Genomic DNA, 57671 nt, shown 5'->3' with positions numbered 1-57671 from the left:
GTTGGAGACAAGCAAAGACCATCTTGTTGCGAACGCAGCAAAATTTCTGTGGAACCGAGACTCCCTGCTCCAAGGACGACGACACGGCTGGTGACGAAGCGACGAGTCGTGAGCAGGTCACCAGCAGGCCCTTTGCAGTGATGCAGATACTCGATGACGTAATGCCCATCGCGTGGATGTATCTTTTGCACTTCGCACTGGCTGTAGAGCATCGCTCCGTGTCGCCGAGCGATTGGCAGGTAGTTCATCGCCAATGTGTTTTTTGCTCCCACATTGCAGCCCGTCATGCAGTCGCCACAGTCAATACAATTTCGCTGCAGCATTCGTTGGCGATTCAGAACCGGGAGCATCGGATCGGCAGACGAACGTGTAATTGTCAAAGCAGCCGCTTCGAAGTGGCATCCAATATCCGCCAATCGTTCTGCAGCGATCCGTTGCGCTCGCATCTTGGGAGTATGATCGAGCGGATCGACTTGGACTCCGAGTTCCCACGCCGCTCGTTCATAGTAAGGTTCAAGCACATCGCGGTCTTGCAACGCGACAGGCCACTGTGGTTGCATGAAAACTTCGCGGTCTGGCCGCAGGGCAACATTAGCATTAACAAGAGAGCATCCACCAAGCCCACTTCCAGCGACGATCATCAATTCGTCTGTCTGCCTAACGTCGTACAAACCGATAGGATTGAGAGGGCTGCGGCGGTTGAGACCAAGCGGTTTTAGGCGTGCTTCGCCCGAAGCCTTACGAATAGCATCGGGATAGTCGCCTGGTATCCATTCGGCACCACGTTCGAGAACTGCGAGCCTAACACCTGGGCGCATCTGCTGCGCCACACGCGCCGCGGTAATCGACGCGCCGTAGCCCGAACCGACGATCAAGATGTCGTATTGCCAGGGGCAACCACGCGGAGCGATTAGATCAGGAGGAGTCGTCGAAGATAGAGCTCCACCGAACTGCTGCATATTCCGGGCATAGTCCGACCGGGCTGCACGCTTATATTCGGAATCGCCGGACCGAAATCGTCCAAGCAAATTATCGTGCGATTTTTTGCTAGCGGTTCCCCCCGCAACAGCGGAACTTGCAGTCGCCGCCGCAGTTGCTCCGCCAACAATCTGCAGCAATCGTCGGCGGGAAATATCGTTCGGTGAGTTCGTATTCTTTTCGGCATCCATGCATCGTGGCCCTGGACTGCATCCTTGCAGTCGATTTGGTCTAGTCGCTAATTTGCAGGTAACCTTTATTCCATCGGTTCGTCAGTTTGTAACAGTTAGCTGAATCCCTCCTTGAGTGGACACTGAATTCAATCGTGCAATTACCCCTGACTGCTACAGCCTAACACTTATTGTTTTAAACGCGGCAGTCGCACAACCACATCGCAATAGCTTACCTAACCGGTTCAATCCGAAGTTAAGCTTTCTAAGCGTGATTGCGATATCGAAGGTACCAGAGCAGTGCGACTAGAGTTTTAGCGTCTACAATTTGGCCATCACGCAACATCCGATCAATATCGCACCAACTAAAAAGATGATTTTCCATTTCTTCGCCCGGCTCGCGTGCTGGTGGGCCGGCCTCAAGTTCGCTGGCGACGAAGAAGTACATTTTTTCGTCCAGGATTCCTGGAGACATGCAAAAGGTGTGAATCAATTCAATCTTTTGCGCAGAATACCCAGTTTCTTCTTTCAGCTCGCGCGGTGCGGCAAGAGCTGGCTGTTCGCCTCGTTCAAGAGTGCCAGCAGGCAGTTCCCATAACCATTGATCTACCGACACACGGTAATTCCGCAACAAGCAAACTTGGTCGTCGCTTACCAGGGGCAGAATTACAACGGCTCCATTGTGTCGGATGATCTCGCGTTGATGTAATGAGCCGTCTGGCAAGGTTCTATAGGCGACTTCCACGTCAAAACGACTGGTGCGGAGCAAGGTTCGCGTCATGTAAATTCCTTTGTATTTCGTATGTTCGCCATGACAATTGATACAATCGATACATCTTGAACTGTGATGAATCGAAGTTTGTGGATCAGCTAAAAAATTCCGGCGCAGACTCTAAACGTATTCCAAAATCGTTCTAAGTGCCAGCCGGTTGCAAGGTGCGCTGATTGCCATCAGCGAAACTCGCCGAGCTATACCTAACATTTCCCAAATCTGAGCCAAACGTGAGGACAAAGCCCATCGCTTGGCGTCAACCAAAGAGGTTCTTCCATGCGTCGATTCATTTTGGCAGTTGTCGCTGTTGCGTCGTTTGCTTTCGCTTCCAACAATGCTGAAGCAGGTCTGTTCCATCGCAACAACGATTGCTGTGATCCAGCTCCAGCTTGCGGATGCGATGTAGCTCCAGCTCCATCCTGCGGTTGCGAAGTTGCTCCTTCGTGCGGTTGCGAAGCTCCAGCACCAGCGTGCGGACACCGTCACTTGCTAGGTGGTTTGCTACACCGTCACCGCGGCTGTGGTGTTTCCGCTCCAGCATGCGGATGCGAAGCTCCAGTGTTTGCAGAGCCAAGCTGTGGTTGTGCTGCTCCTGTTTATGCAGCTCCAAGCTGTGGTTGCGAAACTCCAGCTCCAGCTTGCGGATGCGGACATCGTCACCCATTCGGTGGCTTCTTCCATCGTCATCACCATGCAGCTAGCAGCTGTGGTTGCGAAGTTGCACCAAGCTGTGGTTGCGAAGCTGCTCCAGTATACGCAGCTCCAAGCTGTGGTTGTGGCTACTAAGCCTAACTGAGAAATCAGTAAGATCGATTGAACAGCCTTGCAGAAATGCAGGGCTGTTTTCGTTGAACAACCTGACTTGGCAGCGAAACTAAGCCACGGAAGCCCTTTGCATTCCTTCCATGCTTTGCTGAAGAATTGCTTCGTAACCTAGCGAAAAGTCGAAAACTTCGACGGACACCCAGCCTTGATAGCCAATTTGCTGCAGTGCCTTGAAGACGGGGCGTTGATCATACGCCCCCATGCCGGGCCCCAATAAGTTAGGGTCATTCGCGTGAAAATGAGCTAGATAATCACGATTGGCGAGTATGATCTCATCGACTGGTAAAGCTTCGCTGCTCATTGCCTTGACATCCAAGTGCAGCTTTATGTTAGGACTATTGACTTCCTTGATAAGCTCGACAGCTTGCGAAGCTCGATTCAAAAAATTTCCTTCGGCTGGTCCCAACGGTTCAATGGCTAGCGTTACATTCCGCTCCGCCAAATCCGCAGTGATTTCGGCTAAGACGTCGGCAGCATTTTTTGCCGCATCCGCATGCGTTTGCGGTGCCACGAAGTTACGCTGCAATGGACTTCCTAAAACCATAATGTTCCCGCCAAGATCACCGCACAAGTGAACCAACCGCTTCAAGTACTCGGCCGTCTTGGTGCGGAACGAAGTTTCGTTGGTCGTTAGATGATACCCCTCGGTCTTTGCCAACAACCAGTGCAAGCCGACTAATTCTAGCCCTGAATCGACCACCAGTTGACGAAATTCGTGTCGCTCTTTTTGCGTCAGTTCCGTAGGACGCGGTCCAAGTGTAAACGGAGCCACTTCCAGGCCTGTATAGCCAATTCTTCTCGCAAATTCATACGCCTGCGGTAGAGCATTCGATTCAAAAATTTCATTGCAGATTGCGAATTTCACGTTCAATTCCTAACCGTATCCGAAGGATGTAACCTTTCCGATTGCTATCTTAGCCGATACCTTCAGCATTGTCCGCTACGGTTGCGGCAAACCAAGATACCTTCATCGACTCACCATCAAGCTTGCTATGGACCTACAACTCAAGGACAAGACCGTTCTCATCGTCGGCGGAGGGAGTGGTATCGGCGCTGCATGCGCCGCACGATTTGCAGAGGAAGGCTCCCAAGTGTGCATATGGGATCTGAAAATCGAAAAACCGTCGGCGTACAGCTTGTCGATTCAATGCGATATCGTAGACGTGGAACAAATCCAATCGGCGACTAAAAAGACGGTTGGCACTTTTGGCTCAATTGATTGTTTGGTCCACACTGCATCGATCGGCTCGGGCAGTTTCGGATTTCCGTTTACGGATGTGCCGCTAGCAAGCTGGCAGCGAATCTTCGACATCAACGTTATCGGAATGGCGAACATCGCGTATGCGATCGCGCCGCCGATGATTCAACAGAAGAGCGGCTCAATGATCTTTCTCTCAAGCGTAGCAGGCCAGAACGGCTCGCAAACCGATCCACCGTACAGCGCGAGCAAAGCTGCAAATCTTAATTTCGCGATGTGTCTCGCGCGAGACTTGGCGCAGCATAACGTGCGTGTAAATTCCGTTTGTCCTGGGATGGTACAAACAGCACTGAATCGCAGCGTCTGGAAAGCTTGGCACGATAAAGCACCCGAGGCTCAACGCCAAGACTACGAAGTATGGGCTGCGGAAAAAATCCAGCGTCTGGTCCCTCTTCAAAGATGGCAATCTCCCGACGATATTGCTGACGCAGTACTATTCCTTTCTAGCGCACGAGCATCCCAGATTACCGGCCAGACGATCAATGTCGACGGCGGCTATGTCATGCGATAGCACACTGCGCGAAATCTATTTGCGCGCAACGACGATCGGAAAAGGACTCAGACTCGACAACACCTGAGCTTCACGAATGGTCGGTACGAAGATGAAACCGTCGGCGGCTGCGATCTTAGCGAGCCTAACATCGACCGGTGTTCGCCATTCGCATTCTTCACTCCAAGAACCGCCATCCTCCCGGCGGTCCGGTTGGCAGATCCATTGTTGGTCGGCGGCTTGTTGTTCAAGCTGGTCCGTTGGCAGGTATGACACTGGCTTACACTGGAAGCTTTGCTCAAGCACGGCTCTGCGGATGGCGATGCCGTATGGTTCCCAATCCCAGCGGTGCAAATGCGACCGGTATCGTCTCCGGTCCAGCAGTTCGTTTAAGGAAACAGCGCTAAAGCTGACCGATGGAAAGCCACCGCGTTTAAGAAAATGCGTTGCGACGAGTCGTCGTTGCGACAGGATATTGATTAGCGATTCCAATGGATTAGCACTTAAATCGGAATTGCATAAGATCACTTCGGTTGAATATCCAATCTCCGTTTGGGCGGGCCATTGACCGTCGCGTGCTCGAGTGCAGTGCACCAGATACTGGTCGCTATTCAGTTGCGAATTCAAAAACATCGCGTACGGCACGATTGGGCTGACACACGCAGAGGCTCGCATCAATGCACGACGATCGCTGCAGACGTTTGCTAGTTCAGCGGCACAGTGCCTTTCCTGGTGAGTTCGACACGTCAGCATCTTGATCGCGACACTTGAGTCAGCCCAATCGATCGCTTCGTCAAACACGCATAAATTCTTCTTGGAGCCATTCTCAATGTTGGCGTTAATCCAGTTTCTTGCGAGTCGTTCCGACTTGCTGCCGCGATGGATGTCGATGGCGTACGCTTCGTCGGCAAGTGACCAAACAATCCGATCAGCAAGAGGCAAACTGGAGAGATCTGCGGTAATTTCCACAGCATCAGCAGTTTGCAAGCGGATGAAATGCTCGTCAGCGTCGGCTACTTCATTTCCGAAGACGATTCGTACATGGTCCACTTTCAAACGCTCGGCAAACTGCTTGATCCAGTACCCGATCGGCGTTTTCAGCGAGTAAATTGCAAATTTTGATTCTTCTCTGCATCGCAGGAGCGACACTTCCAGACGGTTACGCCACAGCTTTCTCCACTCAGGGTGACGCGTTCGTTGGGACGCAGCCAGGACAACAGCTTGCGATTTTGACAGCCTGGTTGGCACATTTACCGACGCGACTTCCATTCCTGTCCATTTTCGCAGCGTGGCACTTCGTCGTGCAAGCCAAGCGATATCGATTGACGAAACATTTTGAGGAGGCGTCATTTACGGCAGCTTGGCCTCATATTAAGAATCTACTAGCCACTCACAGTTGCAATCGCTCTTTCGACGCGTGCAGCGACTGAATCCAGCCCCAACAATTCAATGTACTCGTAGACGGCTAATCCCGATGCTTTACCGGTTAGAGCGACTCGCAAGGCGTTCATCAAGAGTCCCATCTTAATCGATTTCTCTTCGACAAACGACTTGATGTCCTGTTCAACGGTCGACGCGTTCAGGTCTGTTAAGCCTTTCAAACGCGTTACATACTCGCGCATTAAATCATGCGAAAGCGGATCGCCCATCCGTTTTTTCAGCAGTTCCAGATCAAGCGGTAATGCATCATCAGCGACGAACACTTCATTAAATTGGAAAATGTCGCCTGCAATTCGCAAACGGTCCCCTGCAAGTTCAACAGTCCTGCTAACTTTTGCAGCGTCTGCTGCGGTGAGCGATTCATTGACCCAACCCGCCTTGCGCAACATCGGGATGATCATTTCCGTTTTCGCTTCGACGCTCAACTTGCTCATCCAGCGAGCTTGAAACGCAAGCAACTTTTGCGGATCAAAAGACGCCGGAGACTTTTGAATGCGGTCCAGCGAAAAGCTGTCGATGGCCTCTTCAATGGTAAAACTCTCGGTTGAATCGTCCAGGCTCCAGCCCAGCAGCAAGAGGTAGTTCAAAACGCCCCATGGCAGGAAGCCAATCTCGCGATAAAAATCAACCACAACCGGATTGAAGACTTCAGGCGTAACATCGACTTGCGTCAGTTCAGCGATCTGTTTGCCAGTTTCGTTCAAACTCTTGAAGGTAGGATCTTTCAGATATTTGTCCAACTTCCGTTTGCTCAGCTTCGCCGTCCCATTCGGTTCAGCGACATAAGGCAGATGTGCAAACACGGGGATATCATAGCCAAGCGATTGAGCGATGAAGATTTGCCGCGGAGTGTTCGGCAAGTGTTCGACGGCGCGGATCACATGCGTTATCTGCAATTCAAAATCATCAACAACGCTGGCGAGGTGGTACAAGCACGAGCCATCTGCGCGTTGGATGACATGGTCCGCTTCTCCGCTCCACGCAAACTCAACATTGCCGCGAACAAGATCGTGAAACGCGCAGACACCCTCACGTGGCATCTTCAGCCTTACGACGCCAACCCGTCCTTCGGCTTCGAATGCTTTCGCCTGTTCTTCATCATTTGCCATCCAGCGACGATCGTACAGAAACTGCTCGCCGGCCTTCTCCGCTGCCGTTCGCAATTCTTGCAGTTCTTCAGGCCGCGAGTAATCTTTGTAAGCATGTCCGCTTTGCAGCAACTTTTCAGCTGCGACCTTATGGATATCTTGACGTTGCGATTGAAAATAAGGTGCGTGCGGACCGCCAACCTCCGGACCTTCATCCCAGTTCAATCCTAGCCATCGGAAACCGTCCAAGATCGGCTGCAAAGCTTCCTCGACGTTTCTCTGGGCGTCGGTATCGTCGATTCGCAAAATAAATTTGCCGCCCGTCTGCCGCGCGAACAAGTAATTAAAAAACGCAGTTCGAACACCTCCGATGTGAAGGTAACCTGTTGGACTAGGGGCAAAGCGCGTGCGAGTGGTCATATCGATTTCTAAGGGGCTAGCGAGTTTCCGGTGTGCAGGCGAGTATACTGATACAACTCGCAAAGCATAGCCGCATTCACTACTGACCTGAATCCCCGCACTGACTTATGAAGCATCCTATCGCATTTGATGAACAAATTCGAACCGCGATCGAAGCAATGTTGCGTCAGGGAAATTGGTGCGATTACCTGGGCCCAGAAATTTCGCAGCTGGAAACAAATTTAGCGAGTCACTTCGCTCAAACTTATGCACATACGTGTTGTACCGGGACGATTGCTACAGAAATTGCCCTGCGTGGCCTGAGTGTGCAAGCTGCAGACGAAGTGATCCTGTGTGCCTATGACTTTTCAGGAAATTTCCGAGCTGTCGAGGCGATCGGCGCTACTGCGGTGCTGGTCGATACCAGCCAGAAGAGCTGGACGATTTCGCCTGAAGCGATCAATCAGGCTGTGACCGACCGCACGCGCGCAATTATTGTCTCGCACCTGCATGGCCAAAACGCGCCGATGAAAGATATTGTCGCCATCGCCGAACAGCGTGGCATTAGTGTACTGGAAGACGCTTGCCAAAACCCCGGCGCAATCATTGACGGTCGTCCCGCCGGCGCCTGGGGAACTTGCAGCACGCTCAGCTTTGGGGGGAGCAAGCTTATTACAAGCGGCCGCGGGGGAGCAGTGCTCACGAGCAACGAGCGGATATCGCAGCGGATGCGAGTCTACCGCAATCAAGGGAACGACGCTTTCGCAATGAGTCAACTTCAAGCGTGCGTGCTCATTCCTCAACTCGCACAATTGGAAAGCCTCACACAGTTACGCTCGCAGGCAATTCAAGTGCTAGAGTCTCAGTTGCACGGAAGATACTCCTGGTTAAGCTTTCCGGAATCAGCCAGCAATGATACGCGAGCTTACTACAAATGGGGCTTCTTTGTTGTGAATCCATCGGACCAAGCTACGGACTCTCAGTTTCGTGACACAGTCATCGCAAGGCTGAGCCAAGAATCGATTCCGGTCGGAACAGGTTTTTTGGGACTCCATCGACGCGCGCTCAAGCAGTCACAGCGTTGCCGCAGCTCGGGCGCACTGGATCGTGCGAAATTTGCAAGTGAAGCCACCATTGTACTGCATCATGCGATCCTGTTAGAACCAACCGGCTGGATAGACAAACTGCTAGAAACTCTGGATGAGATTGACCGAGCGTACGCATGAGAATCTTGTTGACAAATGATGACGGTTTTCATGCCGCTGGACTTCAGAGCCTCGCAGTTGAATTAGCCCGTGAGCACGAGGTTTATGTTGTGGCACCGCATCAGGAGTGTAGCAATTGTGGGCATTGTGTGACGGTCAAGCGAGCGTTGTCATGCACTCAACTGGCACCGAATCGTTGGATTGTCGATGGTTGGCCAGCGGATTGCGTGCGGATTGCTCAGGCGCACTTAAAGCTTGAGGTTGATTTTGTTTTATCGGGCATCAACCATGGCGGAAATTTGGGCGTCGATATAGCGATGAGCGGAACCTGTGCGGCCGCGCGTGAAGCGGCGTTTCATGGTCTGCCCGCTATTGCCGTCTCTCAGGTCCGAAAACGCGGTGTTGAACTCGATTGGCAAACGAGCAGCTCGCGCGCGGCGGAGGTCATTGCAAAAATTCTTTCCGATCAGATCCGACTGTCAGGCTATTGGAATGTGAACTTACCGGCAATCGCGCCGGAGTCCACTTTACCCGTGGCCCAACATTGCTTGCCCGAACTCGCTCATCTTCCCATCAGCTACGAGCAGACCAGCGAAGGTCTCGAATTTCGTAGCGATTACCATGCGCGACCGCGTTCCGAAGCAACGGACGTCGAACTCTGCTTTCGTGGAATCCCGACTTGTTCCTTCATAACACTGCGGTAGACGGCGAGTGCGATTTGGAGATGTTGCGATTTGGAAGATGTAAGAAGCAGTCCCAGCATAACTTCCGCAAGTTCGTCGTAACGACGTGGGTATCACTCCCCTTTTTCAATGCGAAGAACGCAGCCCGATGGGCATGCGGTTAAACGAGTTTGGCTGCAGCTAATTTTCAGTCGGTAGGCGGCGTATAACCAAAGAACTCTTGCGAGACGGCTTCGCCAACAGAATTGAGTTTCGCTTGCAAGCCATCAATGAACTCATGCAGCCCCATGTTCATCACACTATCGATATCTGTGTATGCGAAATCAGCACGCAATCGCCCCAGCAACTGCTCGCACCGCATGCGGTAGTTATTTTCGGTTCCGCCTGAAATCTTCAACAGCGACCGTTCGGCTTGACGCACACAAAAGTGAATCGCGCGCGGGAAATCGCGGTCCAGCAGCAGGAATGCCACGACGCTTTTTGGAGACAGCCGACCGTATTCTTTGCGGTACATTTCCAGTGCGCTTGCACTTTTCAGCAATGTCGCCCATTGTCGCATGTCGAGCGGAGTTCCCACGTCGCTGGCTTGCGGCAGCAGCAGATAGTATTTTACGTCGAGGATGCGCGAGGTTTTGTCCGCCCGCTCAATCATCTGGCCGAGACGACCAAAGTGCCACGCTTCGCCGTGGGACATAGTCGTATGGGTAACACCTTCGAGCGAATAACTTGCACGTTTGATCCGGTCGAAGAACCCGTAAGGGGCCGTGACAGCCAGCGTGTCATTGCGAGCGTCTCGAACCAACAAGTAGAATTTGTTGAGTTCTTCCCACATTTGCGACGAAAGCATTTCACGCGAAGCGCGGGCGTTCTCCCGAGCAGTCGCCAGACATGACATGATTGAGTTTGGATTTTCCGCATCAAATGTCAAGAAGCGAATGACGTTCTCCTGAGTTGCCTCCGTGTAGCGTTCTTTGAATTCTTTATGGTCGCCGGTAGTAAAGACGAGCGGCGCCCATTGGCTGCTGCCCTGGACTCCGACGTCTAACAGCAGATTCAAATTCACATCGATAAAGCGTGCGACGTTCTCAGCACGTTCCAAATATCGACTCATCCAAAACAGCGAATCCGCAACACGAGAAAGCATATAACAGTTTTAGGTTTATCAGAAGTTGTCAAAAATTGGCGGTCAGGCATCGATTGGAGAGCAAATCCGACCGAACTTGAACGCATTGTAACATTGGATCGAGCAGTCTTATAACTGCCGTCAATTTCTTAAAAGGTAATTCGATTTAAAAGTCTTCGAGAACCCACGTATCTTTGCTTCCACCACCTTGCGAAGAATTGACGACGAGCGAATTCTTTACCAATGCAACGCGAGTCAAACCACCTGGCAGTACGTAGATGTCTTCCCCATAGAGAATGTAGGGTCGCAAGTCGACGTGCCTGCCTTCCAGCCGATCTCCGCATAAGGTTGGTACGCGCGATAGTGAAAGCATAGGTTGTGCAACGTAGTTTCGCGGATTTTCTTTGATCAGGACTTTGTACTTTTCAAGCTGATCAGCCGTCGCGCGCGGCCCCAGCAAAATACCGTAGCCACCCGATTCGTTGGCAGGCTTGATGACCAATTCGGCGATGTGCTCGAGAATATACTTTCGCTGCTCTTCATCAGCAGCCATGTATGTCGGCACGTTAGGCAGCGTAATTTCTTCGTTCAAGTAGTACTTGATCATTTGCGGAACGAAGGCGTAAACAGCTTTATCATCGGCCACCCCGGTTCCTGGCGCATTGACCAATGCCACACGCCCGCGTCGGTAGACGTCCATCAACCCGCGAACGCCAAGGGTGCTGTCCGGGCGAAGAACATCTGGATCAAGAAAATCGTCATCAATTCGCCGATAAATTACGTCGACACGCTGCAAACCTCGCGTCGTTCGCATGTGAACATAACCATTAGAAACCACCAAGTCGGACCCCTGTACGAGTTCGACGCCCATTTGCTGTGCGAGGAAGCAGTGTTCAAAGTAAGCCGAATTATAGATCCCGGGAGTCAACACAACGACGTTCGGATCGCTTACTCCCTCGGGCGAAATATATTGTAACATCGCCAGAAGTTTTTCTGGGTAGCTTTCCACCGGCGCGATCGCCAACCCGCCAAACAGTTGTGGGAAAGTTCGCTTCATAACTTCGCGATTTTCCATGACGTAAGACACGCCAGATGGGCATCGCAAGTTGTCTTCAAGCACATAGACCTGCCCGTCGGCAGCACGCACCAAGTCAGTACCGGTAATGTGGCACCAGATACCGCGAGGCGGTTTCATCCCGCGCAGCGCAGGCAGGTAACCTTTGCTCGATTCAGTCATATACTCCGGTATAACGCCATCTTTAATGATGTTTTGTTCGTTGTACATGTCGTTGATGAACATGTTCAACGCCTTGATACGCTGCTTTAGTCCCGCTTCGATCATTTCCCATTCCGACATCGCGATGATTCGCGGAATGAGGTCGAAGGGCATGATTTTCTCTGTTCCGGCATCGTTGCCGTAAACATTGAACGTAATCCCCATATTCAGCAGTTCGTGGTCGGCCGCCCGTTGTCGTCGCAACAGTTCTTGGGTCTCTAGAGTCGCGATTCGTTCCGCGAGCGGTAACGAAGCGGGGCGGGGCACGCCAGCCTGGATAAACATTTCATCGTAGAAATCATCGCAGGCATAATCAGCGAATCGATTGATCGTGATCATTCCGTCGCGTTGCGATTGTGATTGGTTCTGAGTTTGAATTTGATTGCCGCTTTCGGAAGCTTGATTCTGCATGCACATCACCTAGTCAGGGGATTGGGCTTATCGCAATTGGATTAGTTGCGGACCGAACAGGGTATTAAGTCAGTTGCTGATTATGGATCGTTACAACCTTCACAATCGGCGTACGTATCATTAACGCTTCAACATTCGAGTTAGCAAACGTCGGGAGCTTTAGTTTTATCGTTTTTGGGCGGTAGAGGGCGAGGGAGCTGGTTAATTCTGCCGGTTCAAAGCAACGTTCGAAACCAAACATATGCTTTGGAGACCTTCATCATTGCAAGTGCCAAGCCGCCTGAGTGAAGAAGAACGAATTTCGTCAGAGCCGTCGCAGCAAAGCAAAAAACTGGCTATTTCGCTGACTTTCCACGGCTTGCCCCCGGGTATGCGCCCCGCTAGGAACCAAAATGTCGCGCGACAATGAGCCAGCCAGCACTTCCGCAAGGAAGCAATGACAAGTCACGTTCTTAATACATCGTCGACTGGCGTAAAAGAAAGCCTGCAATTTCCACATTGGTAGAGGATGCAGCAGAACTGCAAAAATGTGGCCGCCAAAAACAGACTTTCTCTGATAGCTAATCTCTGAAGCGGACTATACTACAACTGCTGCGGCATGCCAACTCTTAAATCTTTCGGAACGTCGGGTTACCAGTATTAGTTAAAAAACTGGGGTCTGACCGTTTCGTTCGTTGTGTTAGCATCGCTGTTTAAGTTGAATCGTTCATGATTTCGAACTATTTTAGAGCGATACGTGGTCGAGCCACCGATCTGAGGCATTGATGTTCAGGGCAGGTATTCCCTTGTTGACTTTTCTTAACACACATTCCACCTACAATCGCCCCATTGCATGCTTGCTCTTAGGGTTGGCTACAGTATTGCCGGGCGGACCGCTGCATGCGCAAGATTCTGTCTCGCCCAGCGACGCAGTGGGGGATGCGCCACTAGCGGCGGGTCAGCCATCCCAGGATGCGCCGTCGCGTCCCGTTTCCAGCACATTTCGACTGGAGCCGCGAAAACTTGCCGAGGGCGTGCTGATGGTTGTCCCTCCCAGCCAGCATTCCGGCGACACATCGATCGGCCCTCAAGATCTAAAATTCGTTAGCGAACACCCTGAACTCGAGTGGAGCCCTCCCGACTTTCCAGACGGCACTCCAAATTTCATGTCCCGCAGCGAAACGCTTCTGGAACTTGGCCGTGATGTAACGCTTCGTCACCCGGTGTGGGCGCTTGAGTTTTCTTTTAAGCCTATCCGCCTAATTAAAGCTCCGGTCCCAACAGCCACAGGAACCATCGAAGACCAGCTCGTCTGGTATATGGTGTACCGCGTCCGTTACACAGGTGGCGACTTGCTGCCAACCGTCTCGGCTGTTGAGGCTGGAACGGGATTGCCAGAGCAGCCAGAATCGGTGGTCTATAAATCTGTTCGATTCCTTCCACGTTTCACGCTAGTCTCCCCGGAATTCGGCAAGCAGTACGATTCGCAGATTCTAAGCACCGCTAAAGGACCAATTGCCAATCGCGAGCGTGTTGGCAAACCTCTGTTGGATTACATGGAAATGAGCTCTCGAGCGATCGAGCCTGTGTCCGACGAAGGTGACAATTCGGTCTGGGGTATCGCGACATGGGTGGGGGTCGACCCACGAATTGACGCGTTTTACGTTGACGTTCGCGGCCTTACAAATGCTTACCAGATCGACGTAGGCACCGATGGACGCAAAAACTTCAAACGCAAGACACTGCGGCTATATTTCTGGAAGCCTGGGGACACTATCGCTCAGGAACAAGATCGGATCAGCTTGGGCGTACCGGCATTTGAAGACAAAGCGCGGCACCGCGAAGTCTTAAATCTGTTTAAAATTCCGGAACCACTTGATTTTTCCTGGATTTATCGCTAGCCTGTCGACCTCATTTTCGTTGTTGGAAATCTAGCAGCGATCGTCTTTGAAATACTAATCATTCACCTCTGCTGGCGAGTCGCATTTTTGGCGTCTCGCAGCACTTGATAGGCTACGGATCGAATAAAATGGCACATAAGAAAGGCCAAGGCTCTAGTCGTAACGGTCGCGATTCCAACGCTCAACGCCGTGGCGTTAAGAAATTTGGCGGCGAAAAGGTTATCGCTGGCAATATCATCATTCGCCAAGTAGGAACAAAATGGCATCCAGGAGCGAACGTTGGCATGGGTCGTGACTACACGATCTTCTCGCTGGTTGAAGGCAATGTGTACTTCGATCGCGAAGGTCGCCGCGTCAACGTCAAAGCAGCCGTTCCTGCGTAAGCTTAACAACAACTGTCGCGTTCCACCGGTTGCATCAGAGCCGGAATATGAGTTTTCGCGACCGAAATCCTGATCTCAGGCGGCTGAATCCAGTCGCCTGATTTGCTTTATAGCCCCTTGTTTTCCTCATTTCTTCCTGCTCTGTACGCCTTCACCGGCTGCCCCCAAGCTCGCGGGGCTGATCGTGTTGACAAGCGGATTTCCAACACGTCAAAGTCTATATGTTTGTCGATCGAGTCGAAATTGAATTGATTGCTGGTAAAGGTGGCAATGGCTGCATGGCATTTCGCCGTGAAAAGCACGTACCGCACGGAGGACCTTGCGGTGGCGACGGCGGAAACGGCGGAAGCGTTGTTATCGAAGCGCGCAATGGCGTTAACTCTTTACTCAGCTTTGCTCACCAGCGACATTGGCGAGCCGAACGAGGAGAGAATGGCTTGGGAAGCGACTGCCATGGCAAGAATGGCAAGGATCTGCTCCTTCTCGTCCCACCTGGAACGGTGCTGATCGACCTCGAATCGGGAATGGTCATCCGCGACTTGGTGGAAGACGGCGAGAAGATCGTTGCAGCTAAGGGTGGTCGCGGTGGCTTCGGCAATACGCACTTCAAGACATCGACCAACCAAGCTCCACGTCAAACGGGCGAAGGAGGCGAAGGCCAGCGCCGACGCGTGGTTCTAGAGCTCAAGTCGATTGCAGACGTCGGCTTAGTCGGCAAGCCGAATGCTGGCAAAAGCACCTTGCTCAGCCGCCTCTCGCGGGCTCGACCCGAGATCGCGGATTACCCTTTTACAACCAAGACGCCTAATTTAGGCCTGGTCGCCTCCGGAAATGACCGCAGCTTTGTGATGGCTGACATTCCTGGACTGATCGAGGGGGCTGCGGACGGAGTTGGTTTAGGGCACGACTTCCTGCGACATATTATGCGAGCTGGCTTGTTGATTCATCTGATTGAACCGATGCCGACGGACGGCACCGATCCGATCGAGAACTACAATGCGATTCGCCACGAATTGTCGACATACAGTGAAGAGCTGTCCGGACGGACTGAAATCATTGCGATGACAAAGTCGGAGCTGCCGGGTGCAACTGAGGTGTATCAGGAGTTCAAAGCTGCAATCCAGAAGGAAGTGCTGCAGATCAGTGCCGTTACGGGCCAAGGTTTGAATATACTGGTCAATAAAGTGGCCGATGAGCTCGATAAGATTCGCAAACCTGGGAAGTCGTAGAGATTTTCGGTTCGCCGCCGACAGCAAACGCATCGCAGCTGGCTTTTTCTGGAAGCCGGGAACGTGTTGGGAAGCTTAGCTGTTTCGCCACGATCACTGCTGGGCAAGCCAGCAGTGGCACCCGTTTTCGGGAATCGCACGTTACATTTCAGGAATTGCACCGAGATTCCCCCGCGTTCTTGGCGAACGCAGCTACGGAAAAGGCTGCTTAAGTTGCCGCTTATCGTACACAACTCACAAAAAACTTTCCGCTAACCTTTGGAACACGGCTTGCGTACCAAACGGCATTCCCGATAAACTACGCGGCTCGCTGGGTTGTGGAAAATTGTACGTATCGCGCTTTGAAAGGCGATATGATCGATCGATCGGCAATCAGAAGTATTCAAACTGTAAGAAAATTGCGTTGGCAATAAGGAGTCGGCTAGATGCCGCGTCTGCTGGGTGTTGACATTCCGAATGACAAGAAGACTGTCATCTCGTTGACTTATTTGTACGGTGTAGGTCCGCACATTTCGCGACAATTGTGCGAACAGGTTGGTCTGGATCCAGACAAGCCTGCGCGTGAGCTTACCGAAGACGAAGTCAGCCGTTTGGCTGCAATTTTGGAGCGAGATTTTACTGTCGAAGGTCCACTTCGCCGTACGATCGCTCAGAACATTCAGCGTTTGCGTGAAGTTCGCTGCTACCGTGGCCTACGCCATCGTGCCAGCTTGCCGGTACGTGGACAACGCACTCGAACCAACGCTCGTACCCGCAAAGGTCCACGTAAGACTGTTGCTGGTAAAAAGGGTGTTAAGGACCTCAAATAGTTGTTGGCTGCGGCACTTCGATTTACCGAAAGTGCTTGGTCAACTACTCACTGCTATCAGCAGGTCATTCCCGGCAGACACGGTGCGAGTCGGGACGGTTGTTAATTAGTTTATCGCTTTAGAGGTTGGAACTGTGGCCAAGGCCAGTACTGGAAACGCTCAGAATAAGCGTCGCAAAGTCCGTCGCAACGTGACTCAAGCGATCGCTTTTATTAAAAGTACATTTAACAACACGACGGTAACTATTACCGATCTAAAGGGTGATACCTTGTGTTGGGCAAGTGGCGGCACGAGTGGCTTTAAAGGTAGCCGCAAAAGCACGCCTTTCGCTGGCCAAGTTGCAGCTCAACAAGCAGCTGAACGAGCTGCCAAGTATGGCGTTAAGGAAATTGAAGTTCGCGTGAAGGGCCCTGGGGCTGGTCGCGAATCGGCAATTACCGCTCTTCAAAGTGCCGGTATTACCGTCAAGCAAATTCAAGACATTACGCCGATCCCTCATAACGGCTGCCGCCCACGCAAGCGTCGCCGCGTTTAGGGTTCCTCAGTTGCCCCGCAACTGAACTACGAATATACATATTTTTTGGATTTCCCCGGTTTACAGAGGTTGCCACGATGCATATCCGCTGGCGCGGTCTAGAGTTGCCAAGCAATGTTCAGGTTGAACGATCAACGCTGACTGCTAATTATGGCAAGTTTTACGCAGAGCCTTTCGAGCGTGGTTTTGGTGCCACCATCGGAAACAGCTTGCGTCGCGTATTGCTTTCCAGCTTGGAAGGCAGCGCTGTTACTCAAATCAAAATCCGCGGTGCTCAACACGAGTTCTCGTCGATCAACGGTGTCCTTGAAGATGTCACCGAATTGGTTTTGAACGTCAAGAGCTTGATTGTCAAGAACCACGGCGATTCGACTCGCGTTATCACCGTCGAACGAAACACTGCCGGCGAAATTCGTGGCAGCGACGTTGAAACCGATGCCGACGTAGAAATCATCAACAAAGATCACGTGCTCGCTACTTTGACAGCCGACGTTCCATTCATGATGGAAATGGTTGTTGAAAATGGTCGTGGCTATGTTCCTGCCACAGAACATTCCAGCGGTGATCACGAAATCGGAATTATCCCTGTTGATGCCGTTTACTCACCTGTCGTTCGCGTTCGCTACGACGTTGAGGAAACTCGTGTTGGTCAAAAGACCAACTACGATCGCATCAACCTTGAAATTTGGACAGACGGTTCGGTCGGACCTGAAATGGCTTTGGTTGAATCAGCGAAGATTCTTCGCAAGCACCTCAATCCATTCGTGCAGTACGCAGAGCTCGGCAAACAAGTGCATGCGACTGCTCGTGGCGGTCCCGGTAGCGCCGAAGCGCAGCTTGAATCCAAGCTGAACATGTCGGTTACGGAACTGCGTTTGTCGGTTCGTGCCAGCAATTGCTTGGAAGCCGAAGGCATTCAGACCCTGCGTGACTTGGTCCAACGTACGGAAGACCAATTGTTGGAAGTCCGAAACTTCGGTGAAACCACGTTGACGGAAGTTCGCGAGAAACTTTCCGGACACGGTCTTCACTTGGGCATGCGAGTGCCTTCGCAACAATCGCTGCGATAGTACGTTTGCCAGATATTGTTTTACAACCGCTTGGCGAGGAGCCTGGCGGTTATTGCTTTAAGAATCCTATTAGTTTTAATTTGGTCAGATCATGCGACATCGACGACTCGGCCGCCGGCTCAACCGCTCATCCCCTCACCGCAAGGCGCTGTTCGCCAACCTAATCTCGGCACTGCTTTTGACAGAGCGAGAGGTCGTTGAAGGCGTAGAAGCAAACATTCCCAAAACGAAGGGTCGAATCATTACAACCATCGAGAAGGCGAAGGAAGTTCGTCCGCTGCTCGAGCGTTGTATTACGATCGCCAAGAAGGGACTGGCTGCAGACGCAGAAGCGGAACAATTCGCTACCACTGCTGAGCCACGCACCGACGCTTACAAGCAGTGGCGCCAAAGCGATCAATGGAAATCATGGGCAAACGCTCGTGCTCCTGGCGTCGTCGCTCGCCGCCGCGTTCTTTCCATTATCCGAAACAAAACCGCAGTACGCATTTTGTTCGAGACAGTCGCGCCGCGATTCATGGACCGCGATGGCGGTTACACTCGTATTCTACGACTTGCCAAGCCGCGTTTGGGTGACAACGGTACCCGAGCTTTGCTTGAGTTCGTTGGACGTAACGATCGTGTGAAATCGAATAAGGCTCAGAAGCCAGAATTCGCGGCATCAGCACCAGCGGATTCCGCTGAATAGTTCGGCGAATCACGCTTATTTTCATTTGAAGCTCACTGCAATAACAGTGGGCTTTTTTTGTGGCCGTATCGAGTCGATCTCATCACGTAAATGGAGACCGATTGAGTGCACCTCCAAATGCTTTGAAGTCATCACCAAGCTTGGTTTGGTGGATTGATGATCCAACCGCAGTGATTGGCTCATCGTCCGACCGAGGCGAGCTCGGTCGGGTTGCGTGGTGCGTAAGTCGATACGCGGACTGTTGCTATGGTTCTTCAGGCCGAACCGCTCATCTAACAATGCCGCGCGTATTTAATACGAAGGTGTCGACCTGTCACGGCATTACAACCCAAAGCTAACGCAGTGCAACTTCTCAAGCCGATCAGTAACCGGCTACAAAATCTCCCAGGCAGAGTGGATTATTAAGGCCTGCAAGCGGCGAAGTGAACGTGAAAGATCGTGGTTCACGGTTATTCGTGCGATTCGTTTTATTCGTGGTCAAAAGACTCTCCCATCAGCCTGTCGACGATATAAACAATTGATTGGAATGCGGCAGTCGCAAACGGAATCGTTGGATATTTTTTCCAGTCCGGCGCGAGGGACGCCGCATGAGTGCCCCGAGTTGCTGGGCGGGCGGATTCATAGAACCACGAATTGGGCGAATAGCACGAATGGGACTAACACCCAAGTTCTTACGACACTGCGAACACAACAAAACTTCCGTAACCGATCAGTGATCGGTTACAGCACCTTTCAAGCAGAGTCGCTTGTTATGGCCGAAGCGGCGAGTAGAAGAAATCTCTATCGCTCATCGGACGTGGGTCTCTCGCCTCCGGGTACAGTTCGTCTTGGAAAGGTGAGAGTGCATTGGATGGTCCCGGTAGGAAGCCTGGGTTAGGTCCGCCAAAGCCTTGATTGAATCCGGGATTCGGCCCGATAAAACCGTTCCCTTGACCGGGTCCCAAGTTCCCAGGCGCTCCGCCAGGCCAGCGTCCAAAGTTGCCACCAAAGTTGGAATACACCTGCGGCAGTTGCGGCCCCCAACCAGGATATGGCGTCGAGAATGGTCGATAAGGGTAACGCCATTCGCCGTAAGGAATGACGGGAGCTCCGTACTGTTCGACGCGATGGTAATGGTCGGTCGAATTGTTGCCCTGCAGGCTGCTGCGGCGGTGTCGATAAATGCTGACCGCTTGCAAGTCGTTGGCGTAGGTTGTCGGGACAACACCTTGCGCAAATTGATCGACTGCAACGTTATCGCGATGGGTATACGTCGACGGCAGGGTTGTCCAATCGACTTTGGGAGCTGTGCAGGTCGCGCAGATTACTGGTTCTGCCGCACGCAAGTTATGGGGGACCAGCGCGACTGCAGCGAACAGAAAAGGGATTAACCAGTTTGAATTGGATGAGCTGTTCATCCAATCCAGGCTAATTGCGTAGCTCGCAATTAGAATGAAAAATGAGGAATTCTCGCCGGATTCCTACCTGCACTGCGGACTGATAGCAGGCTGTGCGCATTCTATCGATTGTAAGGCCTTAACTTGCCCAGCAGCAATCGTTAATCTTCTTGACCGCGACGATAAGCATCGGCGAGCGACTCATCCTGGCCAATGGTCCAGCGTTTTCCGTCGCTTTTTAGCTCAACGTAATTGGAACCAATCGCCGTCACTTCGCCACTGATACCAGCCAAGTCGAACTTGTCGCCTACCTTGACCGAGATTGATTTGCCTTCGATACGTGACGTGAACCACGCTTGCGGCCCTTCGCGTCCGCTCAAGAGAGCTGTCACGCGCGTTTGCGTAGCGATATCAAACTTGGGCTCGGGAGTCGGAGGCGTCGGCGGCGGTGGTGGTTCAACGACGTTGATGGCGATCGTTTGGACACTGACAGCTTGAGGGATGCCGGTATCGATTGCCTTGACCTTAACTTCGTATTTCCCAAGAGTTCGCGGGGACCAGACCAAACGGCCGTCGCGAACCTGAATGCCAGGTGCATTTGAATCGACGAGTTCGTATTTGACCTGTTGACCTTCGTCGGGGTCATTGGCTTTCAAATCGTAAGAAAATGGTGCATTCTGAGTTGCCGAAGCGGACGCGGTGCGTGACCAATCTGGCGGTCGGTTCGCAGGGTAGAAAATATTGCGAGAGGAAATTGCAGCGACATACTCTTCGACTGGCCGCGTCATCATCTTGAACTCTTCGATTGGGGGTGAAGCTTGATCGGCCGCAGCCGCGTCAAGCACCGCGACTTCGATGGTCATGGATACAATGAACAGGCCATATTCGGTCGACGCAGGCGTGAGTTTCATACTACTGATGCGATGCAAATAAGGCTTCTCGTAAAATCGATAAAGCATACGTGTGGCGTCGACTAAGTTCGCTTCGCCATCGAACATATACTTAATCGTGCGATAGATATTTTGCGGCTGTTTTTGATTTAAGTTTATTTGAACTGCAGCACCGTTGGTTGACTGGTGCTTGAAGTTGCGTACGTTGGATTCCGCAGCGAATTCAATCAGCCATTCGGTGTAAATCGTTCGAGCTGTCTCGAGATCACTCGGCAACGAACGCGCGGCATACTTGTTGAGGTCTTTGCGGGCGAACAAGCTGCGTGTAATCGTTTCGCCTTCTTGGATCGATTTGTTTGTTAGCGAGTCGATCGTGTCGTACTTGGCATTGAAACCAGCTTGAATGCCTGTCCAAAGGTATTGACCAACACCTAATACGACAACGAGCAAGACACCGAGTGCTAAGATTTTTTCGCGCTTACTCATGACTGGACCTCCTTTGACTCGGAAGCCTCTGTGATCGTAGATTCCGGTTTTGTCTGTTCTTGATCTTCGTTTGATTCCGCCTCAGGAGTCGCTTCTTCTGAGGTGGATGGAGTTGCAGCGTCCGCTTCAGCATCGCTTTCAGCAAATGGATTCTCAGTTGGCTCCGGCACGTTTTCTGGTAAAGCTATTGCCGGTAGAGCCCATCTCGTCTCTGACCCCGACGCAATCGTTATCGTAGCGTTACCAAAATATTTGTAATTCCCGGTTTGTTTCGCAGTTGGGTTCCAGCCAGTCGCTTCAAATATGTGTGTATCGTCGCGAAGCTCACGTTCAACCAGCGGCCCAAGGGAACGTTCTGTTACTCCGATGTTAGCTGCGATGCTACCAATACCGGTGAGAGCTTGTGTGCTACAGGTCAGTGGACCAAACACCATTTCATTTGCAGGTAACGATTTGACCGACAGATAAGCCAGTTCGTCCAACCAGTTGACTTGGCCTGCCTCGAACTGGTCGATGAGTGCTTTCTCGGTTAACAATTGTTTTGCGAGCTCTAACGTCTCTTTATTGTTAGCCATTTGTTCATTTAGTTCAGCGATCTGACGGTCAAGCTCGCGATGGCTCGACCAATACGAATAGATGCCAAACCCGACCAACAGCACCGCGGCTGCTGCGGATCCGATGATCATCGGCAGCGAACGCTTCTTTTCGATGGCGTGGCGCGTATTCAGAAAGTCGATTTGCCGCCCATCCAACTCTGGCTCGGCTTTGACTTGTGACCGGGCTAGTGCGGAAGCGAGAGCGAACCAGCCGCCTTTGTCAGCCAGTTCCTTATCGGACGCGGCTAAGCGACTCAGGTCAAACAGCTTGGCCGCGTCGATTGCATCGGTCGGCTTCGCACCCAAATCGCTAAGTTCCGCAGCTTGCTCGTTGCTCAGCCCAACAACAGCGACTCGTTCGAAGTTGACCGGAAACTCACTGTCACTCGCAGCCATTGCGGTACGTTTGATCTCGTTGGCATAGGCCTTCAGCGACGCTTCCCCCGGCTGTACCGCGGTTTTTACGCTTCGCAAGAAGTGCACTTTGCCTTCTTTGCAAACAGTTAGCTCGGAGCCATTGTCGTACGATTCCGCTAACAGAAATGATGATTGATCGTCAGCAGGAAATTCGGCCGATCGAAGGACGTAGTCCGACAACGCGACGGGCGCGAGCAAAATCGATTGCACTTCCAAGCCAGCGGCATGCGCGGCACGGCGAAGGTTGTTGATAGAGTTCGGCGACATGGCCGCAGCTAAAACGGTTGTCTGCTGGCCTGCCTCACTATCAGCGGTTCCGCTCGAAGGCAAAGCGATAAAGTCGATAGGCCAGTTTTCACCAGCCATCGCAAAGAAGCGACTTGCAGAAAAGCGAACCATATCCGGCAGTTCGTTCAAATCCTTAGTCGGTAACGGAGCAACACGCAGTTCCACTTCACCTCGGCGAACAATCGCCGCACATTTGCTGCCGCGAATCCCTGCCGTTTTTACCAATTCCGTCAGCGCTGCACTGGCATCTTCAATCGATTCGATGCTCTTGGAAAGCAGACGCTCCAACTGTACGGACGAACCTCGCGTGGAACCAACGGCGAGCCACACGTTGTTGCGGGTTATTTCAATTGCAATATGTCGCATGCAAAACTCTGTCTTCTATAAATCCTACTAGGCTGTCGCGTTGAGCGGCTTTACTATTGTAGTTCGAAATTGATGGAATCGACCTGTAACTTCCAAGATTGCCTTACCATCAATTGGTAATGCCCATGCTGCTCATGAGGGCACGTTGCCCAAGCGTCGCAGCATCAAAGCCACGTCCCAAGTGATCCATCCGTCGGTACGATACGATTTTTGGAGGCGATTCGGGCGATTCAGTCGAATCGATGATGACTTCGATACGCGCAAACGCTGCTCCCTGTTCAAAATAGCCAATGACCTGGGCAGCATACACGCTGCCGCCATTGGTGAGCAAAGGTGCCCATTGTCGCATTTGCTCGAGACTGATAATGCCTTCCACCATCGGCCAGCTTTCGAACTGACGATTCTCGCTATCAGATTGCTGCGCACGCGCGCTGATGAGCGAATCGATTGTCTCCTGTGTCATGCCGGGCAAGCCAGCAAGGATTTCGCGAGGTGCCTGCATCAAGTTGATTCGTCCGGGTAGTGCTGGCGAAGTTGAAACGGTAAGGAACTGCATCAAGGCTGGCATGTAAGCCGCCATTGCTACAGGGTCGTTCGCAAACGGCGAAGTATAAATTGTCTGCTGGCCGTTCTCGTCGATCATGATGCTCGAACCAATCAGGTCGAGGACTTGGCCGTAGGAGTTCGAACCGCCGCTGGTCAGGTCTAGATCCGCTGCCGAAGCCGACCAAGCTTTCGTTATGGGCGCTGCTGCACCACCACCGCCTCCTCCTTGTCCGCCACCTCCTTGACCACCACCGCCAAAGCCTCCGCCGCCTTGTTCTCCGCCACGCCCGCCGCGACCGCCACCTTCGCCACCGCGACCGCCGCCTTCACCGCCGCGCCCGCCTCCGCCTGGGCCGCCGCCGCCACCTTGGCCTCGTCCTCCTCCACCTTGACCACCACCGCCACCTTGGCCTCGTCCTCCTCCACCCTGGCCACCGCCGCCAGGTTGTTGCAAGAAGACCAACCGGCCAGGCGGAGTGAAATTCATGGAAGCCGTATCAGCTACAACGATTGCAAACCCAGCAAAGGGAGCGAGTTTTGAAGCGAGGATCAGTTCAGCAAAATTCGAATAGTGCAGCGTCGAAGGCAAGAAGCTCAAACCGCCTCCACCTCCAGGACGTCCGCCACCGCCGCCACCACCTGGCCTGCCCCCTCCTTGACCGCCGCCGCCTGGACCGCCGCCACCTGGACCACCGCCGCCTGGACCGCCGCCACCTGGACCACCGCCACCTGGACCACCGCCACCTGGACCACCGCCACCTGGACCACCGCCACCTGGACCACCGCCACCTGGGCCGCCGCCGCCTGGACCACCGCCGCCCGGACCGCCGCCACCTGGGCCGCCGCCACCCTGGCCGCCGCCATTTGAATTACCGGCAGACGCACTGGCAGGTCCATAGATTCGATAGGCCAGAATATAGGAAACCCAGTCTTCGTTGGTGATCACCGCTTGTAAATCGGTTTGGAGTGTCTCCAGATCTTCCGAGTTGATGTTGATCCGTGGGTTTCCGGAGAGATCTGCATTCTTCTCACGAGAATAAAGCGTCAGGAAGGGAGCCCAGCCTAGCATCGATTGTTGCTCGGCCCCCATCATGCTCGAGGTACTTGTCGAAATGGTACTCGTGCCTGCGGTTGGAGTTGCGAGCCCGGTCATATTCATCTCACCTGGATCAAGCACTCCATTGCGGTTCTGATCGAGCCCAAAGAGTAGCTCCGGCGTAACACCTCGCACTAACAATAATTCCTCGATGCTCATTAGCGCCTTGTTCGAAGGTCGGTAAGGATTCGGGAGTTGTTGATAATACTCTTCTTCAGCTCCAAACTCGCGTGCTTCACTGTCTTCGTCGATCCAGTCGAGAATACTATCGGCGACGTCTTCTGTCATTCCTGGCAAGCCCATCAGAAGCCCTCGTCCAATTCCGCCGCCGCTTGCGCCAGCCATGCCTGCCACGGAACCACTTAACTCACTAGGCAGACCTAAAGAAGAGAGCGCACTTGAGTCAACGTTCCCGCCAGTGAGCGAAGTTAACGCACCGAAGGCTTTATCGACTGCCGCCAGGGCATTAAGATTTAGCTTGGCCGATTCGTTTTGTAGCCCGAACCGAATCCCTTCCAACTGTCCGTTTGTGTTTAGTCCAGGAGCAATGATCGAAAAGTTGCTGATGTTATTGATATCAGCATCTTGAGAAACGTTGATTGCTTGGAAATAGTTGGGATTATCCCATAAACCGCCTGCATCATTTTGCGCTGATGGTTGCGATGCCAAAAAGAGTCTCAGGTGATCGATGCCCGATTCGGCTGCAACACGAGCTTGCGTTGATCGCGAAAGCAGAATGCTTTCTTCGCGCGCGGCAAGCATCGATTGAGAAAAAGCCAGCGCAGCGAGCGATACGGCCGACACAACAAGCAGGACCAGCAACAAAATGAAACCGCGTTTTCTCGACTTCACTGTTTCAACGTGAGTGGCCAACTGATTGCGACGGTAGTAACTCTTTGCGGTACGGCGAGATTTTTTCATGGTTTAAAGCCCCATTGCTGCCGATCCGTTATCAGTACTTGATGCTGGCGGTGTCGCCAAAGCAGCCCCTGGAATCGGAACCAGCGTCGAAAAGATTCGAACTCCGCTCTCCTGCAATGTAGCCGGTGCGGTCATAGTCAGATTCACGGGAGCATTCAAGCGCTGTTCAAGCGGTGTAGAAAGGTCTTGCAATGCTAATGTAACGCGGATAACAAATGGCATTCCTTGAGTAGAAGAGTCCCACGTCAGCATCCACTCGGTGCCATTAAAGTACTCGAAAGACAAACCGACGACTTCAGGCGCCACGAGCTCTCCGGTACGATTAATTTGTTCGATCGTTCCGCTCGTATAAGCTTGCTCAAGTACAACTCGGGCAATCGAGCGGCGTACAAGCCCGCTTCGCGATAGGCTAGAGCGGTTTGCATCCATAGCATCGCCGCCGAACGCAGACAGCGAATCACGCACGCCGTCCATCGTTTCTCCTTGGACGAAATAGCTGACTGTTTTGACATCGGAGGGCAGGTCGGTCAGCGTGCCAGAGACAATATCGGTCTGCTGCACGATGTATTGGTCGGGGCGAGGCGGCCTAGTGATATCAAATTCAATCGCTGTCTCTGACCCATAAATACCAGGCGGCATTGATGTCGAAGCGGTACCGGACGAATCCGTAGCCAGCTGCCCCATCAGATCTGTCCCCATACCTCCACTAGTCATACCTCCACTAGTCATACCTCCACTAGTCATACCTCCACTAGTCATACCTCCACCTGCGCCACCGGCAGGCATGGCACCTCCGCCACCTCCAGCCGCAGCACCGCCCCCCATACCGCCAGCGCCCATTCCGCCGCCGGCGCTTGACTGAATCAGCTCGACTAGGGGTTGGATATCAAAAGGTTCGTTACGTACCGTGGACCGAAGATCGTCGGAAATCATCGCCAGAATCATACGCGCCAGCCGCAACTGCTCAAACGTATTGTCGGCTCGCGTCTGATTCATCACGTACCATTGCATCAGTCCGCCCACGAGACTTGCAACTACCGCAGTAAGCGATAGGGCGATCAGAACTTCGATCAACGTCATACCCTGAGCCAGGCGTGATCGAATGGAAGCGTTCCAAGACCTATGTGTGTATTGCGTCATTCTCAGATCCCCGTTCCGGTTGCGCCAGTTCCCGTCGTCGCCGCCGCATCTGCCGGCACGTCCAGGTTCAGGGCTGGATCGATAAAGAGCTTTGTTAACCTCGCAGCGATTCTAGTGCCGCTTAGAGCTGCAGACTCATCGCCAATGTATACCGTGACTGCCAACATGTTAGGAATATTGGCTGGTATAACATCAATGCGATAGTACCAAGGCTTTGTTAGGGCGACTTGGTCGGTAATCGCGACCCAGTTACTGCTCTGCATTTGAATCCCGCCCGCGGAAATCTCCGCCAGCTTGGATTCACATAACAAGTTCGCTTGTAAAGTGTCGCGAGAGCCCAATGCATTGTCGGTTGCCGTCTGGATGATCTGCGCCAACAGCGCTGCAGACATACTTAAAATGGCGAGCGCCAAAACGACTTCTAGCAGGCTGAGCCCACGGCGGCCAACCTTTAAGCGTTGCGGTTTGCGACGAAGAGCAAGCTTGGTATCCATTTCTGGATAATCTGCGATGTCTAAAATCATGCTCATTGTGGGACCGCCTGGCCTGGTACTAAGTCCATGACACGTGTCGAACCAGTAATGCCGCGAAGCTCGATACCGATCCGCCGCCCTTTTCGATTCTGAACCACAACACGCGCCGTGCTGGTCGAACCGTCTGGATAAAACAAAATGGGATTAGACCAACCACCCGTCGAAGCAGTCGCAAGCGTAGCCGTGCCAATCTGCACGGCACTTCGCATGTCGCCAATCACCTGCGCCTCGGAGAAAATCACAGATTCTTCGACTTGCCAATTGTTAGTCGTCAGACCGACTGAGGCAATTCCACCGGCGTCATCAGTGGCTAGAATTTGCCCTGATTGAGCCATAATCGTCGCGCCGCCTGAAGCGTTTGCAGAATCATCAGCCGACAGCCATGGCTGCGTGGATGCTTGACGGTCATTGACCATAAACCGCATGACCTGGATCTGCCCAGTCCGAATAGCCAGCAGTCTTGTTCGCTCGAACTCAAGCTCAACTCGTTGTGCGGCGTCATTGATCTGAGCGGTGACAACGAAGCCTTGATAAGTCGGAACGGCAATCGCAGTCGCGCCGGCAAGGATCACAAGGACCAGAATAAGTTCGATAAGGGTAAATGCGCGTTTCATATCCAAGCGAGGGGTTGAAGCAAGCGCGGTCAAAGTCCCTTATGGTTGACCCATCCACGGTAAAGTTAAATCGCGAGCCACCGGACAACAACTAATCTTTGTTGGTGATGTCGTCTTCCGTATTGGCTTGACCATCAGGCCCAAGGCTACGGATTTCGAATTCGCTGCCCGTGATCTTGTATTCGTAAGGGCGATCCCATGGATCATTCCCCACTGGCTTGTCGATCACTCGATCCCATTTGGTAGGGTCGGATAGATTGCTCGGTTGTTCGTAAAGATCATTCAAAGCGGTCGGCAATGAACCTACGTTCAATTGATACATGTTGACTTTGGTCGCAAGATTCGCGATCTGGGTCTTGGTAAAGCGCTTGTTCGCGCTATTTGTCTGACCGCCGATGTTCACGACGACAAGGCCAGCAATTACGGACAAAATCACGAGGACTAACAGTACTTCTATCAACGTAAAACCGGTTCGAAGCGCGGTACGGCCACGTACACGAGAACGGCTACTACTATTAAATCTCACGATCATATTCCTCTTCAAACAGACTCATTCATTTCCGCCAAACCACCATGGACTACGCGGATAGAGATCTACCAACCAGTTTGCTAGTCCAATGTTTCGCCACATCTGGCCCGAAATGAAATTTTACTTAACCAGAGCGGCCAGTGTAATGAGCCAAAGGCGGAATACCGACCGAAACAGCGCAATTAGCCTGGTCGCAATCAACTTTATCCGAAAAATGCGACAATTCGGAGGTGAGCAGCCCGTCAGAAACGAAAATAGCTGTCAACCAGGACAGCCATTTCCGTATTACGGCAATTCCAGGGTTCTCTGGTAAAGCCGGTCTGTTTAGTTCGAACTCATCCGCGGAGCAATCTTGGCAAGATAGTCCTTGGCAGCGGCGACTGATCGCTGGATGTCGAAATCGTCGGCGACTTCCTTTTGAAGACGCTCATTGCGACGTGCGGCGGAGCGTGAAAGCGGATCGGATGAACCCGTGGCGACCGGCTTAGCAACTAACACCTCCTGGGAATCCTGGTCCGAAGGGCTGTCGATTCGCGGGAGTTCGATGTGCGGAATGATACCCCGCGAACTGATGGCGTAGCCGGTTGGTGCAAAGAACTTGGAAACAGTAAGCCGGATTCCGCCATGGCCAGTTTCATTATGAAACACGCCTTGCACGCTCCCTTTTCCGTAGGAAGTTCGGCCGATTATCAGTCCTCGTTCGTTGTCGCGAATCGCACCTGCAAAAATCTCGCTAGCACTCGCACTGTCTTCATCAATAATCACCGTCAACGGCAACTTGGTCGTCCCAGCAAAGTGAGCGGCGAAGTTGTGGTTCTCTGCTCCGTTGCGTCCCCGCGTGCTGACGATGGCACCTTTTTCAAGGAAACGGTCGGCTATCGCGACGGCGGCATCCAGCAACCCGCCAGGATTGCGCCGCAAGTCAATGACCAGCATTCGCATACCTTGATTTGTGAGGTCGATCAAAGCCGCGTCGACTTCTCCTGGCGTCGTTTTTTGGAAGTTAGTGATTCGGAGGTAACCGATTCCATCGCGTTGATCCGCAATTTTAACGTCTGTAACGCTAGGAACTTCAATTCGCCGACGAGTAATCAGGCGTTCGTGGACTGAGCCGTCCGCTCGCTCGAAAGTCAACGACACATTGCTCAGTTCAGGACCGCGAAGCAGATCGGCAGCACGCTTGGCTCCTACAGTTGTCACGCTGTGGTTATCGATCTTAACGAGCCGATCTCCGCTTTGCAGGCCAGCCAGTTGGGCCGGGCCACCTTCGAAAACTTCAACGATTTCGAGGTCTTCTTGGTCTGCCCACAATTCGACACCGATCCCGATCAAATTGCCTTCGATCTGGGACATTATCTCATTGTATTCACCAGCGGTTAGGAAAGCTGAGTAAGGATCGAGCAAGCCAATCGCACCAGCAATATACTCATAAATTACCGCAGTTGGTGACGCACCGATCTGATCGCGAGCTTGGTTGGCAACCTTAACTACGATCGACTGTGCTTCCTGAACTGAACGCACCGGTTTGCCGAGCACGTTGCGATGTACATTAGCGCGGAAGTTTTCAATTTGGCTTGCAGGAACTCGGCTCACACTGTGCTTCAAGAAATCAGGCTCGGTCAAAGCAGTCTCTAAAAACGCCGTTCCGTTTCGCAGCAAGTCCTCAAGCTTGACAGAATCTACATAGTACAACTCGAGCTTACTCAGGATGTCGGAGAGAGCCTTGAGAGCCGTTTCCGGTGTCGTCGTATCGACTGTTTCAATAAAGGTATGGTCGGTGTAACGCCGCCAGACGTCGTGATGGATACGAACTATCTGCAGGCGTCGATAAACGTCGTCACGGTCCGGATAACTTCGGTGTAATTTCTCGTAATGATTGATCGCTTCTTGCCAACGTTGCTGTATCTCCAGCTGGCGACCGTTCGCGATCGCCTGCTCGACGCTGGGCGTTTGCAGAACTTCTTGCGCAAATGCGGATTGTGAGTGTGGGCTGATCGTAGATTGCAACATCCACGCAAGTGCAACCATGCACCCAAAAAGCTTCCTCGGCATACTTTAATCCCAGATTGGCAGGAGGGCTGTTTTCTCACCCAGGTCGGAAAGTCGTTGGAGCGACAACCTGCATGAGTCCGCAAGCGATGAGATTCGACAAATCCGTTGCGACACTGCGATCTGCTAGGCTTCTCACCGTTTGGAATATAAGTCACGTTTATTGCACGGTCAAAATTCCAGCGATTAACTTGCGGTAGTCCTACCGCAAGAGCGCGGTACATTCGACATAAGTGTTGCCTGACGCAGTCCAAGCATCTTTACGTAGGGTGTTCCGCACATGCGTACAGCAACAGTGGCAATGACCCTTGCGGGAACAGCGACTGTGGAAGGACGCGATATTCGTTAGAGACTTTGACGGCCAGCCGACTGTTTTTAGAACAATCGGCTCGCCAAGCGCGTCCTGCGCTTCTCCTCTGACAGCCACGCACACGCTAGGTGCAGGTAGCTGCTGGATTAGCTTCCAAGCAACTGTACGCGGCAGCTTCGCTAGCGGCAAGCAAATGAACCATATTTCTGTCGTGCTGGCAGACGACGGGCCGCGTCACTAGGCTTTTCCCGCACATTTTGACATTTCACTTGAGACACGCATATCCATCAAAATGCCGGAACGCGGTTTGCGTTTGATAGATTCTCTAGGCCAGCATTCCAACCAGCACAGCTTGCCCATTTGCTCTGGTATTAGTCGGCCTGGTCGCACGGCTCTCGATTAGCTGAGCAAGCCAGATCACTACCAAGCAGAGGTAACCATAATGACTGCTCAACAACATCACTGGTGGCTACCACCTCGGCTTGTAGCCTCAATCGCCCTAGTCACGCTCTTTTACTACTACGTGGAACTCGCTCGGTTCTGACCGCCGAACGACTCAGGCCAAATTCCAGCATTACAAGCACTTGAATTAGAAACAATTATGAATATCCAAATCAAAAAACGTCGCTTAGCGATCGCCGCCGCGATTGCCCTTAGCTGTAACTACGCACCCGAGGCACTTGCTCAGCAGGCGCCTAATATTTCGTCACCCCGCTCAACCGGGAGCGCGCCAACATCTGCAGCAGGGCGTCAAGGCGCAGGTGCGGCTGCTGCAGCTGTTCGTGGAGGAACCGCCACAACCCGTGCCCCCAACACACCAAATGCCCCGAGCACACAGCGACGCAATATGGCAACTCCCACGAACGCTCGCCCCTACTTCGACAATCAGTGGATGCAACAGATCGATCCAATGCTTAAACGAAACAACGTAAATCGTATGTCGCCGCAGGCTCGCAGCATTGTTCGCTCTAATCCCGTCGACACAACTCCTGACGAGCAAGACAGTTCGGACGGACGAGGCCGCAAGCACGGGGGACGCTACGGCTATCGGAATCCGGCAAGAACCCCATTTTTCTACGATTATTACTCGTACTCGCCATACTATTATTCCTACCCGTTGGGCGCAGTCGGCGCAGCACCATACGGGTCTTACTTTCAATACCAAGACCTAAACAATGATGGGTTCTATGACGAGTACCATACATATCGCGATCGTGATAACGATGGTATCCCTGACGAATATGAAGCTTACAACTTCCAAGCTGCCGCAGCCCAAGCAGAACAACGGCAAGCTCGCATCGAAGCCCGCGAGGAAAGGCAAGAACAGCGCGAAGAAGCTATCGCCAAACGCCAGGAAGAAGGACGGCCAGTGGAGCTTGATGGAGGTTTGCGGCCTGAAGATATTGCTGCAATAGACGGCAACGGCGACGCGAGTGCTTCCGAGTCCGCTTCGGAAGGGTCAGGCGAGAAGCCTGTCGGCATGCGTCGCTCTGTCATTGAGGGAACTGTCGCCGACACAATGACATCGACCGTCAATGATCAAGAACATCGGATTCTCCAGGTGCGATCGGATCAAGGCCAAACGTTTGTTGTGGACGCGGGCCCGATCACCACGACTGGCTTAGACAAAATTAGCCAAGGTGGTGAAATCGGAGCGAAAGGTTACGTTGAAACGATAGGTGAGCAAGAAGTGCTCATTGCTGAACAATTGACGGTCAGCGGACAAGCCGTGGAAATCAATCGTCAGGGCGAAGCGACCACAGCTCAAATCCTGGAGCTTAGTGTTGTCCCAACAGCAGGAACGGATCGCACCTTTGCTGTCGTCGAAGCTAACGGCGATCGCTACTTAGTTGACTTCGGAATCCAAGCCGCCGAAGAACTTGGGTTAGCGACAGGCGATGAAGTTGGCATTCGTGCGGTCCCTATTCAGGTGGGTGAATATCGCGTCTTCATGGCACACGAAGCAATTATAGATGGCCGGTCGACTCCAATAGTTCGATAAAGCGGATCCGACGTCACAAGCCAAACACAATATCCTCCCGCCAATCACCTGAAAAACTGATTGGCCACAAACGAAAAGAGCCCTGGTTTGTCATATAAAACCATGGGCTCTTTTTCTTTAGCGATGAACTAATCGCGAACGCGACCAGAAAATATGCGGTTACTCGGCAACGTATGGCATCAGGGCCATGAAACGAGCTCGCTTGACAGCTTTAGTGATTGCATGCTGGCTAACAGCGGTGCAGCCGTTCTTGCGACGACCAACGATCCGGCCATGTCGATTCACCAACTTGGAAAGAAGATCAACGTCCTTGTAATCGACATACATTGGACGTGGTCGTTTGCCATCCACGAACAGTGGATCTCGTTTTTTAGTCTTGGTACGCGTACGCGCTCGGCGACGCATAGGCTTATTCTTCAAACCACGCTTAAATGCAGCCATAACAGGTTGGGGAGATTACAAAAAAGTTGAGGCACCGCCTCGCGAATTTTCAAGGCCAGCTACGAAAACGTCTCAGCTGGCGAACAAAGTGGCCCGGCAGTATATCGCCACACCGAAAAGGTCACAAGTCGCGAATTCATGAAAAATCGTAGCTCTGCTGCAAAAAATGGTCGACTTTGCGGCGGGCGTGGATCCGAACCACCCATCCCAGCGTTTACGACGGGCGTTTTGCCATTCCAAGGCCGAACCAGAATCGATAACTAGGTACAAGCCGTTTACGCTCACTTGATCGCCTGCTGCATGGCAGTAGCAACGTCGCCAATCGGCCCGGCGAGCGTAGTTCGCGCATGCTTCTTCGTTTTTAGAATTTACGCCAAGTGCGATTGCTGCTATATCAGCAGCTGATTTTTACGTCTCTGGTCGATTCTCCCACGACTCTATGGACGGAGCGAATCACGTAGCCAGCAAGCGCGGTGATTACATCATGGCAAAACGCCAAACACCAAGCTTGTTGAATGTTCAGCGTACCGACGCCAACTTAAAAGTATGAGATTCTTCCATGGCAAATGTACAAAAATTTGACGTTTTGGTCATTGGGGCCGGGCCCGGCGGTGAGGGAGCAGCGATGCAACTGGCCAAAGGCGGGTTGCGTGTTGGTGTGATCGAACGGCTTGAGAAAATCGGAGGCAATTGCACTCATAAGGGGACTATCCCCAGCAAAGCTCTGCGGTTTTCGATCAAAAGCATCATGGATGCGATGAACAATCCGATCTTAAAAGACCTCGGTATTCACGCAAATCCAACGCTTGCACAATTGCGAGCCAGCAGCAGATCAATCATCAGCAAACAAGTGTCGATGCGACAAACGTTCTATGAACGAAACAATGTTCCGGTCTTCCAGGGCAACGCTCGCTTCCTCGACACAAACACGCTAGAAATCGACCACGAGCTTCAGTTGCACGCTGACAAGGTCGTGATCGCATCCGGCTCGCGTCCATTCCGACCCGCGGGCGTAGATTTCAACCACCCTCGCGTTTTCGACAGCGATACGATTTTAGATCTTTCGTACAAACCACAATCGGTGACCATCTACGGGGCTGGTGTGATCGGCTGCGAGTACGCATCGATGCTGCGAAATCTGAAAATCAAAGTTAACTTGGTTAACACACGCTCCAAACTGCTCGAGTTTTTGGACGACGAGATTATCGACGCCCTGAGCTACCATCTCCGAGAGTCCGGCGTTTTGATTCGGCATGACGAGACATTTGAACGGATAGAGGGCCGCGACGATGGCGTTGTGCTTTATCTGCAAAGTGGCAAACAAGTCAAAACAGATGTCTTGCTTTGGGCCAATGGTCGATCCGGAAACATCGAAGACCTCGACTTGGAAAAGATTGGCATCCAACCGTCGGCGCGCGGACTCCTGAAAGTCAATGAGTTCTTCCAAACCGAAGTTGACAACATCTACGCGGTCGGCGATGTGATCGGATATCCTTCGCTTGCCAGCGCGGCTTATATGCAAGGTCGTGCCGCTGCCCAGCACATTACCGGAGAAGGCGATAGCAAACTCAGGCTAATCGATATCCCTACCGGCATTTACACCAGCCCGGAAATCTCTTCGATCGGCAAAAACGAACGCGAACTAACCGAAGCCAAAATCCCGTACGAAGTAGGCCATTCGCAATTTAAAAGCTTGGCTCGCGCTCAGATAACGGGAAGTATTATTGGAGTTCTTAAGATATTATTCCATCGTGAAACGCTCGAAATTCTGGGCGTCCACTGCTTCGGAGCCAACGCGTCAGAGATCATTCATATTGGTCAAGCCGTCATGCGCCAGCCTGCTCCGCACAACACGCTCGACTATTTCATCAACACGACATTCAACTATCCAACGATGGCCGAAGCATACCGAGTGGCAGCGCTCAATGGGCGCAACCGTTTGTTTTAGCAACACCGGACTGATCGAATGCACTCAGCACTGGTGTACTGCATCAACTTTTTTGTTTGAGCTGCGCTCTTACCGCCTGGCAGATACCCGCTGCGAATGCCTCAGGCGTAACTTTTCGCAACAGTCCCTGCCAAAGGACTTTCCTGGTTAGATTGAGAGTCACAAACCAACTCGGGGATCTTCGCTCGACTGAGACTAGCGATAACTGCGTCTGAACGGTGGCAACGTCTTTGGCCAGACATGCCTGCCCCACGAACGAGAAAGGGCAGCCTGTTGAGCTGCCCTTGTTCAGTTGAATTGCGACGATCTAACGCTGAATTAAACCAGTCGCATGACTTTCGGAGACGCTAATTGACTAGACGAGATCAATCCCACTCTTCTTCGTCTTCATCTTCTTCGTCATCGTCATCCCAATCGTCGTCGTCATCTTCCCATTCTTCTTCATCTTCGAATTCGTCAGCTTCTTCGTCTTCCTCTTCCTTCTCAGCCTCGGGATCGTCGACTTCTTCTTCGTCTTCGACTTCTTCCCACTCCTCTTCCTCTAGGTCGTCGTCCTCGAACTCCTCTTCTTCATCGTCTTCAAACTCTTCGAATTCTTCGTCTTCCTCGTCGTCGTCATCGTCGACGAGCTCTTCCTCTTCGTCTTCGAAATCATCTTCATCGCGCGCGACTACGTTCAAGCCAGGCGTCAATGGAAGAATTTCGCGGAATGACTTGGACCTGCTAGCGCGCCAAGATGGGTAAATCAAAGTCGTCTTCACAACGGGCTCCTTCTACTTCGACCTTCTCTGAGAATAAAAAATGTAGGCAAACAATCAGTCAGTTTCTGTTTCGTGAATGCTATCCTCGGACGACGGATTTGCAAACTGGAGGTCCAATTCCAAAACCCAATCTTTTTTCGGCAAATGTTCCAAGGATCGTAATCCAAAAAGCTGTAAAAAGCGTTTAGTCGTCCCGTACAAGTACGGACGCCCCAAGTCTTCACTTCGTCCAGCAATTCGAATTAAGTCCCGTTCTAACAATTGCCGCAAAACTTCGTCGCAGTTCGCACCGCGCACCGACTCAATATACGCTCGAACAACCGGTTGCCGATAAGCAATGATTGTCAGCGTTTCGAGTGCCGGCTGGCCAAGTTTGACGTCGGCTGGAATCTGATCCAGCCGCCGCAGCCATCGAGCGAACTGCGGTCGGGTCATCATTACATACCCTCCAGCTGACTCATCAATCTGGAAAGCATGCGATTCTGCGCGATACAGCTCATTCAATTGGCGGGTCAGTGTACGAGCTTGTGTGGCGTCCGCCAAGCTGGCCAGAGCCGCAATTTTTCTAGCCGACAGCGGATCGCGACTCAAAAACAATATAGCCTCGACTCGGCGACGTGCTCGCAATGCTTTTTCGCCTTCCGACAACTGCTCGTCGAGCTTGGCGGATGCTGCTATTGCTACTTCATCGCTAAGTTCTGCTTCGTAAATTTGCTCCGAAAGCGGTTGGCCTTCCGCCTTGCTGATAACACTAGCGGCTTCACCGACAGCGAGCGATTCCAGCCTCCAGCTACAACGTATCCCGTAACCACTTGGCTTTGGATCTTGCTGCCGCCAATTTGCGACACTTCCAGCGGGCCGCACGCTTTGGCAGGCATTCACGACGGGATGTTTTAATAAGTACGTTTGAAGCATTCCCAATTCCCGCCGAAATCGCTCCGCCACATTCAACGCATGACACAAGAGTCCGTATATCGCCATCCTGATGACAAAGCAATAGCCGCATCACCATGAAATATCGCGAAATGCCACGAAAGCAATTTGCCGCAGCAACTATACCTGACTCCAGAGGAACCGATCGGCCCCCCAGGCACGCCTCAATATAGCTCTGCCATTTCGCGTGCATGATAGGAGCTGCGGACGAAAGGTCCAGATGCAACTTGCTTGAATCCCATCGATTTGGCAAGTTTACCCAGCTCGTCAAATTCCTCCGGCGGAATATATCGAGTCACCGGGAGATACTTCTTGCCCGGTTGCAGGTACTGCCCCAGCGTCAAGAAGTCGCAGCCGGCTTGCAGAAGATCAGCCAAACAATCAAGCAATTCCTCGCGAGTTTCACCCAGACCAAGCATTAAACCGCTCTTGGTCTTGATTCCGGCATCCCCCGCCTTGATCTGGCGCAGCAACTCAAGCGTCCATCGATAATCACTCTTAGGCCCCCGCACCCGACGATATAACCGTGGGACCGTTTCCATGTTGTGATTGAAGACATCTGGTTTCGCGTCCACAAACTGCTGCACCACATGCTTCTGCTGTACAAAATCGGGCGTCAGAACTTCAACGGTCGCTCCCGTCTTTTCCCGAACGGCAACGATGCATTCACAGAAGTGCTCAGCCCCGCCATCGGGCAGATCGTCACGCGTCACTGACGTGATCACGACATGCTTTAAACCAAGCCGCAACGCGGCTTCGGCCACTCGCGCGGGCTCATCCAGCTCCAACGCTTCCGGCTTGCCACGCGACACAGCACAGAAGCCACACGGTCGCGTGCAGACGTTCCCCAGCACCATAAACGTCGCCGTTTGCTGAGAATAGCACTCCATTCTGTTCGGACATTTCGCATTTTCGCAAACCGTCTCCAAACCGAGCTCTTCAATCAGCTGGTTGGTGCGGAAGTTCTGATTTCCGGCCGGCAAAGTCCGTCGCAACCAAGGAGGAAGCCGTTCCGAACGCTCGAAAATGGGAGCTACAGCACTGCCACAGCTGCCTGAAGATTCAAGCTCGGTATCGGTGGGAACAACAGGTAATTGCATCGGAAAATCACTAATTTCCAGAAAGGAGTCTGACCCCAGATCGGCTCTTCAACAAAAGCAACTACGCTTTACTGCTGAACTCCGAACCGAAATATTCTTTACTACCATCCACGGTTGGCTTGATCGTTGCTTTCCCTGAATTCCAGTTCGCAGGACATACTTCACCGTGGACTTCAAAGTGTTGCCATGCTCGCACAACACGAATCGCTTCGTCTACGCTTCGACCGATCGGGTCATCATTGACAGTTTGGTGTCGAACGATGCCGTCCTTGTCGATCAAAAACAACCCACGCAAAGCAACCGAATCATCCACCAAAACATCATAATCTCGGGAAATGGTCTTGCGCAAATCTGCCACGAGCGGATAGGCAATGTCGCCCAAACCGCCTTGGTTGCGTGCTAGTTGACGCCAAGCCAAGTGCGAGAAATGACTGTCGATCGAGACTCCGATCACTTGCACATTCAGCTCTTCAAAAGCTTTAATGCTATCGGAGAACGCGATGATTTCCGTCGGGCATACGAAGGTAAAATCAAGCGGATAGAAGAAGAGGACCACATACTTTCCCTTGTACTGCGAAAGTGAGATCTCTCCAAACTGGCCATTTGGCATTACGGCGGTGGCCTTGAAGTCAGGAGCTTGGCGCTTTACTAAGACGGACATGGAACGACTTTCAAAAATTGTCAGTTGAAACAGTTGTCAATTTGGAGACAGACTGTCCAATAATGCTTACACGTCCAGGCATTCTGCCGCGTCCAGATCGAAACTAACGCTAGCCGAACGCCTGAAATACGCAAGCTATTGTTGCTAATTCGTCAAGTTGGTCAAATGCATCTTGGCAAGCATCCAAGAGTTTTGAATAATAGCCGACCCGAGCATGCCAATTACGGCAACGCATTGTGTCAAAGGTTTAAAGATGGCCAAGTCGAAGAAGAAGAAAGAAACCGTGTTCCTCGTATGTCAGGAAACGGGCGATTACAACTACACAATCCTTCGTAAAAGTGGCGGTGAAAAGCTGTCGCTCAAGAAGTATTGCCCCAAACTGCGCAAGCATACGATCCACCTCGAAAAGAAGAAGTAGTCTTCGCGACGGCCATGGTTGGTAATACCACCATGGGTGTTGAGGATATCGGGCTCCCTGCCTCCACGGCCTTTGCCATAACATCGAAGGCCTCATCTCTTTTTGCTGCGCAGGCCCAAAGATTTTCTATTTGTGCCTGCTGGACTACTAGTCCCTCATAACGGCACGCTTCTTGCGTTACACCTCCTACTTAGCACTTCCTGCTGCAGCCGGGTGAGTATTCGGCGAACAAATCTTTTTGGGCAGCGATTAATGGGGGGCGCGATTCGTCGCGATCTTGTTATCAACATGAGGACAGACACAATGTCTATTAAGAAATCTTGTGGCGTAGTTGCCGCAGTCGCTCTAGTTTTTGGACCACTTACCGTGAGCGAAGCAGACGCGGGTTGGCCACGACGCGTAGCACGAGCTGCAATTCGTTCGTACGCCGCACCGGCTCCTGTTTATAGGGCCCCCGTTTATAGAGCGCCGGCTTATCGCGCTCCATCGTATTCAGCGTATCGTCCCGCTTATGGCGGATACAGCAGTTTCTACCGCCCATACGGCGCACCGTACGGCGGGCTATCTGGTATCTCGATTGGTATTGGAACCGGCGGCTTCGGCTATCCGGGCATTGGCCCAGGGTTTGGTTATGGCGGATTCGGACCCGGAATTCGCTTCTAAATCGGCCAGCATGCAAAAATCTGGAGACCGCAAAAAGCCAGTTGCGTAGTGCAGCTGGCTTTTTTAACGTCCAGCGTTTGCCGCTTCGGCTCGCAGACGAAACGAATTTCGGTGATAATGATCCGCCGTCGAACAGTTTGATTGATCGATCTAAAGGTTACTGACTTCGCATTCAACGCAAAACAATGAGCAAACTAGCACTAGCCGAAAACTTCCCCTTCGCGCCCTATCGATCGCTGTCAAACGAAGAGTTGAACACGCGGATCCGGGCAGTAAAAGAGCGTCTCGGTGACCAGTTAGTTATCCTGGGCCACCATTATCAGCAAGACGAAGTGATCGCCCACGCTGATCTGAGCGGAGACTCCTATCAACTCAGTAAGTCTGCAGCAGAGCGTCTAAGCTGCAAATATATCGTCTTCTGCGGCGTGCACTTCATGGCCGAGACTGCTGATATTCTTTCGAATCGCCCCGACAAAATAGAAGCCCGACAAGGCCGTCGGATCGATGTCGTTCTTCCGGACATGGCCGCCGGGTGCTCAATGGCCGACATGGCTGCCATTCAGCAGGTCGAAGACGCTTGGGATCAGCTTGGCGAAGTGATCGATACGTCCGATGTCACGCCTGTCACGTATATTAATTCGGCGGCATCGCTGAAGGCATTTTGTGGTCGCCATGGCGGTATCGTATGCACTAGCAGCAACGCGAAAGCTGTACTTGAGTGGTCATTTGCCAAGACGAGCCGCGTTTTCTTTTTCCCAGACCAACATCTCGGGCGTAATACATCGCTAGGCATGGGCATCACCAATGATCAGATGCCCGTTTATGATCCATTCTCAGAAATATTGGGCGGTAACACTCCAGATAAAATCCGTGACAGCAAAGTTATTTTATGGAAAGGTCACTGCAGCGTACACCAAATGTTTACGGCCGCGCATGTGAATCAGTTTCGCCAGCGTGATCCGGACATCAAGATTCTTGTTCATCCAGAATGCCCACAAGAAGTCAACGACTTGGCAGATGTCTCCGGTTCAACCAGCCGCATCATTGAAACCGTCAAGAACAGCCCCGCTGGAACCAAATGGGCAATTGGAACAGAACTCCATTTGGTCAATCGCTTGAAAGATCAGCATCCTGAACAAGAGATTCACTTTCTATCACCGGTCGTATGTATGTGCGCGACGATGTATCGTATCGACCTAGCGCACCTGTGCTGGGCGCTGGAAAACCTGGAAGCTGGAACGATTGTCAATAAAATCGAAGTCGATCCCGAAATCGCCAAATGGTCTACAGTTGCTCTTGAAAGAATGCTGGAAGTCAGCAAGCGCTAACCGGCCACAAGTCGCTCGACTAGCGAAGCACTGTTGCGGGCATACCGCCTTGCTCGGCCGTGCGTGGAGTTGCAACCGAGTAAGGGTTCGGCGTCGGCTGCATTGTCATTTGCGGTTGCAAACCCGAAGCGTTAGAAGAATTTGAGAACTGCCTTGCAGTATCGCCAACTGGTAAGGAGTTTGTGTTGCCGAACGCTAACGCTCCGTTCCCAGAACTCGCCAGGGCCGCAGGCGGTGTTACACCTGGCAACGAGCGATCTTCTTTAAAAACACTCGTCTTGAAAATAGGCCCGTTGCTGGTCATCCAACCTGGCCACTGAATCAAGGGTCGAGACGCCGTGGTGCTAGTTTGTGCTGCCACTGTCGTCGTAGGTACAGGCGACGCGTTCTTGGGAATTGCGTTAAATGGATTCAGCGACGCGAGATTGAAACGCGGCGTGCTACCAAGTGCAACTGTCGCGGGTGTGGCAACAGTCTGCGGCGGTAGGACCTGTGCTTGGGCATAATTTGTGTTCAGGCCTGGCGCCGCTTGCGCTATAGGGGCAGTGAGAACTCTAGGCTGATTTGCAACGATACTCGATTGCGGAACCAATTGGAATACCGGCGACGGCACAGCGATCGACTGAGTCGGGCTGTATCCTAGCGGTGCGACCTGACCATAACCAGACGCTGCGTAAGAGTTCACTCCGTTGATTGGCGATGTCGCATAGTTCGTCGGACTGGATGCTACTTGATTTGCAGGAACGGCTGTAGCTGCTACCGAAGTCTCGGCGGGAACATTCTGTCCCGGTCGCGGTCTATCAACATAGTGCACGCGGCTCTCTGTGACTTGAACCAACCTCGGTATTTCCCGAGACACTTCCTCTTCGACATATTCTTGGACTTGGACGACCTGGTCGACCGTTTTATTGACGGGTTGGTAGTCCACCACTGGAACGAGCTTCGTCGTCGCTTGCGGCGTGGCGAGTGGATTCCACCGGTTGATGATTTGCTGCTCTTGTCTGTAGGAATAGACCGGCTGGTATTCGACTTGAGTAACCTTGACTGTTTTGTTTACGAGTTTGGGGACCCATCTCTTTTCTTTTACGACTTCCGTTTTCCACTGCAGCCCCGGGACGTTTTCTGGTTCTTCGTAACGGTCGTAGATGATGCCGTTGCGGGGATCACGAAAGGTGTAGACGATTCGCGAACTGGCGCCGGCAGTGGCTGTTGCGGCTGGCACAGCCTGTGAGTTTGACGAAGCGTTCGCCGCCGTATTGACTCCCGTCGGGGCGAGGGTTGCCGTCGGGTTTTGCGCCGAACTCGATGGAATCGGCGCGGGAGTTAGATATGCCGAGGGCGATTGAGCCAATTGTTGATTGGCAACGCCAAGGATAGTGGCCGAACCAATCAGGCCCACGGTCAGCGTTTTTTTGGGTGTAGTGCGTGATGTCATGATGATTAGACGCCGCAAATCGTTGATCTTAACAATACTAGACTAGGATTCTTTAAGCTAAACTCACCGCGGACTTGGATGGCCGGACACCTTTTGTAATAGTCCGGGACAGACCTCGGCAATAAGGAAAAAATTACGATGCCTAGTGCGGACACCGTTGGATCGCTTTCGAATTCCTCTGAATTTGTTCCTGACTGGGTACTGGCAATTTTGAAATGCCCGATCAGTGGCTCGCCTCTCGTTCGCTTTTATCGTCGCGAATGGGAGGCAGATGCGTCGCGGGTTCGAAAAAACCAATATTTTCACCGTGATGGTCGTAGCGTTTCGGAGATTCCGTCGCAAGGTCTACTTTCGAGCGATCAGAAGTGGCTATATCCCGTTAATGGCGGGATTGTCAGCTTAGTGGCCGATGAAGCGATCGTTTTCGACTGACTACGACAACTCGAAAATCTTCAAAAAACAGGAATTGCAGCATTTCTCGGAGCTGGCCTTGTTGACACGCCACCACCAAACGTTAGCCTGATTGAAAATTATCTGTCTTGCGCATTTTACCCAGTCGTTATTTTCTGCCGATTGTGAAGTGCCGAGTGGGTAATTGCTCGGGGCAAGGGGCTTCGTCGCGGTGACGTTGTTTCCCGGTGAGTCTAGAAACATGTTGAGCGCCCCATAGTCCTTAGTGTTGGGAGTATTTTTGATGCGTCGATTGGTAAACGTCGTACTTTGTGCGGTAGCCATCAGTGGTTTTGCATTGGCCGGCCAAGCGGAAGCTGGTTGTGGCGGTGGATTGTTCGCTAAATTGCATGCGAAGAAGGAATGCAGCGGCGGTGGTTTGTTCTCAAAGTTGCACGCTAACAAGGATTGCGGCGGCGGCGGACTTTTGGCGAAGCTTAAGGCTCGTAAGAGCAGCGACTGCGGTTGTGCTCCAGAACCAGCATGCTGCGAGCCAGCACCTGTATGCGAAGTAGCTCCAAGCTGCGGTTGTGAAGTTGCTCCAGTTTGCGAAGCAGCTCCAAGCTGCGGTTGCGAAGTTGCAGCTCCAAGCTGTGGTTGTGAAGTTGCAGCTCCAAGCTGTGGTTGCGAAGCTGCTCCAGCTCCAAGCTGTGGTTGCGAAGCTGCTCCAGCTCCAAGCTGTGGTTGCGAAGTTGCTGCAGCTCCAAGCTGCGGTTGCTCAAGCAGCCCAGTTTACTCGCCAGTAAGCTACGAAAGCGCTCCAGCTTGTGCAACTTGTGGAAGCACCACAGTTGACGGTGGCGTTATCGAAAGCGGAACTGTAGTTCCACCAGCTCCATCGGCTGATCCAGCTGCAGATGCAGTTGAATCTGCTAGCGATGCTCCAAGTGCTTAATTTGTTTTAAGCGTTTAGCACAAACAAGATAAGGCCGCAGCTGATATTCAGCTGCGGTTTTTTCTTGCGCTCATATCAAACCAAAGGAAGCTTGCCGAACCGGCAAAATTGCACAGAATCTACAGATTCGCTACCTCGATCGCTCGAATGGATTCATTATGCCTCTCTCTGCTGAACGCCCTGTTGCTTACAACATTGACCTTTCATCAGCACGCGAACACCTCATTGAGGTTCAGGCAAGCTATTTTGTCGCTGGTACACGCGAGCTCGAGCTTTATCTGCCGGCCTGGACTCCAGGTTCTTACCTAGTCCGCGAGTATGCTCGTCAGATTGAATCAATCCGAGTCATTGGCGATGACGTCCAGCCGGAACCGGCGACGTTGAAAAAGATGTCTAAGGATGCCTGGTTGATTCGGTGGTCGACAGAACGCGAATCGATCCAAATCGCCTATCGCGTTTATGCTCGAGAAAAAAGTGTGCGAACAAACTGGGTTGAGCCCGACTTTTGTTTCTTGACCGGTGCAGCCACTTTCATAACGTCGGAAGCGTTTCGCACTCACCCGCACTCCTTGCTCATCGCCGGCCTGAACGAGCACTCGGACTTGGTCAGCTCTCTTGCGGTCGACACAGAACACAAGCCCGATCGAGCAACACATTCGCACGCCCTCGTTGCAAAGGACTTTGACGAATTAGTCGACAGTCCGCTCTTGATCGGAAAGCTGGCGATCGAGAAATTCGAGGTCGCAGGAGTTCAGCATCGTTTGGTCAGCACCAGCGATGCTTCGTATTGGGACCACGCCGGAGCAGCTCTGGACGTAGCGACCGTTGTTCGCGAAGTAATCAAATTTTGGCGACACGCTCCGTACAGCCAGTACGATTTTCAGAATCTGATTTTGGGCGGCTATGGCGGATTGGAGCATGACAACTGCACCGTGCTGATGACGGAACGATGGACCATGTACGATCGCAAGTCCTACGTTGACTGGTTGGGGTTAGTCTGTCATGAATTCTTTCACACATGGAACGTGCGACGACTTCGACCGCGGGCACTGAAAAAGTACGATTATCGCAAAGAACAACATTTCTCCGAACTGTGGATCGCTGAAGGCATCACGAGTTATTTCGACGATTTGTTGGTCTACCGCGCCGGCTTATGCAATCAGGCCGAATACCTGGAGCGATTGAGTCGTCAGTTACGCACAGTGATGACAGCTCCTGGTCGGCTCGTCCAGTCTTTAGCCGAATCAAGTTTCGACACTTGGATCAAGCTATATCGGCCAGATGAAAACGCAGCGAACGCGCGAATCAGCTATTACAACAAAGGTGCGTTGGTCGCTTGGTTGCTCGACGTTCGCATCCGCAAGCTGACCGGCAACGCTCGATCGCTAGATGATGTAATGCGGACATTATGGGAGCGGTACCTTGCAAGCGGCTACACCTGTGCAAACTTCGAAGCGATCGTGGCCGAAACTGCGCCTGATGATTGGCAGCCCTGGTTTGACAAACACATACGGTCCGCCGAAGAACTTGATTTCGCCGAAGCCTTTGAATATCTCGGCCTACAGGTCATTTCATCGGTGGCAAGTGAAGCCGCACTACAAGCCCTTGCGTTTGTTAGGCAAGTACCGTCAGGGAACACACCTGAGGAATTGCCAAATAAGACGCGCGTTGGTGCTGGCGTTTTAGGTTGCGAAACTCGGACGCAAGACGGTCGCGCCGTAATCAGCAAGATTACGCGGGGCGGGGCGGCCAGCTTGGCTGGCCTACAAGTGGATGACGAACTAGTTGCGATCAACGGAATTCGTGTATCCTCCTCAGGTGTCAACAGCATGTTAAGTCGATTCATGGCGGGTGCCGAAATCGAGGTGAGCTATTTCCGCCGTGAGACTTTGTCGACCGCAAAAGTTTGTCTTGCCGAAAGCGCTAGCGAATGGAAGCTAGAATTAAATTCCGCTGCCACCGCTAGTGCAGTGGAGAATCGCATTAGCTGGCTAGGTTAAGACTTAACCAGCTATCGGGCGGGAGAACCAGTAACCCCCCAGATTGAATACCGCTGCCGTTGCAATTGGGAATCACCGAGGCTATTTAAATTCAACTGAAGTGAGCGGTCGGACCTACTCGGATGCCTTCTTTTTTACCGCTTTGGTCGTTTTCTTGGCCGCTTTTTTCTTGGCGGCTTTCTTCGTCCCTGTCGCTTTCGTGGCTGCTTTCTTTGCTCCTCGCTTGGCCTTCTTTGGAGCAACTTTCGCTCGCTCGGCAAGAATCTCTACCACTTGCTCGAACGTAAGTTCCTCAATGACAGCATCTTTTGGAAGCGTTGCATTGGTGTCGCCGTCTGTCAAATATTTGCCATACTTTCCGTCCCGAATTTCAATTGGCTTTTCGGTAACCGGCGACGCTTCGAAAGTTCTAATCGGCGGCGTCGCTTGTCGACCACCCCGTCCAGCCTTTGGCTGGTTCAGCATCTCAACCGCTTCTTCAAGCGTAATCTCGTGAACATCCATTTGTTTCGGGATAGAACGATAGTCCTTGTCCTTGCCTTTGATGTACGGACCAAACGGGCCGATCGAAGCCACAATCTTATAGCCATGTTCGGGATGAACACCCAACTGGCGCGGAAGCGACAGATATTTTAGTGCAAGTTCGACCGTGATTTGTTCGGGGCTAGTACCCTTGGGCAACGAGACGTTACGTTTGCCTTCGTCCTCTTTCTGGCCCAATTGAATGTAGGGCCCGAAGCGTCCGACCTTCACGAATATGTCGAGCCCTGATTCGGGATCGGTTCCGAGCGGTGCATCGCCGGCAGCCTGTTGCTCCAAGAGTGCCAACGCAGATTCAATATTGATTTCATCGGGCGCAAGTTCAGCAGGTATACTCGCCTTGCGCTCGCCTTGTTCCAAAAACGGACCGTATTTTCCAACACGGACGACGATTTCATCCTGGAATTCGCCCGAGTCGGGGCGACCGATTGGATGGCTGCAAGCAGCGCGCGGATCGATCTCCGCGATCTTGCTCTCCAACAATGGCCGCAAACCTGGCGAAGCAGTACTGTCTGCGTTACCAAAATAGAAATCGTGCAAGTAAACGAGATTTTCACGTTCCATCCGGCTGATCTCATCCAGATGGTCTTCCATTTCCGCCGTAAATTTGTAGTTGACCAAGTTAGAAAAATTTTCTTCTAACAATCGAATCACAGCAAAAGCAGTCCAGCTGGGCACAAGTGCTGTACCCTTTTTGAAGACATAATCGCGATACTGGATAGTATCGATGATCGACGCATAGGTACTTGGTCGCCCGATACCACGTTCTTCCAAGGCAGCGGTGAGGGACGCTTCGGTGAATCGAGCCGGCGGCTGTGTCGTATGCGACAGAGCGTCCATCTTCGCGACCGAAAGGCTTTCCGACTCGCGCAAATCGGGCAGCAGCCGTTCTCGTTGGGCTAGTTCGGCCTCTGGATCATCGCTGCCTTCCACGTAAGCACGCAGGAAGCCTTCAAATTCGATCGAAGTCCCCGACGCCTGAAAGAGTGCATTCTCTCCTTCGATGACGACTGTGATACGCTTTTTGCGAGCGTCAGCCATCTGCGAAGCGATGGTGCGTTTCCAGATCAGCTCAAATAGCCGAAATTGGTCGTGATCAAGTTCGCTGCGGATAGCTTCAGGCTTCTGAAACGGATGACCGGCCGGACGAATGGCCTCGTGGGCCTCCTGAGCGTTTTTTACTTTTGTGGCGTAGCTACGTTCGGCTGGGTGCAGGAATTCTTCGCCGTACTGCGAGCGGACGAGGTCTCGCGCCGCGTCGACGGCTACCTTGGCGAGCGTCGTCGAGTCAGTACGCATGTAGGTAATGTAGCCATTTTCGTAGAGGCTCTGCGCCGTTCGCATCGTCTGCCGTGCGGTAAAATGCAGCTTGCGCCCCGCCTCTTGCTGAAGCGTACTGGTGGTAAAAGGAGGCTTAGGGCGTTCAACGAACGGCTTAACTTCGACCGACCGAACTTTATATTTACCGCTGCGAAGGACGTCCCGGAGCTCGTCGGCCGCTTTTTGATCCAACAGCAAGAAGTCGTTGTCTTTCAGCTTGCCAGTTGCAGCATCGAAATCCTTGCCACTAGGCAGCTTACGATTCTTGTACTCTGTGATACTCGCCGAAAACTTTTCATTCTTCGCTGTGGCGAATTCGGCCGAAATGTCAAAATACGTCGCGGAATGGAAGGCCATTCGTTCGCGTTCACGCTCGACAATCAAGCGGACGGCAACGCTTTGGACGCGACCAGCGGAAAGCTTGGGAGCCACCTTTCGCCACAACAGATTCGAAACATCGTAGCCGTACAAGCGGTCAAGAATTCGCCGCGTCTCCTGAGCCTTGACCAGCCCTTCGTCGATTTGCCGCGTCGTTTTTAAAGCGTTTTGGATCGCTTCCCGCGTGATTTCGTGAAATACCAAGCGATGGACGGGGACTCGAGGCTTGAGAACTTCATGCAGATGCCACGAAATCGCCTCTCCTTCGCGGTCTTCGTCCGTCGCGAGAAAGAGTTCGTCGGCGTCTTTGAGAGCTGCCTTTAGTTTGGTGACCTGGGCTTTTTTCTCGGGCGGAATGATGTAGACGGGCTCGAACTTATCGTCGACATTCACGCCTAAGTAAGCCCACGGCTCGGACTTGAACTTCTCAGGAACTTCTTTTTTTCCTCCCGGCAGATCGCGAATATGACCGATCGACGCTTCGACTTGGTAGCCCTTTCCCAGGTACTTTGCGATAGTTTTGGCCTTGGCCGGCGATTCGACAATCACCAGTGCCTTTTTCTTTTGGTCACTCATTTAATCCGCGTCAGCTTCGGGCGATAAAATTGCAGGGCGATAAAATTGCGCTGTAGACATCTGCGACTCGTAAATCTTCGGTGGCTCCGCCTTTTATTGCGGCAAGCCTCTCGTGGCGTCCAATATGGGGCCGAAAGCCTGCGTCGTCTACCTAACAGACAATAAATGGTAGGGGGGCTAGCGTAACCGCAACGCTCCCAACAGGCAACCAGCGTCGTTGTGCGAACAGAATCGAGCTTTGTCAACCGGAAACTTTTCTAATTCTGCGTCCTATCGGCCTCGCACGACATGCAAGCGATGCAAATGGATCGATTTGTCGCTGGAAAAAAAGTGCTGCTAAGGTAAGCTCCAAATCACCAGACGCTAGGAATGTTCTTGTCAGTTGGATAGAATTTTGCGTTGAAAGTCTATCGCCCATCGCCACCCTATTTGTCCCATGTTGCAAACCAACCCGAAGTTATATCTGAAAGAAGCTGAACGCCGATTGATGCGACGCGCTTGTCAGTTCAATGCAAAACTGATGGACCATGTCCGCGGCTTTATTCAACCCGGGATAACAACCGGTGAAATCGACCGGATCGTGCACGAATACACTGTAAAGCACCGACACACCCCGGCGACGCTTGGCTACCACGGGTTCCCCAAGAGCTGCTGCACAAGCATCAATGAAGTGATTTGCCACGGAATGCCTGACGAAACCGCCTTGCGCGAAGGCGACATCATTAATGTTGACATCTCGACGGTTGTCGATGGCTGGCACGGCGACCAATCTGAAACATTCTTGATCGGCAAATGTAGTAGCGTGGCCGTCGCCGTGACTCAATGCGCTTTCGATTCTATGCATGCCGCCATCAATGCATTAACACCAGGGTGTACCGTCAGTTGCATCGGTGATGCAGTCGTTGATCTAGCCACCAAGTCAGGCTTTTCCGTGGTGCGTGAATACGTCGGACACGGCCTTGGAAAAAAATTCCACCAGTTCCCCAACATTCCTCACGTGGCAGATCGCAAGTCGCGACAAGATCGGCTGGAACCCGGTCTGTGCTTTACGGTTGAACCAATGATCAACGTCGGAAGTCGCTTTGGACGCGTCGATCCGAAAGACAACTGGACGGTGCGGACGCGGGATGGTCAACTGTCTGCTCAGTTTGAACATACAATTCTGATGACCGAAGACGGACCGGAAATCTTGACACTTACTGAAAACGGGCCGCAACAGGGGCATATCTTTGGATAGTCCGGTTCGCGTCTTTAACTTCACCCCGCGCAGTTTGTTCGTCGCGTAAACTTACTGAATCGCGTTTACTGCCCGTCTCTTACAATCAACCATCTGGAATCTCGTGTCGCAGGAATCTGATCAACCCGCCAGCTTTCAGGGCTTACGCGTCGCCGCACTTGAAAGCCGTCGCAGTGACGACATGAAGCGGCTGATCGAACGCTTTGGCGGTCAAGCCTTTGTTTCGCCCTCGATGCGCGAGATTCCTATTGAAGCCAACCGTGAAGCGATCGATTTCGCTTATCGTGTGATGACAGGCGAAATCAGCATTGTCATCTTTTTGACCGGAGTCGGCTTCAAACAGTTGCTTGCATCGGTCGAGCGACATGTCGACAAAACAAAATTCCTTAACGCTTTGTCCGACATCACCACTATCGTGCGCGGCCCAAAACCGATGGCTGCCATGCGTGAATTTGGCTTGCAACCAACGTTCCGCGTCCCCGAACCAAATACTTGGCGAGAGTTGCTGCAGACCATCGACCAAAGTGTACCAATCGGCGGGCAAGTTGTCGGAGTACAAGAATACGGCGTAACCAATCGGTCGCTGATGGCAGGCCTTGAAGCTCGTGGGGCAACTGTTGCTCAAGTTCGCGTTTATCAATGGGAACTTCCCATCGATACCAAGCCGCTCGAGATGAACATCGAAGCGATCATTGCCGGGCAGCGCGACTGCCTGCTAGTCACGAGTGCGCATCAGGTTGTTAACCTCCTTCGAATGTCTCGTTCGCTAAATGCCGAAGAATCACTGCGGACTGCGCTTGAGAAGATGGCGGTTATTTCCATCGGGCCAACGACTACGGAAATGATGCAACATTTAGAACTTCCTGTAGATCATGAACCCGAACATCCGAAAATGGGGCACTTGGTGTCGGAAGCAGCCGCGCACGCAGCGCGAATTCTAAAAACCAAACGCTCAACGATCAAAGTGCTCTCCAAAGATGAACCCAGCATGAACCAAAGCTCGCTACCGGCAATCGATCCTAACGATGTAGTTCAAAATAGCCCTTTCATGAAAGCGACGCGTCGAGAGCCTACCGACGTCACACCCATCTGGCTGATGCGGCAGGCTGGACGGTACATGCAAGAATATCAAAGCGTTCGCAGCAAGATTAGCTTTCTTGAATTGTGCAAACGTCCCGATCTTTGCGCAGAAGTCATGGTCACGGCAGTGGAAAAGCTAGGCGTAGACGCCGCGATTATTTTTTCCGACTTACTGCCGATCCTGGAGCCGATGGGTATGGAACTCGAATTTGCAGCGGGAGACGGCCCCAAAATCCACAATCCGATTCGAGTCCCACGAGACATCGATCGCGTCACGGCCTTGACCGATATGCAAGCCCTCCAGTTCGTGCCGGATACGGTCCGAATGACCCGTCAAGCAATTGCGGCACACAAACCTGTAATAGGTTTTGCGGGATCGCCTTTTACTTTGGCAAGCTACATGATCGAAGGAGGCGGCTCGCGAAACTACGTGCATACCAAAGCCCTGATGTTTGGCGATCCACTCGCTTTCGAAACGCTGATGTCAAAGCTAGTCGACTCCATCATCTTGTACTTAAATGCGCAGATCGATGCCGGTTGCCAGTGCGTGCAGTTGTTTGATTCCTGGGCTGGCTGCCTATCACCCAATGACTACCAGTTGTTCATTCTGCCGCACATGCGTCGTTTGCTAGCGGGCATCAATGCCTCGGTTCCTGTAATTAACTTTGCGACAGGTAATCCAATGTTGCTACCGCTCCTGCGAGGCGATTCTCGAACGGTTGTTGGCGTTGACTGGCGAATCGAAATCGACCGCGCGTGGGATATGATTGGCAAGGACCGAGCTGTTCAAGGCAACTTGGATCAAACGATCCTCTTTACCGATCCAAAGACCATTCGGCAAGCTGCAAAGGCGCTGCTAGATCTGGTCGGAGGCAGGCCGGGTCACATTTTCAATTTGGGACATGGCATTTTACCTAACACGCCCGTGGAAAATGTTATCTCGCTAGTCGACGCCGTTCACGAGCTATCAGCAAAATAACTTAAAACCTCTTAACTCCCCTCGCCCCTGTACTCAAGGGAGAGGGGTGAGGGGCTTTTTCAAGCGCAACCAAGTGTTCGCAATCCAAGAATAGCCTGCGTTTTAATAGCGGTCTCGATTTCGATCGCTGCGTTCGCGTCCTCGTTCGCCACGATCGCGACCGCCGCCACCGTTACCGCCACCGCGATATTCCCCGCCGCCGCCGCCACGGAAATCCCCGCCGCCGCCGCGATACTCGCCACCTCCACCGTTTCCGCCGCCACGGTACTCACCGCGAGGACGTTCCTCGCGAGGACGAGCTTCGTTGATCGAAACCCTCCGACCAGCAATTTCTTGCTGATTCAAGCCTTCAATTGCAGACTGAGCTTCTTCGTTGTTGGACATTTCAACAAACGCGAATCCGCGTGATCGACCAGTCTCCCGATCGATGATAATACTTACTTTCGCAACTTCACCAAAACGCTCAAATGCAGTCCGAATCTCATCTTCAGTTGCGCGATATGAGAGATTACCGACGTAGATATTCGTCACCTAACCAAACCTTTACCAAAAACTATGCCAAGCAACAGCTGGACTTCCAATACCTGGGCCTACTTTTTGTAATGTACATTCCGGTTGCGCTCAAATCCGACTTACGTGAACCAGATCTTGCTTTCAAAAAGCACGCTAAAAAAATCGGCTCTCGAATAACAATCGCCAAAAACAACTGTCGCAATGCATCCTTGCAGACGACGATGGCTTTTCGCGTTATTGCATATTTCGAGGCCGCACTGTCGGGAATTATCGAGCACCCGTTTTGCAATGTCAACAAAATTTTGACCTACTTTTTGAGCGGCCTACAGGCAGAAAACACTCCGCTGCCGACAAAAGCGGGGGCACAACTTTGGCAGTTCGCGCAGAAAAAAACCTGGAGAATGGTAAGCAAACTCCAGGTTTCAGTTAGATAATCGCAGGTTGGCTCGTCAGCCGTTCAGCGACATGCGGTAAGTGCGTTAACGCCGCACCAAATTTTGCCTATACCAATTTCTTTAATGCTTCGATGGCAGCTTCGTAATTTGGCTCCTGCGTAACTTCTGGTACGATTTCGCCATACACGACTTTGCCTTCGCCATCCAAAACGTAAACAGCACGTGCAAGCAGTTTCAATTCGTCGATGGTTAGTCCCCAATCTTGGCCAAACTTGCCACTTTGATAATCGGAACCGACTTTGACATTCTTGATGTCTTCCGCACCACAGAATCGGTTCATCGCAAATGGTAAGTCACGGCTGATCGTAACGGCATTGATCTTGTCGCCCATGCTGCCCAACTCGGTGTTGAATCGCTTTGTCTGGATTTGGCAAACACCGGTATCAAGCGACGGAACAATGCTCAAAATGGTTGGCTTGCCACGCAGGTCAGCCAGCGTGATTGTCTTCAGACCGTCTTGAAAATAATGCACGGTAAAGTCCGGAGCGACTTGACCTGCAGTGACTTCGTTACCGATCAAAGTCATCGGATTGCCTTTGAATTTGATTACGCCAGTTCTTGCCATCGGATAAATTGCCTTAGTAAAAAGTGAAGGTGTTGTAGATAAAGGACTTGGAAAGATTTGAGATTACCGCACATCGCACAATTCCCCAACCCCCATTGACGCGAACGCTCCATGAAGCCCGCCGACTCGCTGTTAAAGTCGTCCAACTAGCGATATCATAGACGGCTGCTCTCCTTAAGGGCTCGCCGACAACACATCTACATCACTGCAACCATTTTTGAACACCTGCATGGACTGGGAACAATTCTTAGGACACGATCGACAGCGAGAGTGGTTCCAAACAGCGATCAAGAGAGATCGGCTAGCCAGCAGTTTTTTGATGGTTGGGCCGCTTGAGATCGGAAAGCGGACGTTCGCGCGGCTAATTGCGAAGACTCTTTTTTGCCAGCGTCGCAGCCCCGGCGAAATGACGATCTGCAATCGCTGCGAAGGTTGCGCACAAGTGGAAGCGAATACGCATCCCGATCTGATTCAAATCAGCAAGCCGCCAGACAAGTCGACATTGCCGCTGGAATTATTAGTCGGTAGCGACGAACGCCGCATGCGAGAGGGTTTGTGTCATGATATCCGCATGAAGCCGTTTTACGGTCAACGCCGAATTGCCATCATCGACGACGCCGACTACATGCCAACCGAGGCGGCCAATTCATTGCTAAAAACATTGGAAGAGCCGCCCGCCGGCTCGCTCATCTTCCTCATCGCTCGCAGCGAACAGCGACAGCTGCCGACAATCCGCTCACGTACTCAAACGATTCGCTTCAATGCTCTTCACCACGCCGAACTTGCAGAGTTGCTAGTGCGGCTCGGATGGTGTGACTCTCGCGAATCGGCACTTGCCGTTGCGAAGCGGAGTGACGGTACACTGGGCCTTGCCCGACAAATGCAGGACGAAACGACCAGCAAGCTGCACGAAGAAATCAACGCCATGCTTGCACAGTCGCCGCTACCAATTGCAAAGCTCAGCAAAACGATCGAAGGAGCTCTTAAGCAGGTCGCGGATGATGGGCAAACCCGGCGCGACTATCTACGCATGATGACCCAGTTCGTCATCGAAAAATATCGCACCGATTTACGCTTGAGTTATCTAGAGGCGGGGAAACCTCAGAATTCAAATCCGAGAAACAGACGTTTGCACCCAGACGCGTCTACTCGCGCGATCGCAGCAACCTTGAATATCCAAGGTCAAGTCGACAGGAACTTAACGCCCGCGGGACTTATTGTGGCATGGGTAGCTGAGCTGGCGAGAATCGTAGATGTCGCCAGAGCAAAGTCCGGGTAACCAAGTATGCTGTCAACCCGAGCAACACGCCCAAGCAATCAGCCATCCAGTCAGCCACATCCGCAGTTCGGCCAACCGGAATCTGCGTGAACTCGTCAATAGCAGCGTAACTGACGCACACAACGGCAGCGATCAAGACGTTCCAACGTGGCTTGCCGATCTGGGTTGGTATCGCCCACGCCATCAAGAAAGCCAGCCCAGCAAAGCCAACGCAGTGAAACACTTTATCTATGTTGTCGATTCGCGGAAGACTGACACGGGGCCAGTGTGTGCCAGTAAAAATGGCCAGCCAGTACAGTATCAACAGAACCGTAGCGATGCGAACGCCATAAACTGTGGTTCTAACCATCCCTTTTCGATTTTTCATTGGCTCTTTTCGCTTCACAACTTCCGTGTAACTAACTTTAGCTGATCAGGACGTACAACGTCGTGTCCCGAACGCATGCGATTCTTAATGAATCGCACCAGCAATCTTAGGCTCTAATTGGGGCTCTGCCCTTAACCTTATTTGGATTAGAGCAAATTGCTACGCGAAATGAAAAGATTAATAATTAGCGGGGCCTTTTCGCACATTAGGCGGTAAAGAAGCGAATTCGACTTCCACGCGTCCTCGGAAAATTTTTCCCCGCCTGCGTCACTTGGCTTGGGGATCTCGTCGCTGTTTGTTCCCGACCAAGCATTCAGCGGGCAGGCAATACTGCCGGACCATGCTTCCTTCCGGGGGCTAAATCTGAAGCTCATCTTGGACTCAAAAAAAATCCCGAATTGATTCGACCTGCCCAAGAATCGCAACCTATGTTTTAGATACGTCCAAAGTTTAGTCACAAACAGCAAATGAGCTCCTCATCTGCTGTCCGCTTTGCAGTTCGGAGAAGGAAATCGTGAAGCAAAAGTCAAACGAAAACCGCGATACACTCTCGGTTAGATCGTCGCGGAATGTTCGACAATTGCAGTCTGCTGTGCACCGGTATCTCGACGACTGCGGATCTTGGGCTGACAATGTCGGAGACGTCCTGCGCGAGTTGTTCCGCTTAACTCGGGATGCCGAGATTCGGGAAAAATTGCTCGCTCAACGCGAGTCGGCGCTTAACGATCGCGAACGTGCGGTCGACGAATTGCTATTGAAACTGGCTCCAAACCTGCCCCGTAGTGTTGTTCCACCGCGGCATTCTTTCATCGACGAAGAAACCTCTGTAGCAGCAGAACCTTCGATTGATGCGGAAGCTACCTTGGATGGCATCTCTGACCCACCCGTAGCCGCGGTGGAACAGCACGAATCTTCGGTCGAACAATACTGCCCTGAGGAACCTGCTGAAGCCCCGTCTCCCAGCGGTGAAGCTACAGAATTCTTAGAAGAAGAGGACTGCTCTGATGAAGAAACCGTAAGCAGCCCCTGTGAGTATCGGCCAAGCTCGTCAGATCGCTTTGACCGTTTCCGACGAGGCAAACGCAGTCGCCGTAAGAGGTAGGCTGCATCCTTCAAGCAAACTTCACTTCCGTACATCGCACTTCATGTATGTTGAAGTAGCAAATAACGCGCGGTTAGTACCCTAGCTTCGAAACAACGTTGTTCGGAAAACCAGTCGAGCGGGTCTCCAGTTCCGCGCGCGAATTTGAATAAAACGGGCCGGAAGACCCGTCCAACGTTCTTTGCCAAGTGCATACAGGGCCAAGTTTTAAGGTCACTTGTCTTGCCCAGTGATCCGTCTACGGTTATGACAGAGGGTTCAGTTTCTAAACCGCTCCGTCTCCGACCAATCACCCAAGGCGTACGTTTTGACTTCTGCACGCAGCTCACTTGAAGTTCACGGGACCGGCTCGCCGGTTGTATTCTTGCACGGCTACCCTCTTGATAGACGCCTATGGCAAAACCAAATTGAACCTCTTTGCGATTCCTATCAAGTCGTACTGGTTGACCTACCTGGCTTTGGCAAGGCTACTCCAGTCCAACCTTCCGATATGCCCAGCATGGCAGCCTTCGCTGACGACTTGGCCAACGCTCTGGATCAACAAGATGTTAATGAGCCTTTCACGTTAGTCGGGCTCTCTATGGGAGGATACATCGCTTTCGAATTTTGGCAGCGACATGCCGCGCGGCTAAAAGCTCTCGTGCTCTGCCACACCAAAGCGACGGCAGATAACTCGCTGGCGATCCAAACGCGCCAACAATCGGCTGATACGGCACTCAGCCAAGGAACCGAAGCCGCTGTCGCTGCCATGGTCGACAAAGTTGTGTCAGAACACAGTGTCATGCAGGATCCAAACCTCCGAGAATGGCTCAAGTCAGTCATGTTCGATGTCCCACCGGAAACAATTGCGACAGCCCAACTGGCTATGGCGAAGCGCATCGACTTTACGGATCGGTTAGAATCTATCAAAGTTCCGGCGTTGGTAGTTGCTGGAACCGATGACGAGATTGCGACCACGGAAACGATGCAGCGAATGGCGCGAGCTATGCCAAATGCCAAATTCGAAGCGATCGATGATGTAGCACATCTCTCACCAATCGAACAACCAAAACGATTTAACGAGCTTCTATTGAGCTTTCTAGGATCGATCTAAACAGACCTCTCAAACCCCTAGGTATGTAAATGTTACACCAACTCCACGTTCGTTTTCGCGTACTCGCGTCAGTTGCCATCATCTTGGCGAGCTTTTCTGCCACGATAGCGACCGCCGATGATGCTCACACGCTGTTCGATGGCAAGACGCTTGACGGCTGGGAAACGCTGCCCGAGGATGAAAAGTGGTGGAGCGTTCACGAGGGTGTCATTACTGGTGGTTCAATTGATTTGAGCCAGAACATTCCTCACAACACATTTCTATCCACGAAGGACAGCTATGA

At 52.3% G+C, this 57671-nt stretch carries 51 protein-coding genes (2 of these 51 running past the window's edge); 24 read left to right on the top strand and 27 right to left on the bottom strand.

From position 1 onward, the window contains the following. The 4 genes from SH451x_RS04970 to SH451x_RS04955 form a co-directional block, all read right to left on the bottom strand. Window positions 1–1169: the 5' portion of a GMC family oxidoreductase N-terminal domain-containing protein gene (locus SH451x_RS04970; RefSeq protein WP_479361340.1), read on the bottom strand. 718 nt of this gene lie to the left of the window's left edge; only the first 1169 of its 1887 coding nucleotides appear in the window; its start codon is at window positions 1167–1169; its stop codon lies beyond the left edge, outside the window. Between the two features lie 244 nt (window positions 1170–1413). Continuing rightward, window positions 1414–1929, bottom strand: coding sequence for an NUDIX hydrolase (locus SH451x_RS04965; RefSeq protein ID WP_479361339.1), 516 nt, complete (start codon window positions 1927–1929; stop codon window positions 1414–1416). A gap of 277 nt (window positions 1930–2206) precedes the next feature. After that, entirely contained in the window at window positions 2207–2584 is a 378-nt protein-coding gene (locus SH451x_RS04960) for a hypothetical protein (protein ID WP_479361338.1), read from the bottom strand. 210 nt (window positions 2585–2794) lie between these two features. Continuing rightward, the gene (locus SH451x_RS04955) at window positions 2795–3610 is read right to left on the bottom strand and encodes a sugar phosphate isomerase/epimerase family protein (protein ID WP_479361337.1); all 816 of its coding nucleotides are present in this window, start codon (window positions 3608–3610) and stop codon (window positions 2795–2797) included. 127 nt (window positions 3611–3737) lie between these two features. On the opposite strand from SH451x_RS04955, the gene SH451x_RS04950 reads away from it, so the two are divergent. After that, the gene (locus tag SH451x_RS04950; RefSeq protein ID WP_479361336.1) at window positions 3738–4514 is read left to right on the top strand and encodes an SDR family NAD(P)-dependent oxidoreductase; all 777 of its coding nucleotides are present in this window, start codon (window positions 3738–3740) and stop codon (window positions 4512–4514) included. Window positions 4515–4529: 15 nt separating this feature from the next. On the opposite strand, the gene SH451x_RS04945 is transcribed toward SH451x_RS04950, so the two are convergent. Continuing rightward, the gene (locus SH451x_RS04945; RefSeq protein ID WP_479361335.1) at window positions 4530–5843 is read right to left on the bottom strand and encodes a hypothetical protein; all 1314 of its coding nucleotides are present in this window, start codon (window positions 5841–5843) and stop codon (window positions 4530–4532) included. Between the two features lie 32 nt (window positions 5844–5875). Next, complete coding sequence (gene gltX, locus SH451x_RS04940; RefSeq protein ID WP_479361334.1) at window positions 5876–7441, bottom strand: glutamate--tRNA ligase; 1566 nt, start codon at window positions 7439–7441, stop codon at window positions 5876–5878. 107 nt (window positions 7442–7548) lie between these two features. Between gltX and SH451x_RS04935 the strand changes: the two genes are divergently transcribed. Together SH451x_RS04935 and surE are read left to right on the top strand one after the other, a co-directional pair. Next, window positions 7549–8646 carry a DegT/DnrJ/EryC1/StrS family aminotransferase gene (locus SH451x_RS04935; protein WP_479361333.1) on the top strand — a complete coding sequence of 366 codons (1098 nt, stop codon included), beginning with the start codon at window positions 7549–7551 and terminating at the stop codon, window positions 8644–8646. Then, window positions 8643–9329: a 5'/3'-nucleotidase SurE gene (gene surE, locus SH451x_RS04930; RefSeq protein ID WP_479361332.1), complete on the top strand. Its 687-nt coding sequence runs from the start codon at window positions 8643–8645 to the stop codon at window positions 9327–9329. The genes SH451x_RS04935 and surE overlap by 4 nt, the downstream gene beginning before the upstream one ends. A 166-nt stretch (window positions 9330–9495) precedes the next feature. On the opposite strand, the gene SH451x_RS04925 is transcribed toward surE, so the two are convergent. Both SH451x_RS04925 and SH451x_RS04920 read right to left on the bottom strand, forming a co-directional pair. Then, window positions 9496–10452 (bottom strand): alpha-E domain-containing protein, encoded by a 957-nt coding sequence (locus SH451x_RS04925; protein WP_479361331.1) that lies wholly within the window; start codon window positions 10450–10452, stop codon window positions 9496–9498. Window positions 10453–10597: 145 nt separating this feature from the next. Continuing rightward, window positions 10598–12118 (bottom strand): circularly permuted type 2 ATP-grasp protein, encoded by a 1521-nt coding sequence (locus SH451x_RS04920; protein ID WP_479361330.1) that lies wholly within the window; start codon window positions 12116–12118, stop codon window positions 10598–10600. Between the two features lie 764 nt (window positions 12119–12882). On the opposite strand from SH451x_RS04920, the gene SH451x_RS04915 reads away from it, so the two are divergent. The 7 genes from SH451x_RS04915 to SH451x_RS04885 all read left to right on the top strand — a co-directional run bounded on the left by SH451x_RS04915 (window position 12883) and on the right by SH451x_RS04885 (window position 18712). Continuing rightward, the gene (locus tag SH451x_RS04915) at window positions 12883–13998 is read left to right on the top strand and encodes a hypothetical protein (RefSeq protein WP_479361329.1); all 1116 of its coding nucleotides are present in this window, start codon (window positions 12883–12885) and stop codon (window positions 13996–13998) included. A 128-nt stretch (window positions 13999–14126) separates the two neighbouring features. Next, on the top strand, window positions 14127–14381 hold the full coding sequence (gene rpmA / locus SH451x_RS04910; RefSeq protein WP_479361328.1) for a 50S ribosomal protein L27: 255 nt from the start codon (window positions 14127–14129) through the stop codon (window positions 14379–14381). A 221-nt stretch (window positions 14382–14602) separates the two neighbouring features. Next, window positions 14603–15610: a GTPase ObgE gene (gene obgE, locus SH451x_RS04905; protein WP_479361327.1), complete on the top strand. Its 1008-nt coding sequence runs from the start codon at window positions 14603–14605 to the stop codon at window positions 15608–15610. Between the two features lie 437 nt (window positions 15611–16047). Next, entirely contained in the window at window positions 16048–16419 is a 372-nt protein-coding gene (gene rpsM / locus SH451x_RS04900) for a 30S ribosomal protein S13 (protein WP_479362880.1), read from the top strand. Window positions 16420–16552: 133 nt separating this feature from the next. Then, complete coding sequence (gene rpsK / locus SH451x_RS04895) at window positions 16553–16954, top strand: 30S ribosomal protein S11 (protein WP_479361326.1); 402 nt, start codon at window positions 16553–16555, stop codon at window positions 16952–16954. Between the two features lie 77 nt (window positions 16955–17031). Continuing rightward, window positions 17032–18024: a DNA-directed RNA polymerase subunit alpha gene (locus SH451x_RS04890; RefSeq protein ID WP_479361325.1), complete on the top strand. Its 993-nt coding sequence runs from the start codon at window positions 17032–17034 to the stop codon at window positions 18022–18024. Window positions 18025–18115: 91 nt separating this feature from the next. Further along, window positions 18116–18712: a bL17 family ribosomal protein gene (locus SH451x_RS04885; protein WP_479361324.1), complete on the top strand. Its 597-nt coding sequence runs from the start codon at window positions 18116–18118 to the stop codon at window positions 18710–18712. Window positions 18713–19461: 749 nt separating this feature from the next. Here the strand turns inward: SH451x_RS04885 and SH451x_RS04880 are convergent. From SH451x_RS04880 to SH451x_RS04840, 9 genes are all read right to left on the bottom strand, one after another. Beyond that, a complete protein-coding gene (locus SH451x_RS04880) occupies window positions 19462–20109 on the bottom strand; it encodes a hypothetical protein (RefSeq protein WP_479361323.1) in 648 nt (215 codons plus the stop codon). A 140-nt stretch (window positions 20110–20249) separates the two neighbouring features. Beyond that, window positions 20250–21464: a cadherin repeat domain-containing protein gene (locus tag SH451x_RS04875; RefSeq protein ID WP_479361322.1), complete on the bottom strand. Its 1215-nt coding sequence runs from the start codon at window positions 21462–21464 to the stop codon at window positions 20250–20252. Further along, entirely contained in the window at window positions 21461–23131 is a 1671-nt protein-coding gene (gene pilM / locus SH451x_RS04870) for a type IV pilus biogenesis protein PilM (RefSeq protein ID WP_479361321.1), read from the bottom strand. The genes SH451x_RS04875 and pilM overlap by 4 nt, the downstream gene beginning before the upstream one ends. A 109-nt stretch (window positions 23132–23240) precedes the next feature. Next, a complete protein-coding gene (locus SH451x_RS04865) occupies window positions 23241–25694 on the bottom strand; it encodes a hypothetical protein (protein ID WP_479361320.1) in 2454 nt (817 codons plus the stop codon). 3 nt (window positions 25695–25697) lie between these two features. After that, a complete protein-coding gene (locus SH451x_RS04860; protein ID WP_479361319.1) occupies window positions 25698–26834 on the bottom strand; it encodes a PulJ/GspJ family protein in 1137 nt (378 codons plus the stop codon). 2 nt (window positions 26835–26836) lie between these two features. Next, window positions 26837–27364, bottom strand: coding sequence for a prepilin-type N-terminal cleavage/methylation domain-containing protein (locus tag SH451x_RS04855; RefSeq protein ID WP_479361318.1), 528 nt, complete (start codon window positions 27362–27364; stop codon window positions 26837–26839). Then, a complete protein-coding gene (locus SH451x_RS04850; protein ID WP_479361317.1) occupies window positions 27361–27981 on the bottom strand; it encodes a pilus assembly FimT family protein in 621 nt (206 codons plus the stop codon). Before SH451x_RS04850 ends, SH451x_RS04855 begins: the two co-directional genes overlap by 4 nt. 91 nt (window positions 27982–28072) lie before the next feature. Next, complete coding sequence (gene gspG / locus SH451x_RS04845; protein WP_479361316.1) at window positions 28073–28507, bottom strand: type II secretion system major pseudopilin GspG; 435 nt, start codon at window positions 28505–28507, stop codon at window positions 28073–28075. 327 nt (window positions 28508–28834) lie between these two features. Continuing rightward, the gene (locus SH451x_RS04840; RefSeq protein WP_479361315.1) at window positions 28835–30562 is read right to left on the bottom strand and encodes a S41 family peptidase; all 1728 of its coding nucleotides are present in this window, start codon (window positions 30560–30562) and stop codon (window positions 28835–28837) included. Window positions 30563–31470: 908 nt separating this feature from the next. On the opposite strand from SH451x_RS04840, the gene SH451x_RS04835 reads away from it, so the two are divergent. Continuing rightward, window positions 31471–32871, top strand: a complete 1401-nt coding sequence (locus tag SH451x_RS04835) for a hypothetical protein (protein ID WP_479361314.1) — start codon at window positions 31471–31473, stop codon at window positions 32869–32871. A gap of 159 nt (window positions 32872–33030) precedes the next feature. Here SH451x_RS04835 and rpsR read toward each other — a convergent pair whose 3' ends face one another. Beyond that, a complete protein-coding gene (gene rpsR / locus SH451x_RS04830; RefSeq protein WP_479361313.1) occupies window positions 33031–33276 on the bottom strand; it encodes a 30S ribosomal protein S18 in 246 nt (81 codons plus the stop codon). A 595-nt stretch (window positions 33277–33871) separates the two neighbouring features. On the opposite strand from rpsR, the gene sthA reads away from it, so the two are divergent. Then, entirely contained in the window at window positions 33872–35260 is a 1389-nt protein-coding gene (gene sthA / locus SH451x_RS04825) for a Si-specific NAD(P)(+) transhydrogenase (protein WP_479361312.1), read from the top strand. Between the two features lie 365 nt (window positions 35261–35625). Here the strand turns inward: sthA and SH451x_RS04820 are convergent, their stop codons facing one another. From SH451x_RS04820 to SH451x_RS04805, 4 genes are all read right to left on the bottom strand, one after another. Next, window positions 35626–36021, bottom strand: coding sequence for a hypothetical protein (locus tag SH451x_RS04820; RefSeq protein WP_479361311.1), 396 nt, complete (start codon window positions 36019–36021; stop codon window positions 35626–35628). A 54-nt stretch (window positions 36022–36075) separates the two neighbouring features. Continuing rightward, the gene (scpB, locus tag SH451x_RS04815; RefSeq protein ID WP_479361310.1) at window positions 36076–36936 is read right to left on the bottom strand and encodes an SMC-Scp complex subunit ScpB; all 861 of its coding nucleotides are present in this window, start codon (window positions 36934–36936) and stop codon (window positions 36076–36078) included. A gap of 182 nt (window positions 36937–37118) precedes the next feature. Further along, window positions 37119–38054, bottom strand: a complete 936-nt coding sequence (gene lipA, locus SH451x_RS04810; RefSeq protein ID WP_479361309.1) for a lipoyl synthase — start codon at window positions 38052–38054, stop codon at window positions 37119–37121. A gap of 61 nt (window positions 38055–38115) precedes the next feature. After that, window positions 38116–38715: a peroxiredoxin gene (locus SH451x_RS04805; RefSeq protein WP_479361308.1), complete on the bottom strand. Its 600-nt coding sequence runs from the start codon at window positions 38713–38715 to the stop codon at window positions 38116–38118. A 253-nt stretch (window positions 38716–38968) separates the two neighbouring features. On the opposite strand from SH451x_RS04805, the gene rpmG reads away from it, so the two are divergent. The 3 genes from rpmG to nadA all read left to right on the top strand — a co-directional run bounded on the left by rpmG (window position 38969) and on the right by nadA (window position 41124). Further along, on the top strand, window positions 38969–39133 hold the full coding sequence (rpmG, locus tag SH451x_RS04800) for a 50S ribosomal protein L33 (RefSeq protein WP_479361307.1): 165 nt from the start codon (window positions 38969–38971) through the stop codon (window positions 39131–39133). Window positions 39134–39436: 303 nt separating this feature from the next. Beyond that, window positions 39437–39796: a hypothetical protein gene (locus tag SH451x_RS04795; protein WP_479361306.1), complete on the top strand. Its 360-nt coding sequence runs from the start codon at window positions 39437–39439 to the stop codon at window positions 39794–39796. 185 nt (window positions 39797–39981) lie between these two features. Continuing rightward, window positions 39982–41124 carry a quinolinate synthase NadA gene (gene nadA, locus SH451x_RS04790; protein ID WP_479361305.1) on the top strand — a complete coding sequence of 381 codons (1143 nt, stop codon included), beginning with the start codon at window positions 39982–39984 and terminating at the stop codon, window positions 41122–41124. Window positions 41125–41143: 19 nt separating this feature from the next. Here nadA and SH451x_RS04785 read toward each other — a convergent pair whose 3' ends face one another. Next, the gene (locus SH451x_RS04785) at window positions 41144–42559 is read right to left on the bottom strand and encodes an IMCp domain-containing protein (RefSeq protein WP_479361304.1); all 1416 of its coding nucleotides are present in this window, start codon (window positions 42557–42559) and stop codon (window positions 41144–41146) included. A gap of 138 nt (window positions 42560–42697) precedes the next feature. Here SH451x_RS04785 and SH451x_RS04780 point away from each other — a divergent pair, with 138 nt between their 5' ends. The 3 genes from SH451x_RS04780 (at window position 42698) to SH451x_RS04770 (ending at window position 45904) form a co-directional block, all read left to right on the top strand. Continuing rightward, window positions 42698–42991 carry a hypothetical protein gene (locus tag SH451x_RS04780; RefSeq protein WP_479361303.1) on the top strand — a complete coding sequence of 98 codons (294 nt, stop codon included), beginning with the start codon at window positions 42698–42700 and terminating at the stop codon, window positions 42989–42991. Window positions 42992–43253: 262 nt separating this feature from the next. Then, window positions 43254–43904 (top strand): hypothetical protein, encoded by a 651-nt coding sequence (locus tag SH451x_RS04775; RefSeq protein WP_479361302.1) that lies wholly within the window; start codon window positions 43254–43256, stop codon window positions 43902–43904. 158 nt (window positions 43905–44062) lie between these two features. After that, entirely contained in the window at window positions 44063–45904 is a 1842-nt protein-coding gene (locus SH451x_RS04770; protein ID WP_479361301.1) for a M61 family metallopeptidase, read from the top strand. Between the two features lie 114 nt (window positions 45905–46018). Here SH451x_RS04770 and topA read toward each other — a convergent pair whose 3' ends face one another. Next, on the bottom strand, window positions 46019–48718 hold the full coding sequence (gene topA, locus SH451x_RS04765) for a type I DNA topoisomerase (protein ID WP_479361300.1): 2700 nt from the start codon (window positions 48716–48718) through the stop codon (window positions 46019–46021). Window positions 48719–49154: 436 nt separating this feature from the next. Here topA and map point away from each other — a divergent pair, with 436 nt between their 5' ends. Next, window positions 49155–49955 (top strand): type I methionyl aminopeptidase, encoded by an 801-nt coding sequence (map, locus tag SH451x_RS04760; RefSeq protein WP_479361299.1) that lies wholly within the window; start codon window positions 49155–49157, stop codon window positions 49953–49955. A gap of 181 nt (window positions 49956–50136) precedes the next feature. Then, entirely contained in the window at window positions 50137–52014 is a 1878-nt protein-coding gene (gene hemE / locus SH451x_RS04755; RefSeq protein WP_479362879.1) for a uroporphyrinogen decarboxylase, read from the top strand. Between the two features lie 102 nt (window positions 52015–52116). On the opposite strand, the gene rbp is transcribed toward hemE, so the two are convergent. Both rbp and tpx read right to left on the bottom strand, forming a co-directional pair. Next, window positions 52117–52545, bottom strand: coding sequence for an RNA-binding regulator (gene rbp / locus SH451x_RS04750; protein WP_479361298.1), 429 nt, complete (start codon window positions 52543–52545; stop codon window positions 52117–52119). Window positions 52546–53028: 483 nt separating this feature from the next. Beyond that, on the bottom strand, window positions 53029–53547 hold the full coding sequence (gene tpx / locus SH451x_RS04745) for a thiol peroxidase (RefSeq protein WP_479361297.1): 519 nt from the start codon (window positions 53545–53547) through the stop codon (window positions 53029–53031). A 229-nt stretch (window positions 53548–53776) separates the two neighbouring features. Between tpx and SH451x_RS04740 the strand changes: the two genes are divergently transcribed. Then, entirely contained in the window at window positions 53777–54826 is a 1050-nt protein-coding gene (locus SH451x_RS04740) for a DNA polymerase III subunit (RefSeq protein ID WP_479361295.1), read from the top strand. Here the strand turns inward: SH451x_RS04740 and SH451x_RS04735 are convergent. After that, complete coding sequence (locus tag SH451x_RS04735; protein WP_479361294.1) at window positions 54762–55193, bottom strand: VanZ family protein; 432 nt, start codon at window positions 55191–55193, stop codon at window positions 54762–54764. The two genes, SH451x_RS04740 and SH451x_RS04735, sit on opposite strands and share 65 nt — an antisense overlap. Before the next feature lie 514 nt (window positions 55194–55707). Between SH451x_RS04735 and SH451x_RS04730 the strand changes: the two genes are divergently transcribed. The 3 genes from SH451x_RS04730 to SH451x_RS04720 all read left to right on the top strand — a co-directional run. Continuing rightward, window positions 55708–56295, top strand: coding sequence for a hypothetical protein (locus tag SH451x_RS04730; RefSeq protein WP_479361293.1), 588 nt, complete (start codon window positions 55708–55710; stop codon window positions 56293–56295). Window positions 56296–56602: 307 nt separating this feature from the next. Next, window positions 56603–57388 (top strand): alpha/beta fold hydrolase, encoded by a 786-nt coding sequence (locus SH451x_RS04725; RefSeq protein ID WP_479361292.1) that lies wholly within the window; start codon window positions 56603–56605, stop codon window positions 57386–57388. Window positions 57389–57417: 29 nt separating this feature from the next. After that, window positions 57418–57671: the 5' end (the start) of a 3-keto-disaccharide hydrolase gene (locus SH451x_RS04720; RefSeq protein ID WP_479361290.1), read on the top strand. 412 nt of this gene lie beyond the right edge of the window; only the first 254 of its 666 coding nucleotides appear in the window; the start codon lies at window positions 57418–57420; the stop codon falls past the right edge of the window.

It is taken from the genome of Njordella aestuarii (assembly GCF_056494165.1).
This window is presented reverse-complemented; position numbering and strand designations above follow the sequence as displayed.

What these genes read in the sequence shown, in the direction of transcription:
- SH451x_RS04965 (WP_479361339.1), bottom strand. Translation starts at nt 1,929, where the DNA reads ATGACGCGAACCTTGCTCCGCACCAGTCGTTTTGACGTGGAAGTCGCC.
- SH451x_RS04960 (WP_479361338.1), bottom strand. Translation starts at nt 2,584, where the DNA reads ATGGGTGACGATGTCCGCATCCGCAAGCTGGAGCTGGAGTTTCGCAAC.
- SH451x_RS04950 (WP_479361336.1), top strand. Translation starts at nt 3,738, where the DNA reads ATGGACCTACAACTCAAGGACAAGACCGTTCTCATCGTCGGCGGAGGG.
- SH451x_RS04945 (WP_479361335.1), bottom strand. Translation starts at nt 5,843, where the DNA reads ATGACGCCTCCTCAAAATGTTTCGTCAATCGATATCGCTTGGCTTGCA.
- gltX (WP_479361334.1), bottom strand. Translation starts at nt 7,441, where the DNA reads ATGACCACTCGCACGCGCTTTGCCCCTAGTCCAACAGGTTACCTTCAC.
- SH451x_RS04935 (WP_479361333.1), top strand. Translation starts at nt 7,549, where the DNA reads ATGAAGCATCCTATCGCATTTGATGAACAAATTCGAACCGCGATCGAA.
- surE (WP_479361332.1), top strand. Translation starts at nt 8,643, where the DNA reads ATGAGAATCTTGTTGACAAATGATGACGGTTTTCATGCCGCTGGACTT.
- SH451x_RS04925 (WP_479361331.1), bottom strand. Translation starts at nt 10,452, where the DNA reads ATGCTTTCTCGTGTTGCGGATTCGCTGTTTTGGATGAGTCGATATTTG.
- SH451x_RS04920 (WP_479361330.1), bottom strand. Translation starts at nt 12,118, where the DNA reads ATGCAGAATCAAGCTTCCGAAAGCGGCAATCAAATTCAAACTCAGAAC.
- SH451x_RS04915 (WP_479361329.1), top strand. Translation starts at nt 12,883, where the DNA reads ATGTTCAGGGCAGGTATTCCCTTGTTGACTTTTCTTAACACACATTCC.
- rpmA (WP_479361328.1), top strand. Translation starts at nt 14,127, where the DNA reads ATGGCACATAAGAAAGGCCAAGGCTCTAGTCGTAACGGTCGCGATTCC.
- obgE (WP_479361327.1), top strand. Translation starts at nt 14,603, where the DNA reads ATGTTTGTCGATCGAGTCGAAATTGAATTGATTGCTGGTAAAGGTGGC.
- SH451x_RS04890 (WP_479361325.1), top strand. Translation starts at nt 17,032, where the DNA reads ATGCATATCCGCTGGCGCGGTCTAGAGTTGCCAAGCAATGTTCAGGTT.
- SH451x_RS04885 (WP_479361324.1), top strand. Translation starts at nt 18,116, where the DNA reads ATGCGACATCGACGACTCGGCCGCCGGCTCAACCGCTCATCCCCTCAC.
- SH451x_RS04880 (WP_479361323.1), bottom strand. Translation starts at nt 20,109, where the DNA reads ATGAACAGCTCATCCAATTCAAACTGGTTAATCCCTTTTCTGTTCGCT.
- SH451x_RS04875 (WP_479361322.1), bottom strand. Translation starts at nt 21,464, where the DNA reads ATGAGTAAGCGCGAAAAAATCTTAGCACTCGGTGTCTTGCTCGTTGTC.
- pilM (WP_479361321.1), bottom strand. Translation starts at nt 23,131, where the DNA reads ATGCGACATATTGCAATTGAAATAACCCGCAACAACGTGTGGCTCGCC.
- SH451x_RS04865 (WP_479361320.1), bottom strand. Translation starts at nt 25,694, where the DNA reads ATGAAAAAATCTCGCCGTACCGCAAAGAGTTACTACCGTCGCAATCAG.
- SH451x_RS04860 (WP_479361319.1), bottom strand. Translation starts at nt 26,834, where the DNA reads ATGACGCAATACACACATAGGTCTTGGAACGCTTCCATTCGATCACGC.
- SH451x_RS04855 (WP_479361318.1), bottom strand. Translation starts at nt 27,364, where the DNA reads ATGAGCATGATTTTAGACATCGCAGATTATCCAGAAATGGATACCAAG.
- SH451x_RS04850 (WP_479361317.1), bottom strand. Translation starts at nt 27,981, where the DNA reads ATGAAACGCGCATTTACCCTTATCGAACTTATTCTGGTCCTTGTGATC.
- SH451x_RS04840 (WP_479361315.1), bottom strand. Translation starts at nt 30,562, where the DNA reads ATGCCGAGGAAGCTTTTTGGGTGCATGGTTGCACTTGCGTGGATGTTG.
- SH451x_RS04835 (WP_479361314.1), top strand. Translation starts at nt 31,471, where the DNA reads ATGAATATCCAAATCAAAAAACGTCGCTTAGCGATCGCCGCCGCGATT.
- rpsR (WP_479361313.1), bottom strand. Translation starts at nt 33,276, where the DNA reads ATGCGTCGCCGAGCGCGTACGCGTACCAAGACTAAAAAACGAGATCCA.
- sthA (WP_479361312.1), top strand. Translation starts at nt 33,872, where the DNA reads ATGGCAAATGTACAAAAATTTGACGTTTTGGTCATTGGGGCCGGGCCC.
- scpB (WP_479361310.1), bottom strand. Translation starts at nt 36,936, where the DNA reads ATGCTTCAAACGTACTTATTAAAACATCCCGTCGTGAATGCCTGCCAA.
- lipA (WP_479361309.1), bottom strand. Translation starts at nt 38,054, where the DNA reads ATGCAATTACCTGTTGTTCCCACCGATACCGAGCTTGAATCTTCAGGC.
- SH451x_RS04805 (WP_479361308.1), bottom strand. Translation starts at nt 38,715, where the DNA reads ATGTCCGTCTTAGTAAAGCGCCAAGCTCCTGACTTCAAGGCCACCGCC.
- rpmG (WP_479361307.1), top strand. Translation starts at nt 38,969, where the DNA reads ATGGCCAAGTCGAAGAAGAAGAAAGAAACCGTGTTCCTCGTATGTCAG.
- SH451x_RS04795 (WP_479361306.1), top strand. Translation starts at nt 39,437, where the DNA reads ATGTCTATTAAGAAATCTTGTGGCGTAGTTGCCGCAGTCGCTCTAGTT.
- nadA (WP_479361305.1), top strand. Translation starts at nt 39,982, where the DNA reads ATGAGCAAACTAGCACTAGCCGAAAACTTCCCCTTCGCGCCCTATCGA.
- SH451x_RS04785 (WP_479361304.1), bottom strand. Translation starts at nt 42,559, where the DNA reads ATGACATCACGCACTACACCCAAAAAAACGCTGACCGTGGGCCTGATT.
- SH451x_RS04780 (WP_479361303.1), top strand. Translation starts at nt 42,698, where the DNA reads ATGCCTAGTGCGGACACCGTTGGATCGCTTTCGAATTCCTCTGAATTT.
- SH451x_RS04775 (WP_479361302.1), top strand. Translation starts at nt 43,254, where the DNA reads ATGCGTCGATTGGTAAACGTCGTACTTTGTGCGGTAGCCATCAGTGGT.
- SH451x_RS04770 (WP_479361301.1), top strand. Translation starts at nt 44,063, where the DNA reads ATGCCTCTCTCTGCTGAACGCCCTGTTGCTTACAACATTGACCTTTCA.
- topA (WP_479361300.1), bottom strand. Translation starts at nt 48,718, where the DNA reads ATGAGTGACCAAAAGAAAAAGGCACTGGTGATTGTCGAATCGCCGGCC.
- map (WP_479361299.1), top strand. Translation starts at nt 49,155, where the DNA reads ATGTTGCAAACCAACCCGAAGTTATATCTGAAAGAAGCTGAACGCCGA.
- hemE (WP_479362879.1), top strand. Translation starts at nt 50,137, where the DNA reads ATGAAGCGGCTGATCGAACGCTTTGGCGGTCAAGCCTTTGTTTCGCCC.
- tpx (WP_479361297.1), bottom strand. Translation starts at nt 53,547, where the DNA reads ATGGCAAGAACTGGCGTAATCAAATTCAAAGGCAATCCGATGACTTTG.
- SH451x_RS04740 (WP_479361295.1), top strand. Translation starts at nt 53,777, where the DNA reads ATGGACTGGGAACAATTCTTAGGACACGATCGACAGCGAGAGTGGTTC.
- SH451x_RS04735 (WP_479361294.1), bottom strand. Translation starts at nt 55,193, where the DNA reads ATGAAAAATCGAAAAGGGATGGTTAGAACCACAGTTTATGGCGTTCGC.